The sequence below is a fragment of the Acinetobacter sp. UNC436CL71CviS28 genome (assembly GCF_000620525.1).
Lineage (GTDB): Bacteria > Pseudomonadota > Gammaproteobacteria > Pseudomonadales > Moraxellaceae > Acinetobacter > Acinetobacter radioresistens.
Window position 1 is genome coordinate 1 of the sequence record NZ_JIBB01000013.1, and the last position, 57,671, is coordinate 57,671.

General features: G+C 44.4%; 49 protein-coding genes and 3 tRNA genes (1 of these 52 running past the window's edge). 25 read left to right on the top strand and 27 right to left on the bottom strand.

Annotated features, from left to right (window positions below; translation table 11 throughout):
• Positions 1-287, top strand: a 287-nt coding sequence (locus N518_RS16720) for an IS30 family transposase (protein WP_121980293.1), incomplete at its 5' end; no start/stop codon positions are given.
• Here N518_RS16720 and N518_RS0106420 read toward each other — a convergent pair.
• Positions 278-982 (bottom strand): DsbA family oxidoreductase, encoded by a 705-nt coding sequence (locus tag N518_RS0106420; RefSeq protein ID WP_026444076.1) that lies wholly within the window; start codon positions 980-982, stop codon positions 278-280. The genes N518_RS16720 and N518_RS0106420 overlap by 10 nt on opposite strands.
• Positions 983-1,184: 202 nt before the next feature.
• Here N518_RS0106420 and N518_RS0106425 point away from each other — a divergent pair, with 202 nt between their 5' ends.
• Positions 1,185-1,934, top strand: coding sequence for a hypothetical protein (locus tag N518_RS0106425; protein WP_026444077.1), 750 nt, complete (start codon positions 1,185-1,187; stop codon positions 1,932-1,934).
• Between the two features lie 92 nt (positions 1,935-2,026).
• Here N518_RS0106425 and N518_RS0106430 read toward each other — a convergent pair whose 3' ends face one another.
• From N518_RS0106430 to fadB, 3 genes are all read right to left on the bottom strand, one after another.
• Positions 2,027-2,875, bottom strand: a complete 849-nt coding sequence (locus tag N518_RS0106430) for a lipoprotein (RefSeq protein WP_392390225.1) — start codon at positions 2,873-2,875, stop codon at positions 2,027-2,029.
• A gap of 169 nt (positions 2,876-3,044) precedes the next feature.
• On the bottom strand, positions 3,045-4,217 hold the full coding sequence (gene fadA / locus N518_RS0106435; RefSeq protein ID WP_005017032.1) for an acetyl-CoA C-acyltransferase FadA: 1,173 nt from the start codon (positions 4,215-4,217) through the stop codon (positions 3,045-3,047).
• 12 nt (positions 4,218-4,229) lie between these two features.
• Positions 4,230-6,380 (bottom strand): fatty acid oxidation complex subunit alpha FadB, encoded by a 2,151-nt coding sequence (fadB, locus tag N518_RS0106440; RefSeq protein WP_010700180.1) that lies wholly within the window; start codon positions 6,378-6,380, stop codon positions 4,230-4,232.
• A gap of 539 nt (positions 6,381-6,919) precedes the next feature.
• On the opposite strand from fadB, the gene lpxO reads away from it, so the two are divergent.
• The 4 genes from lpxO (at position 6,920) to pgsA (ending at position 11,733) form a co-directional block, all read left to right on the top strand.
• Positions 6,920-7,834 carry a lipid A hydroxylase LpxO gene (gene lpxO / locus N518_RS0106445; RefSeq protein WP_005023047.1) on the top strand — a complete coding sequence of 305 codons (915 nt, stop codon included), beginning with the start codon at positions 6,920-6,922 and terminating at the stop codon, positions 7,832-7,834.
• 500 nt (positions 7,835-8,334) lie between these two features.
• On the top strand, positions 8,335-10,134 hold the full coding sequence (gene uvrC, locus N518_RS0106450) for an excinuclease ABC subunit UvrC (RefSeq protein WP_017400659.1): 1,800 nt from the start codon (positions 8,335-8,337) through the stop codon (positions 10,132-10,134).
• 107 nt (positions 10,135-10,241) lie between these two features.
• Positions 10,242-11,039: an acyl-CoA thioesterase gene (locus N518_RS0106455; protein ID WP_005023051.1), complete on the top strand. Its 798-nt coding sequence runs from the start codon at positions 10,242-10,244 to the stop codon at positions 11,037-11,039.
• A 106-nt stretch (positions 11,040-11,145) separates the two neighbouring features.
• Complete coding sequence (gene pgsA / locus N518_RS0106460; protein WP_005017019.1) at positions 11,146-11,733, top strand: CDP-diacylglycerol--glycerol-3-phosphate 3-phosphatidyltransferase; 588 nt, start codon at positions 11,146-11,148, stop codon at positions 11,731-11,733.
• Positions 11,734-11,802: 69 nt separating this feature from the next.
• On the opposite strand, the gene N518_RS0106465 is transcribed toward pgsA, so the two are convergent.
• Positions 11,803-13,605: an ABC transporter ATP-binding protein gene (locus tag N518_RS0106465; RefSeq protein ID WP_005017016.1), complete on the bottom strand. Its 1,803-nt coding sequence runs from the start codon at positions 13,603-13,605 to the stop codon at positions 11,803-11,805.
• A gap of 148 nt (positions 13,606-13,753) precedes the next feature.
• On the opposite strand from N518_RS0106465, the gene N518_RS0106470 reads away from it, so the two are divergent.
• Positions 13,754-14,368 (top strand): alpha-ketoglutarate-dependent dioxygenase AlkB family protein, encoded by a 615-nt coding sequence (locus tag N518_RS0106470; protein WP_005017014.1) that lies wholly within the window; start codon positions 13,754-13,756, stop codon positions 14,366-14,368.
• Positions 14,369-14,595: 227 nt separating this feature from the next.
• On the opposite strand, the gene N518_RS0106475 is transcribed toward N518_RS0106470, so the two are convergent.
• A complete protein-coding gene (locus N518_RS0106475) occupies positions 14,596-15,366 on the bottom strand; it encodes an IclR family transcriptional regulator (protein ID WP_005017013.1) in 771 nt (256 codons plus the stop codon).
• A 459-nt stretch (positions 15,367-15,825) separates the two neighbouring features.
• Between N518_RS0106475 and N518_RS0106480 the strand changes: the two genes are divergently transcribed.
• The 3 genes from N518_RS0106480 to N518_RS0106490 are packed head-to-tail and all read left to right on the top strand — an operon-like array spanning position 15,826 to position 19,158.
• Entirely contained in the window at positions 15,826-17,910 is a 2,085-nt protein-coding gene (locus tag N518_RS0106480; protein ID WP_017400660.1) for an FUSC family protein, read from the top strand.
• Position 17,911: 1 nt separating this feature from the next.
• Positions 17,912-18,118: a DUF1656 domain-containing protein gene (locus N518_RS0106485; RefSeq protein WP_017400661.1), complete on the top strand. Its 207-nt coding sequence runs from the start codon at positions 17,912-17,914 to the stop codon at positions 18,116-18,118.
• Between the two features lie 26 nt (positions 18,119-18,144).
• Positions 18,145-19,158 (top strand): HlyD family secretion protein, encoded by a 1,014-nt coding sequence (locus tag N518_RS0106490; protein ID WP_005023060.1) that lies wholly within the window; start codon positions 18,145-18,147, stop codon positions 19,156-19,158.
• A gap of 65 nt (positions 19,159-19,223) precedes the next feature.
• Here the strand turns inward: N518_RS0106490 and ruvX are convergent, their stop codons facing one another.
• From ruvX to recN, 3 genes are all read right to left on the bottom strand, one after another.
• Positions 19,224-19,667: a Holliday junction resolvase RuvX gene (ruvX, locus tag N518_RS0106495; protein ID WP_005023063.1), complete on the bottom strand. Its 444-nt coding sequence runs from the start codon at positions 19,665-19,667 to the stop codon at positions 19,224-19,226.
• Entirely contained in the window at positions 19,660-20,214 is a 555-nt protein-coding gene (locus tag N518_RS0106500) for a YqgE/AlgH family protein (RefSeq protein ID WP_005017002.1), read from the bottom strand. Before N518_RS0106500 ends, ruvX begins: the two co-directional genes overlap by 8 nt.
• Positions 20,215-20,545: 331 nt before the next feature.
• Positions 20,546-22,207, bottom strand: coding sequence for a DNA repair protein RecN (gene recN / locus N518_RS0106505; RefSeq protein ID WP_026444079.1), 1,662 nt, complete (start codon positions 22,205-22,207; stop codon positions 20,546-20,548).
• Between the two features lie 402 nt (positions 22,208-22,609).
• Here recN and N518_RS17210 point away from each other — a divergent pair, with 402 nt between their 5' ends.
• The 4 genes from N518_RS17210 to N518_RS0106525 all read left to right on the top strand — a co-directional run bounded on the left by N518_RS17210 (position 22,610) and on the right by N518_RS0106525 (position 24,957).
• Positions 22,610-22,747, top strand: coding sequence for a hypothetical protein (locus tag N518_RS17210; protein ID WP_005405738.1), 138 nt, complete (start codon positions 22,610-22,612; stop codon positions 22,745-22,747).
• 67 nt (positions 22,748-22,814) lie between these two features.
• Entirely contained in the window at positions 22,815-23,138 is a 324-nt protein-coding gene (locus N518_RS0106515) for a pyrimidine/purine nucleoside phosphorylase (protein ID WP_005016998.1), read from the top strand.
• A gap of 103 nt (positions 23,139-23,241) precedes the next feature.
• Positions 23,242-23,997, top strand: coding sequence for a 23S rRNA (guanosine(2251)-2'-O)-methyltransferase RlmB (rlmB, locus tag N518_RS0106520; RefSeq protein WP_005016996.1), 756 nt, complete (start codon positions 23,242-23,244; stop codon positions 23,995-23,997).
• A 24-nt stretch (positions 23,998-24,021) separates the two neighbouring features.
• Positions 24,022-24,957 (top strand): DMT family transporter, encoded by a 936-nt coding sequence (locus N518_RS0106525; RefSeq protein ID WP_005016993.1) that lies wholly within the window; start codon positions 24,022-24,024, stop codon positions 24,955-24,957.
• On the opposite strand, the gene coaE is transcribed toward N518_RS0106525, so the two are convergent.
• Genes coaE through pilB form a run of 4 tightly spaced genes read right to left on the bottom strand, consistent with a single transcriptional unit; the run spans position 24,954 to position 29,392 of the window.
• Positions 24,954-25,565, bottom strand: a complete 612-nt coding sequence (gene coaE, locus N518_RS0106530; protein WP_005016991.1) for a dephospho-CoA kinase — start codon at positions 25,563-25,565, stop codon at positions 24,954-24,956. The two genes, N518_RS0106525 and coaE, sit on opposite strands and share 4 nt — an antisense overlap.
• 1 nt (position 25,566) lies before the next feature.
• Entirely contained in the window at positions 25,567-26,427 is an 861-nt protein-coding gene (locus tag N518_RS0106535; RefSeq protein ID WP_005016989.1) for a prepilin peptidase, read from the bottom strand.
• Positions 26,427-27,653 (bottom strand): type II secretion system F family protein, encoded by a 1,227-nt coding sequence (locus N518_RS0106540; RefSeq protein WP_005016988.1) that lies wholly within the window; start codon positions 27,651-27,653, stop codon positions 26,427-26,429. Before N518_RS0106540 ends, N518_RS0106535 begins: the two co-directional genes overlap by 1 nt.
• 29 nt (positions 27,654-27,682) lie before the next feature.
• Positions 27,683-29,392, bottom strand: a complete 1,710-nt coding sequence (gene pilB / locus N518_RS0106545; RefSeq protein ID WP_026444080.1) for a type IV-A pilus assembly ATPase PilB — start codon at positions 29,390-29,392, stop codon at positions 27,683-27,685.
• A gap of 288 nt (positions 29,393-29,680) precedes the next feature.
• On the opposite strand from pilB, the gene tpiA reads away from it, so the two are divergent.
• From tpiA to N518_RS0106590, 9 genes are all read left to right on the top strand, one after another.
• Entirely contained in the window at positions 29,681-30,475 is a 795-nt protein-coding gene (gene tpiA, locus N518_RS0106550) for a triose-phosphate isomerase (protein WP_017400667.1), read from the top strand.
• A gap of 10 nt (positions 30,476-30,485) precedes the next feature.
• Positions 30,486-30,815, top strand: coding sequence for a preprotein translocase subunit SecG (secG, locus tag N518_RS0106555; RefSeq protein ID WP_017400668.1), 330 nt, complete (start codon positions 30,486-30,488; stop codon positions 30,813-30,815).
• Positions 30,816-30,867: 52 nt separating this feature from the next.
• Positions 30,868-30,952, top strand: a tRNA-Leu gene (locus tag N518_RS0106560).
• A 42-nt stretch (positions 30,953-30,994) separates the two neighbouring features.
• A tRNA-Met gene (locus N518_RS0106565) sits at positions 30,995-31,071 on the top strand.
• A gap of 86 nt (positions 31,072-31,157) precedes the next feature.
• Positions 31,158-31,234, top strand: a tRNA-Met gene (locus N518_RS0106570).
• Positions 31,235-31,441: 207 nt separating this feature from the next.
• The gene (gene rimP, locus N518_RS0106575) at positions 31,442-31,966 is read left to right on the top strand and encodes a ribosome maturation factor RimP (protein ID WP_026444081.1); all 525 of its coding nucleotides are present in this window, start codon (positions 31,442-31,444) and stop codon (positions 31,964-31,966) included.
• A 40-nt stretch (positions 31,967-32,006) separates the two neighbouring features.
• On the top strand, positions 32,007-33,491 hold the full coding sequence (gene nusA, locus N518_RS0106580; RefSeq protein ID WP_005016980.1) for a transcription termination factor NusA: 1,485 nt from the start codon (positions 32,007-32,009) through the stop codon (positions 33,489-33,491).
• 10 nt (positions 33,492-33,501) lie between these two features.
• Complete coding sequence (infB, locus tag N518_RS0106585; RefSeq protein WP_026444082.1) at positions 33,502-36,228, top strand: translation initiation factor IF-2; 2,727 nt, start codon at positions 33,502-33,504, stop codon at positions 36,226-36,228.
• Entirely contained in the window at positions 36,228-36,626 is a 399-nt protein-coding gene (locus tag N518_RS0106590; RefSeq protein ID WP_005016973.1) for a ribosome-binding factor A, read from the top strand. The genes infB and N518_RS0106590 overlap by 1 nt, the downstream gene beginning before the upstream one ends.
• 497 nt (positions 36,627-37,123) lie before the next feature.
• On the opposite strand, the gene N518_RS0106595 is transcribed toward N518_RS0106590, so the two are convergent.
• The 13 genes from N518_RS0106595 to N518_RS0106655 all read right to left on the bottom strand — a co-directional run bounded on the left by N518_RS0106595 (position 37,124) and on the right by N518_RS0106655 (position 51,688).
• The gene (locus N518_RS0106595) at positions 37,124-37,543 is read right to left on the bottom strand and encodes a Na+/H+ antiporter subunit G (RefSeq protein WP_005016970.1); all 420 of its coding nucleotides are present in this window, start codon (positions 37,541-37,543) and stop codon (positions 37,124-37,126) included.
• A gap of 9 nt (positions 37,544-37,552) precedes the next feature.
• On the bottom strand, positions 37,553-37,825 hold the full coding sequence (locus tag N518_RS0106600) for a monovalent cation/H+ antiporter subunit F (protein ID WP_005016968.1): 273 nt from the start codon (positions 37,823-37,825) through the stop codon (positions 37,553-37,555).
• Complete coding sequence (locus N518_RS0106605) at positions 37,822-38,361, bottom strand: Na+/H+ antiporter subunit E (protein ID WP_005023086.1); 540 nt, start codon at positions 38,359-38,361, stop codon at positions 37,822-37,824. Before N518_RS0106605 ends, N518_RS0106600 begins: the two co-directional genes overlap by 4 nt.
• 3 nt (positions 38,362-38,364) lie before the next feature.
• Complete coding sequence (locus N518_RS0106610; protein ID WP_005023088.1) at positions 38,365-40,173, bottom strand: monovalent cation/H+ antiporter subunit D; 1,809 nt, start codon at positions 40,171-40,173, stop codon at positions 38,365-38,367.
• Positions 40,173-40,541 (bottom strand): Na+/H+ antiporter subunit C, encoded by a 369-nt coding sequence (locus N518_RS0106615; protein WP_005016960.1) that lies wholly within the window; start codon positions 40,539-40,541, stop codon positions 40,173-40,175. Before N518_RS0106615 ends, N518_RS0106610 begins: the two co-directional genes overlap by 1 nt.
• Before the next feature lie 6 nt (positions 40,542-40,547).
• The gene (locus N518_RS0106620; protein WP_005023090.1) at positions 40,548-43,385 is read right to left on the bottom strand and encodes a monovalent cation/H+ antiporter subunit A; all 2,838 of its coding nucleotides are present in this window, start codon (positions 43,383-43,385) and stop codon (positions 40,548-40,550) included.
• A gap of 332 nt (positions 43,386-43,717) precedes the next feature.
• Positions 43,718-45,070, bottom strand: a complete 1,353-nt coding sequence (locus N518_RS0106625) for an ATP-binding protein (protein WP_005023092.1) — start codon at positions 45,068-45,070, stop codon at positions 43,718-43,720.
• Positions 45,071-45,086: 16 nt separating this feature from the next.
• Positions 45,087-46,589 carry a UvrD-helicase domain-containing protein gene (locus tag N518_RS0106630; protein ID WP_005023095.1) on the bottom strand — a complete coding sequence of 501 codons (1,503 nt, stop codon included), beginning with the start codon at positions 46,587-46,589 and terminating at the stop codon, positions 45,087-45,089.
• A gap of 8 nt (positions 46,590-46,597) precedes the next feature.
• Entirely contained in the window at positions 46,598-47,380 is a 783-nt protein-coding gene (gene hisIE, locus N518_RS0106635; protein WP_005023099.1) for a bifunctional phosphoribosyl-AMP cyclohydrolase/phosphoribosyl-ATP diphosphatase HisIE, read from the bottom strand.
• Between the two features lie 182 nt (positions 47,381-47,562).
• Positions 47,563-49,182, bottom strand: a complete 1,620-nt coding sequence (locus N518_RS0106640) for an ABC1 kinase family protein (RefSeq protein WP_005023100.1) — start codon at positions 49,180-49,182, stop codon at positions 47,563-47,565.
• 12 nt (positions 49,183-49,194) lie between these two features.
• The gene (locus tag N518_RS0106645) at positions 49,195-49,869 is read right to left on the bottom strand and encodes a ubiquinone biosynthesis accessory factor UbiJ (protein WP_005023103.1); all 675 of its coding nucleotides are present in this window, start codon (positions 49,867-49,869) and stop codon (positions 49,195-49,197) included.
• A 13-nt stretch (positions 49,870-49,882) separates the two neighbouring features.
• The gene (gene ubiE, locus N518_RS0106650; protein ID WP_005023106.1) at positions 49,883-50,827 is read right to left on the bottom strand and encodes a bifunctional demethylmenaquinone methyltransferase/2-methoxy-6-polyprenyl-1,4-benzoquinol methylase UbiE; all 945 of its coding nucleotides are present in this window, start codon (positions 50,825-50,827) and stop codon (positions 49,883-49,885) included.
• A gap of 153 nt (positions 50,828-50,980) precedes the next feature.
• Positions 50,981-51,688, bottom strand: a complete 708-nt coding sequence (locus N518_RS0106655) for an FFLEELY motif protein (RefSeq protein WP_005023108.1) — start codon at positions 51,686-51,688, stop codon at positions 50,981-50,983.
• A 212-nt stretch (positions 51,689-51,900) separates the two neighbouring features.
• On the opposite strand from N518_RS0106655, the gene N518_RS0106660 reads away from it, so the two are divergent.
• Complete coding sequence (locus N518_RS0106660) at positions 51,901-53,322, top strand: polyphosphate--AMP phosphotransferase (RefSeq protein ID WP_005023111.1); 1,422 nt, start codon at positions 51,901-51,903, stop codon at positions 53,320-53,322.
• Between the two features lie 41 nt (positions 53,323-53,363).
• On the opposite strand, the gene N518_RS0106665 is transcribed toward N518_RS0106660, so the two are convergent.
• Positions 53,364-53,861, bottom strand: a complete 498-nt coding sequence (locus N518_RS0106665; protein WP_005023114.1) for a hypothetical protein — start codon at positions 53,859-53,861, stop codon at positions 53,364-53,366.
• A 186-nt stretch (positions 53,862-54,047) separates the two neighbouring features.
• Here N518_RS0106665 and N518_RS0106670 point away from each other — a divergent pair, with 186 nt between their 5' ends.
• On the top strand, positions 54,048-57,671 hold the 5' portion of the coding sequence (locus N518_RS0106670; protein ID WP_026444083.1) for an exodeoxyribonuclease V subunit gamma. It continues 69 nt past the right edge of the window; 3,624 of the gene's 3,693 nt are visible here — the first part of the coding sequence; it begins with the start codon at positions 54,048-54,050; the stop codon falls past the right edge of the window.

The window sequence follows — 57,671 nt, forward strand, 5'->3', positions numbered from 1 at the left end:
TGGCAGAACATAAAATACTTGAAGAAGATTTAGGCATAGATGTATATTTCTGTGACCCACATTCACCCTGGCAAAAAGGCACATGCGAAAATATGAATGGTTTAATTAGGCAATATTTACCTAAAGGGATTGATTTAAATCAGGCAGATCAGCATTATTTAAATCAAGTTGCCATGTCACTGAATACTCGTCCTAGAAAAGCGTTAGATTGGCTTACACCATTAGAGAAATTTGCTCAGCTTGTTGATTATCATAAGACTTTTCAAACTGTCGCACCTCATGTTTGAATTCGCCCACAGTTCTCATCGGTACAAACTACGCCATCTTCTGGCTGATTTATACTTGTTTCCTGCTGTGTCTTTAAAACCTGGTCAAAAACTTGTATGAACACATCACGTGGCTGTGCACCTGCCAGAGCAATACGCTGGTCAAACACAAAAAAAGGAACCCCCGTAACTTTAAGCTGTTCACGAGCCAGCTTCTCATCATGCTGCACAAAATCTGCGAAGGTATCAGTATCTAGTACATATTCGACTTCCGCTGCATCTAACCCGATCCGCGCTGCCACATCTTCTACTGTTTCGCGCTCGCCAATGGCTAAGCCCTGTGTCATATAAGTATAGAAAAATGCTTCTTCGGCCTGATTACCTAAACCTTTACTCTGGGCTAGATGGATAATACGGTGAGCATCAAAAGTGTTACCTGAATTTGCTTGTTTCCAGTTAAATTCAATTCCTTCTTCTGCGGCCATAGCAGCAATTCTTTGCTGCATTTCTTCCATTTCTTCAACTGTACGCCCGTATTTCTGGGCCAGACGCTCTGTATTGGACTGTTCATGCTTGACTGGTGCTTCTGGATCAAGCTCATAGCTATGCCAATAGACTTCAAGTTCGACTCCTGCCTGTTCAGCTGCCGACTCTAAACGTTTCTTTCCGATATAGCAGAAAGGACAGACTACATCTGACCAGATATCTACACGCATGCTGTTTCTCTTTTCTATGCTTCATTTCAAATGATAAGGGTGACATGAGCGCTTTTAAAGAGAGAGGCTGTAATAAAATGCAAGTCAGCCCGGATTCCTTCATTTTTTAAAATATAAGGAACTGTTTTTAGTCATAAAAGTCAAACAGTGCTATGTTCTGATACAGGTTAGTATAAAAATGAAGCGGTCACTGGAGCTAAATATGCCACGTATATTCATGATTTTAGGTGTAGTGACCTTTGCGGTATTTGCTCTATTATTTTATCAGTACTCAGCACAGCGTCAGGATGAGGTACAGGCACAGCTGTTTGAAACAGTGATGACTGAAAAAATGCAGCAGCTGTATCTTCAGGCTCAAGATTGGACCACCCCTATACATCTACAAACGAAAGACCAGCGTTTGTCTGGAGATTACCAGCTCATGGCTGATACTTTGCTCAGCTATTGGGTAAATAGTGCAGAGGCACGTAACCGTTATTTACGGGAACTGGAGAAATCTGACTGGGTTGATTTTTTGGATGTAGACCGGCTCGATAAAGACCGGAAACAGAATTATAAGGAAACTGAGCAAATGCTGGCGCAGGTTCGCAAGATTTCGCAGCAGTATCAGCAGCAGACCAGCCAGATTAAACAGCAGACTTTAGAAAAAGTAGAGCAGTTACCCATTCGTACTGATTTGCGTAAAGCTATGCTCACCAAGCTCGAACGTAGCCAGAAAAGTGATGAAGATCAGGCAATTTTTCAGTTAGAACTACAAATTCTAGAAAAAGCAGAAGCCATGTTTGAAATGCTGAAAAAGTACAAATGGGTCAAGCAAGGTGAAACAATTCTGTTTTATGAAGATGCGCAGGTAAAACAGTTCAACACTTTATATCAGGAAGTATTACAGCTTAATGCTGAAATCGAAAAGATTGAACAGAAAAATGTCGAAGCCTTGAAGCAAGAACTATAGCTTAAGAACCTCGAAATCATGTTATTTCTAGCTCGAATCATCCCTGTAGTGTTCAGGGATGATTCTTTTTTAGGGTTAAAATAAAAGGCGATTTATTTTTTCGCGACTGTAGCAGGGAAAAGTGGATCCAGGAAATTAGGCGCGACAAAATCCACTTTCTCTACTTTATAAAGTTTTCCAGCAAAGTTATTTTGTTGATGCCACACTATCTGATTTTTACTGAGATCTATCAGATTTAAAGAATAACGTTGACCTTCAACCGGCATTGAATAATAAATTAGTCCAGCGCCTGCTCCCATGGTTGCCAGTGATACGCCTGCACTCAAGGTCGCTTGTGAGAATTTACGCCCGAAAGACGGCTGAGCTCCGGAAATATTCACAACAAACATTTTATCTGCCTGAGTAAAGGTTTTAAGCGTACTTAAATCTTCAGCAGATAAATCCAGATTGACTGGTTGAAAAGTATTCTGGTTGGGTGAAACAGTGGTTTTATTCAATTTTTCAAACAGACGTAAAAGGGTGTCTTGTTGAGATAGATTGGGCGTAGTGTGATTTAAAGCGTTAAGCACAGGAAACTGATTAATTTCCTGCCGTTTATCCTTTGGATGTAAACGGATGTCATACCCTATTATCTGTTTCTTTGGCATAAAACCGCAAATGAAGGGTGCTGATTTCACAGTTGTATTAACCGAAACTTCTTTTAATTGCTGGGCAAGAGCCTCATTAAAGCCTAGGGCCAGTTGAGCACTTTCTTGACCAATAATGTGAGAAGTCCCTAACTCTGCACGCGATAAACAGCTATCAGTTAAAATTGCTACAGAAGATTGTCGGAGCTCATTTTGTTGACGGTCTAAAGCGCTACGTGTTTCGGGTTTAATCGCCATAGTATTACAACCTGTAAGTACTACAGCACAGCTTAAGCTGAATAAAATTTTTTTCATTTGAGAAATATAAGATTAATTGTGAAAGAAAAATGTGCAATAAGTTATTATTCGTCACATTGAGTATTGATATTGATTCCTTTTTGTTGCAGAGCCAAGTTTTTTATTAAAAAAATTGTAAAAAAACCCTGCATTGAGCAGGGTTTCTTTAAGTTTAGTATTTTAAGAATTAAACACGTTCGATAATGGTAGCAATACCCTGACCTAAACCGATACACATGGTCGCAAGACCGATTTGTGTATCTTGCTGTTCCATAATGTTCAGCAGAGAAGTGGTAATACGCGCACCAGAACAGCCCAGTGGATGTCCTAACGCAATTGCGCCACCACTTAAGTTTACGATGTCTTGTTTGTCATAAAGGCCTAAACCTTTCAGTACAGACAGACCTTGTGCGGCAAATGCTTCATTTAGCTCAACTGTCTGCATGTCAGCAATCGAGAGACCAGCACGTTTTAGTGCTTTCTGGGTTGCTGGAACCGGGCCATAACCCATGATCGCAGCATCACAGCCTGCAACTGCCATAGAGCGAATTACGGCACGTGGTTTCAGGCCGAGAGACTGAGCTCGTTCAGCAGACATCAGTAACATGGCAGATGCGCCATCAGACAATGCAGAAGAGGTTGCAGCAGTGACTGTACCGCCTTTAGGGTCGAATACTGGGCGTAAAGCACGGAAAGATTCAATATTGGCATCCGGACGGATTACTTCATCGATATCACACAATACTTTATAACCGTCAGCATTATGACCTTCAATACCCACAATCTCGTTCTGGAACAGACCATTTTCAGTCGCAGCCCAAGCACGACGGTGTGATTCCACACCAAAGGCATCCTGTTCTTCACGGGTAATGCCGTTCATACGGCCCAGCATTTCAGCAGTCAGACCCATCATGTTAGATGCTTTAGCATAATGCTTGGAAGCAGCCGGGTTCAGGTCGATACCGTGCATCATGCCTACATGGCCCATATGCTCTACACCACCGATGATGAAGATATCACCCTGGTTAGTCGCGATCTGTGCAGCCGCAGTGTGGATTGCCTGCATAGAAGAACCACAAAGACGGTTAACGGTTTGACCGGCAACAGTTTTTGGAAGGTCTGCCAGCAAAGCAATATTACGGGCAATGTTCATACCTTGTTCAAGGGTCTGGTTTACACAGCCCCAGATCACGTCTTCAACTTCATTCGGGTCGAATTCGTTACGTACCATTAGTGCACGGATAAGTTCAGCAGACATGGTGTCGGCACGTACATTGCGGAACATACCGTTTTTCGATTTGCCCATGGCTGTACGTACACCATCAACAATCACAACGTCACGTGGATTTAAAGTAGCCATTCACGTCACTCCTTAACCGTAGAATTTTTTATTGTTAGCTGCCATGTCACGCAACATTTGTGGCGCTTCATAAGCTTTACCTAGGTGCGCATATTTATCGCAAAGCGCTACATATTCAGCAACACCGGTCTGATCAATGTAACGGCATGGGCCACCACGGAATGGAGGGAAGCCTACACCCATGATCATCGCCATATCTGCTTCAGCTGGAGTAGCCACAATGTTGTCTTCCAGGCAACGAACTGTTTCATTACAGAAAGCCAGCATCATGCGGTCAATGATTTCCTGAGGATCAAATTCGCGTTTTTCACCTGATATTACCGGAGCAATGACATCATAGGCAGTCGGGTCAACAGTTTTGGCTTTCTTGCCTTTACGGTCGAGCTCATATTTATAGAAACCGACATCATTTTTCTGACCCAGGCGTTTTGCTTCATACATGGTCTGGATAGAACCTTTGTAATCTGGCTTCATACGGTCAGGGAAACCTTCAGCCATGACTTCTGCACCATGTACGCCGGTATCGATACCCACAACATCCATCAGATAAGCAGGACCCATTGGCCAGCCAAATTTTTCCATGACTTTATCGATTTGCTGGAAGTCAGCACCATCTTTAAGTAACAGGTCAAATGCACCGAAGTAAGGGAATAATACACGGTTAACCAGGAAGCCCGGACAGTCGTTAACAACAATCGGAGTTTTACCCATTTTCTGGGCGAGAACTACTGTTGTTGCGATTGCTTCTTCAGATGTCTTTTCACCCCGGATGACTTCAACCAGCGGCATCATGTGTACCGGGTTAAAGAAGTGCATACCAACAAAGTTTTCCGGACGCTGTAAGGCTTTTGCCAGGCGCGTAATCGAAATTGTAGAAGTATTGGATGCAATAATTGTATTCTCACGTACCGATTTTTCAGTATCTGCCAGAACTGCTTCTTTAATTCTTGGGTTTTCAGTGACTGCTTCAATCACGATATCTACTTCTTTAAACTCTTCATAGCTTAAAGTCGGGCGGATACGTGCCAGGGTTTCACCCATTTGCGCAGGTTTCATTTTCTTGCGTTCAACCTGCTTGGTCAGCAGTTTGTTTGCCTCAGACATACCCAGGGCCAGTTGCGGGTTACCAATATCTTTCATGATAATTGGTGTACCTTTGCTTGCCGCTTGGTAAGCAATACCGCCACCCATGATCCCTGCACCCAGAACAGCTGCCTGATTTACAGGATGTGCACCTTTTTCATGCTGTTTAGAAGCTTTTTTCACAACCTGGTCATTTAAGAACAGACCAATAAGTGCTCCTGCTTGCGGAGTAATGGCTGCTTTGGCAAAACCTTCAGCTTCAGCTTTCAAAGCTTCGTCACGATGTAAGCTTGCACCTGCCTGCAAAGAATCCAATAGTAGTTTTGGAGCAGGATATTGAGCCGGATTAGCTTTAGCCAGTACCGCACCCTTGGCTGTATTAAACGCCATCATTTGCTCAAGTGTACTCAATTTTACAGGGTCGAGCTTTTCCTGACGCTTGGTTTTCCAGTCCAGACGGCCATGAATAGCCTGCTTAACCAGATCAACAGCAGCATCTTTGAGCTTATCAGCTGACACAACAGCATCAACAGCACCGTCTTTTAGTGCAGCAGCCGGTTTTTTCGGTGCAGCAGTTGCCATCCATTCAACAGCGTTATCAATACCAATAACACGACTTAAACGAACTGTACCGCCAAAACCCGGGAAGATCCCCAGCTTGATTTCAGGTAAGCCCACCTGTGCTTGTTCTGACATGACACGGTAGTCACAGACCAGACACATTTCAAAACCGCCACCCAGTGCCATGCCATTAATAGCAGCCACTTTAGGAATGTCCAGGTCTTCAAAGCTGTTAAAAATTTCATGGACAGGCATCGCCCAATCAACAATTGCCTGCTCACCTTGTGCAAAGTTATCACCGAATTCAGTGATATCAGCACCAACGATAAATGTAGATTTGCCTGAAGTAACGATTAAACCCTGAATATCAGCAGCGGATACGGCGTCAATCGCAGCCTTGAAATCTTCAATCGTTGCACGGTTGAATTTGTTAACCGACTCACCTTGTAAGTCAAAGCGGAATTCTGCAATCCCGTCCTCAAGCATTTGGACGGTAATGGCATTGCCAGCGTGGATCATGCCCTGATCTCCTTTATTTTGGAGGACTTCTAAGTTGATGTAATGAAGCGTGTGTACATTTCCCGCACACATCGATGCTCCGCTAATCTTACGATAACTATATCCAAAAAGAACATAACAAGTTGTATCAAGCCGTGACGCAAGGGTCATCAATTTTAAAGGACAATATTCTGGTTGTGATTCCAATAAGTAAATCTTTGATAGATTATTTGAAATAAGTCATTAATTATAATAATTATTATTTTAATCAGTTGATGTAAACTATTTATAGAAAACAAGAGAATATCTACCGTAATAGGCAGTTTAAATACTCAGGTTATGTTTTAGTAACCTGTTAAATTCAATTTTAAAATTTCTGAATGCACTGAAATTGTTATGTTTAGGAGTTGTTATTGATAATACATCATTAGATAGAGTTCTATTTTGGCTACCCTTTATCGTCTTTTTTATCAACATTTGATAAAATCGCCGCCATTTACAGAGCCATTGACCTGTCGAGCAGCTCTAATCTCTCTCTTTTTATGTTGCAGAGTAGCTATATGATTAAATGGATCGTATTGGCGATTTTTGTGATTTCAGCGTTATATATCCAAAATCGCGGTAAAGTGCGTCATTCGTTCTATCGTCAATTTTTTGACCATTCAACGCTTCTCGCACCGATTAATTTTTTAATGTACCTGTTTTCCAAGGTACCTAACCAGCCTTATATTGCTACCCAGCATTTTAAGGATTTGCAAACCTTGGACGAGCATTGGGAAATGATTCGGGATGAGGCCAGAGCCTTGTACCAGCAGGGCGGGATCAAGGCAGCCAGCAGTTATAACGATCTGGGTTTTAATTCGTTCTTTAAGACTGGATGGAAACGTTTTTACCTGAAATGGTATGATTCTAGCCATCCGTCTGCAGCAGAACTCTGTCCAAAAACCACGGCCCTATTAAAAACATTACCGACCATTAAAGCTGCCATGTTTACTGAGCTGGCCCCAGATAGCCGGTTAGTTCGACATCGCGACCCCTATGCTGGTTCATTACGCTATCATCTGGGTTTATTGACACCTAATGATGATCGCTGCTTTATTGATGTAGATGGTCAACGTTACTCATGGCGGGACGGGGAGAGTGTAGTTTTCGACGAAACCTATATCCATTATGCAGAGAACAAGACAGATGAAAACCGGATTATTCTGTTTTGCGATGTAGAGCGTCCATTAAAAACACGTTTGATGCAAAATTTTAATCATTGGTTTGGTAAAAAAGTGATGACTGCGGCCAGCTCGCCGAATGAGGCTGGCGACCAGACAGGCGGTTTAAATAAATTGTTTGCTTATGTCTACCAGATCAGGCTTAAAGCTAAAGCATTGAAAAAGACCAATCGCCAACTTTATTACGTTTTAAAATGGTTTTTAATGCTGGGTATTTTCTTCCTGATTTTTATCCGGCCATATATTACTTAAAAATTTAATGCCCTGCGGGGCATTTTTATATTCGAATGCTTTGATAAATCAGGCATAACTTAGCAGGATGTACATCAAAACAGATAGATCAATTTTGATAAAAATAGAATGTGCACTTTTAAAGGTGTTTTGAATCAGGACTAATGAACCCATTGCTATAAGTCGTAAGCTATTTTACTCTGTTTAATACAGTTTCCTGTTCTATAATTGATATTTCTGAAAATTAAATAAATTTAAAATATTCAGACCATTATTTGATAACTAATATTCAATTTTTTAAGTATAAACAAAACCGGCTAGCAAGATCAGGGATTAATATTTCTTCACAGGTGTTTTCTTAAATGACCAGCAAAATTTGATTTTTCAAATAATATATCTATACGTAATGAGTTTGATGTTAAAGGCTAGTGAATTTCTTTGAAAATTGTGAAGATGCTTGAAAAAGCCAGTAAAAGCATCACATCATGTGAAGAGCAAGATCTTGTCAATATAGGCCCCATGTGAACGAAAATGCACGCGAACATATAGAAAAAATTCTGGCAAACATGACCACTTTACCCGGGGTATACCGTATGTTGGGTAAAGATGGTGAACTCTTATATGTAGGAAAAGCCAAGAATTTAAAAAATCGTGTGTCGAGCTATTTTGTTAAAACTATCGAGCATCCCAAAACTCAGGCACTGGTGGCACGTATTTATGATATTCAGACTCTAATCACCCGGTCTGAAACAGAAGCCTTATTACTTGAACAAAACCTGATCAAGCTGCACCGTCCGCCGTACAATATCATGCTGCGTGATGATAAATCTTATGTCTATATTTTTGTGTCGAGTGACAAGCCTTATCCACGGGTAGCCAGTGGCCGGGGCAAGGGCAAGCATCAGGTTGGCAAGTTTTTTGGACCCTATCCCAGTGCATATAGTGCTCGTGACACCTTAGTGGTACTGGAAAAGCTGTTTAATGTACGCCAGTGTGAAAACAGCTATTTTGCCCAGCGCAAACGGCCGTGTCTGCAATATCAGATTAAGCGTTGTTCTGCACCGTGCGTCGGACTGGTAAGTCCTGAGGATTATCAGGAAGATGTAAAGAATACCATTCGCTTTCTGCAAGGTGATACCAAAGAGCTGAATCAGGAACTGATTGCCAAAATGGAAGAGGCCGCAGAAAAGCTCGAATTTGAAAAGGCCGTATTTTATCGGGACCGTCTGGGACTGTTGCGCGAAGTACAAGCCCAGCAGGCAGTTTATAAGGTCAAGGGTGAAGCCGATATTCTGGCAATTGCCTATCAGGCCGGAGTAACCTGTGTCCAGATTATGCATGTGCGTAATGGCCGGATGTTAGGGGGTAAAAGCTATTTTCCCGACATGCAAAATGATGACCTAGGACAGATGCTTAGTGACTTTATGGCTAACTTTTATTTTCAGGTAGCTGATGAGGTTCCGGCTGAGCTGATTGTAAATGTAGCCTTACCTAACACGCAGGAACTTGAACAGGCTATTCAGACTGAATTTGGCAAGAAAGTACAGATCAAGCATAAAGTACGGGAAACCCGTGCCGAATGGCAGGAGCTTGCAGTCATGAACGTGCAACATGCCATTAAGGGGCAGCTGAGCAACCATCTTGAATTGCATGAACGCTTTCACCAGCTAGAGCAGGTCATGGGCCGGCCAATTGACCGGATTGAGTGTTTTGACATTTCGCATACTATGGGTGAAGCACCGATTGCCTCATGCGTTGTATTTGATCAGGGAGGAGCACGTAAACGTGACTACCGGCAGTTTGCCATTCAGGATATCACCGGGGGAGACGATTACGCAGCCATGCGGCAAGCTCTGACCCGGCGTTATAAAAAAAGTCTGTTACCAGACTTGCTGCTGATTGACGGCGGTAAAGGCCAGTTACATATGGCAATGGAAGTCATGCAAGACTTGGGTCTGGTTGCTTTCATGGTAGGTGTTTCTAAAGGTGAAGGACGTAAACCGGGACTAGAAACCCTGCACTTTACGGATGGCCGCAAGATTCAGCTCGCTGAAGACCATAAAGCATTGCATCTGATTCAGCAGGTACGTGATGAGGCACACCGTTTTGCTATAACCCGGCACCGTGCCAAGCGGGACAAACGCCGTGCAGGTTCGGTTCTGGAAGCCATACCGGGTCTTGGTCCAAAGCGCCGGCGTGACCTGCTTACCCATTTTGGTGGGATTCAAGGTGTACTGAAGGCTTCAGAAAAAGAGTTAATGGTAGTTCCCGGTTTGGGTCCGGCACTGGCTCGAACGATTTATAAAATACTGCATGAATAATAGGCAAAAATTACCAAAGTAGAGGATGACTCCCGAGTCAGCAGCCATTCACAGCACTTAAAAAACTTGTCATGATGGCCCGAGCACAAGAATAATTGAGGCAAGGGATGTCATTAAAACAACTTTTTCAGGCTGTGACAGTTTCAGAAGAGATTGATATTCCAGCAGGCTGGTTACAGGGCCGGACCATTTATGGCGGACTGGTAGCGGGAATCCTGATGCACAAGGCTGTAGCAACTGTCAATGATCTGCAAAAACGGCTGTTGAGCACTAGTGTGACCTTTGTTGGCCCGGTACAGGAGAGTCGTGCCAGAATCACCGCTGAGGTGTTACGTGAAGGTAAATCCGTAACGACGGTAGAGGTAAGGTTATGGCAGAATGATGAAGTCCAAAGTATTCTGCTGGCCAGCTTTGGTGCTGAGCGCCCATCTGCAATTGAAGTCCATCAGGAGCGTCATGCTCCTGACTATCCGTTGCCTGAACAATTAAACTGTCTGCCTTATCGGGAGGGCTTCTTACCACTGTGTTATCAGCAGTTTGAACTGTGCTGGGCCGAAGGGCAGTTACCCTGTAGTGGCAGCAAAACTCCAGACTTTGGTGGCTGGTTCCGGTTTAAGCCCGAATTTCATGATAATAGCGAACTTGAGCTGGCTCATTTGTTGACCTTGATGGATATCTGGCCACCTGCTGTGATACCGCTCTTTAAACAGGTGGCTCCTGCCAGTTCCTTGACGTGGCATATCACTTTGGTACATCCGGTCCAGCATGAGTTGCATGACTGGTTTAAATATAAAGCTTTTACAGATTTTGCAGGGGACGGCTATTCAACCGAATATGCCCATATCTGGGATGCCGAAAATCGCCTGATTGCGATTTCCCGGCAGACTGTAACAGTGTTTGCCTAGTGACACTAAATATCATTTCGTATAAAGTGACCCTACTAAAAATGGATAAATCCTCAAAATTTTCTATTACATGATCATGTGGTAGGGGGAAACACTGGCGGTGTCTATGACTACAGGTCGTATCCTGAATATTCCGAACATCTTGACTTTGGCACGTATCGGATTGATTCCGGTATTTTTGCTGGTGGTTTACTGGCCACCTGCAATGCAGGTAAGTGGGCATGAAAGCAGTATGACCCGGCATATTATTTTGACTGCAATTTTTGTGCTTGCTGCAGTAACCGACTGGTTCGATGGCTATCTGGCCCGAACCTTGAATCAGACTTCAGCCTTTGGGCGCTTTCTTGACCCTGTGGCAGATAAACTGATGGTTGCAGCGGCACTGATTGTGCTGGTGCAATGGCAACCGACAATTTCAATGGCCTTTGCTGCGATTGTTATTATTTCTCGTGAGATTACAGTTTCCGCCTTACGTGAATGGATGGCAGAACTGGGAGCTCGGACCAGCGTAGCTGTTTCTACGGTGGGTAAGTACAAAACAGCATTTCAGATGATTGCGATTTCTGTATTTCTGCTGAACTGGCCGCCGCTTGAATTAATTGCTTATGCACTGCTTTATACCGCAGTGCTTTTAACCTTATGGTCAATGTTTATTTATCTAAAGGCCGCCTGGCCTTATTTAAAGCAGCCTTAACAGTGGCCCTATAAAAAATCCCCATGATACAGGGGATTTTTTATAACTTTCTTTAAGCCAATACAGGCCTTAACTGTGAGTTTCTTCCTCAGCCTCTTCACCAAAAGTCTTGGCAATTTTTTCAATATTTAGGCTTTTCGCCATGGCATTGAAAATTTCCTTATAAACTCCGTCCTGATGATAAAGTGCATCATGTTCGCCGTGCTCGACGATTCGTCCCTCTTTCATGACATACGTATAGTCGGCGTCAATGATCTGTGACAGGCTATGTGAAATAATGATAACCGTCCGTCCCTGCTTGATCTTGTCTAGGCTCTGCTTGATCTGCTCGGAAGCAATCGCGTCCAGACTTGCAGTGGGCTCATCCAGAAAAATAATCGGTGGATCTTTAAGGAACATCCGTGCCAAAGCAATGCGCTGCTGCTGACCACCAGAAAGCATCAGGGCATCCGTCTCATAGCTATGTTGCAACTGCATGATCTGCTCATGGATAGATGCTTTCCGTGCCGCTTCGATGACTTCATCCAGCGATGCATCAGTCTTACCATAACGAATATTTTCAAGAATTGAACCCTGAAAAATGTGGTTTTTTTGCAGCACTAGACCAATATGGTCACGCAGATAGGCCGTATCAATCTCTTCAATTGGAACTCCGTCGAGGTAGAGTTTACCTGAGGCTGGAAGATAAAATTTATCCAGCAGACTGATAAGAGTGGATTTTCCGGCACCAGACAGGCCTACCAGTGCAGTAATACGGTTGGGTTGAGTCTGCATATTTATATTCTTGAGAGCATGATGTCCATTTGGATAATAAAAATCGACATTTTCTAGCTCGAACTGGCCCTGAATAACCGGCTTGCGTGTACCGCTTGATTCAATTTCATCATCAGCCTCCAGAATCTGGAAAAAACTCTCTGAATAAATCATGGCATCATTAACTTCATCATAAATACGGTGCAACGAGCGAATAGGGGCAGAAACGTTATTGAAGAGTAGTACGTGATACATGATCATCCCTATACTCATCTGGCCGGACAGAACAAAATACGCAGTCAGAATAATGATCAGAACAATACCGATCTGTTCAATAAAGGTTTTCATGCCATCAAACAAAAAGCTGGTCTGACGGGTACGCATCTGGTTTTGGGTCAGTTCTTTTTGTAGCTTGAGCTGTTTCTCTGCTTCTATCGACTCGCGATTAAAAGATTTAATTACGGTAATTGAGTTAATAATACTCAAAATGCCCTGACTCTTTTTTTCTCTTCCATCGCGCAGGTTGCGCCGCCATCCTCCCAGCTTCTGGGCTTGTTTGTAGGTTAGCCAGAAATATACCGGCACGATACATAGGGCCACAAGTCCTACCCAGACATTGGCATAAAACATGAGACCAAGCGCGACAATTGCACTGGTAAATAGAGGCAAGATATCAATAAAAAAAATCTGTACCAGTCGGGTCAAAGACCCGATTCCGCGGTCAATTCGTGTCTGTAATTTGCCTGCCTGATTATTTTCCTGGTTAAAAAAGGCCAGCCGATAGGTCAAAAATTTTTCAATAATGCCTTGGGCCAAGTCTTGTGACACCAGAATTCTAAGTTTTTCACCATAAAATTTTTGGCCAAAGGAAACCAGTGCACTAATAATTTCCTTCCCCAGCAGAATTACACTAATGGTAACCAGAATATGCCAGCCTGCATTCAGTCCCTGACCAGCTTCGACCAGACGGTTAATACTGTCGACAGCATACTGCAAGGTCAGTGCATTGACCTGGGCCGTAAATGCACCGATTAGCGTCAAGCCCAGTGTTGCCATAACCAGCAGGCGGTACGGCCTGACAAAAGGGGAGATCTTTTTAAATAAATGCCATAAATTCATGCAGGTCGTTCTTGTTCTTAAGTTCTAAATTCAGTCTAAGGATTTAAATATACCGGCTCAACCCACCGCTCTGTGACAATTTGTGAATTGAGCAAAGTGATAAAACCATGTTTAAAATAAGTATTACCCTGATCTGACCGGAGCAGTAATGAACCTTGAGCTCTTTGCGGCCCAGCCCCGATCAAATCTGCTGCCTTATAACGGCTCTGTTAAAGATTATGGTCAGATACTGACCGAGACAGACGCAACAGCCTATCTGCAATATTTTCTACAACAGCTGGCCTGGCAGCATGATGAAGTTATCCTTTATGGCAAGCATATACGAACCAGCCGTATGATCGCCTGGTATGGTGATGAAAAATTTGAATACCGCTATTCAGGTATTACACGAAAAGGACATATATGGGATGACAGTCTCTGGAAACTTAAACAGTATATTGAAAAACTGACGGGCCAACAGTTTAACTCATGTCTGGCCAACTTGTACCAAGATGGCAGCCAAGGCATGGGCTGGCATAGTGATGATGAAAAAACTCTAGGTCAAAATCCGGTGATTGCTTCTGTCAGTCTGGGGGCAACCCGTAAATTCTGTTTTAGGCATAAAACCCAAAATGACAAGATAGAGGTCTTATTACAGCATGGGCAATTGCTGTTAATGCGCGATGAAACCCAGCATTTCTGGAAACATGCCTTAATGAAAAGCACTCGGGTACAGGAACCCCGTATTAATCTTACATTTCGGTATTTCTGGCCAGAGGGCTAAAAAGCAGGGCAGACCAGCAGAGACAATAAAATAAAACAGCCCATGTGTGGAGGACATGGGCTGTTTTATTCAGAGGAGCTGTTTTCGAAAAAACAGAACAGTAATGTCATGGAACACTTTTGGCAATTACTGAAGAACAAAATCATCATATGAGAATTTATTTAAAATTACAAGAAATCTCTTCGAGTAATTTATGTAAATTATCGTATAGATTATTACTTAATAGATCAGTTCCCTTCTTCTGAAATAACAGAAAATTTCTTCTCGATTTGTGCAGCATTTTCTTTCAATGTCTCAATCAGTTTACTGACGTTAATAAACTCAAAGCGGCTTCTTGAAGCCAGTACAGTTAATGCCATAGGCGCTTCTTTAGAAGAAAACCGGATGGGTACAGACAGACCGGATACCCGTGGGTCGAGCTCGCCCTGAGAAAAATAATAACCCTGTTTTTTAATTTTTTTCATCTGTTGTATAAAGCTTTCCAGGTCCTGCGCAAAGCCGACTTCAGAGAGCTGGGTAGCAAAGCGTTCATAATAATTATGGAGACGCTGTTTTGGCAGATGTGCCAAGATAACCTTGGGAGAAGACCCGACGTATACCGGACGTGGACAACCACGACCATAGGACAGCAGGTCGGTATTACGGAAAACCTCATGATGCACATCAATGCAGTAATCCTGATTAAGGTGAGTAAGCAGACAGCACAATTCGGTGCGTTCTGCAATTTCACTCATAAACGGACTGCTGGCCTGTACTACAGGATCAGTTGTACGTGAAATATAGTCCAGTACAGCAATTTTTGAACCCAGCGTATAATCACCTGATGTACCACTAATACGCTGCAGGATGTCTGAAGAAACCAGTTCCTTGAGGTAGCGATAACTGGTCGGTTTGGACAGGCCGAGTTCCTCACAGATAATGTCAACATTGATGACAGGCCGTGAAACTGAAAATAAATCAAGAACCGTCAGAATCTTGCCAAAACTAGAAAGTGCCATGTATACCTACTGTTGTCCAAAATCTTAATGATGAGCTATTACCTTTATAACAAATTGTAGAGACCGGTGAATATATTTTCAGGCTGGAAAACTTGGCCTATTAAAGTACGCTTAAGGAATAACTAGTAATCAAAATAATTTATTTATTATCATAATAAGATACTTTATTGACTATTTCGTGTTTATTTGAAAAAATACTCACATTAAGTATCTTATTTAGAAACTATCAAGATTAAAATAAGTGCTGTTTATTCTCTCCTTTTCTTTCGTCTGAAAGAAAACTTACCTGAACATTGATCCTGCTTTTAAAACGGGGATGTGTTGACTGCTGCAATATCTATATCAGGGCTTAAAAGCTAGGGCCCTGCCATGTGCGATATTTAGCAGGTCTAGGCAAGGGTAAGTTGTTGTTGACTTGGAAGTACGCCTTAAAACGGATTTCTATTTTCGAGATACCACATGCTATTTAAACAAATCTTGGCCTTTCGTCCGGGCCGGATGGAACTGACTTTTGCGCTTAAAACTTTTATTGCTGGCATGCTGGCTCTATTTGTATCTTTTCGTCTGGATCTGATTAACCCGATGTGGTCGATTGGTACAGTGATGATTATTGCCAGTCCATTCTCAGGCATGGTCTCTTCCAAATGTGTATACCGGCTTATCGGAACGGTTGCCGGGGCAATAATCGCATTGCTATTGACTCCACCCCTGATCAATACACCGTGGCTATTTTCTATTATACTGGCGCTATGGGTCGGTTTTGCACTTTATATTTCTCTTTTGGACCGTACACCGCGCAGTTATGTATTTATGCTGGCCGGTTATTCTACTGCCATGATCGTATGTAATGCGATTGGCTATATAGACAGCTATAACATCTTTGATCTGGCTTTGGCTCGGGTACTAGAAATTTCAATCGGGGTGATTGCCCATGCTGTGGTCTCAGCGACAGTTTTACCGATACATATTGGCTCGGTCATCAGGCAGCGTGTCACTAAACTTCTGAATGATACTGAAAACCTGTTTAGTAATTTATTGAAAAATCCGCATCCAGACCAGAACTATAGCGAACTGCTGGCTGGAATAACCCGTGACAGTAGTGATATTCATGCACTTGCTGTGCACTTGTCTTACGAGAAGGGTGAATTGCAGGGCATGACCAAACAGTTGCAGGAAATGCTGCATCAAATGTCCATGGTAATTGCCAATCTGGTCGCCATGTCGGAAAAGCGCGAACAGCTTCATCAACTTGATTTTAAAAAATCTGAGTATCTGGAAAAACTTCAGCAGCATGTGCTGAATTTTCTAAATCAAAAGCAGCCTGTAGCCGAGAGCCAACTGACTGAATTGCCTGCAGAGTTCGAGGCTGACTTCAATGAATTGCTGCGAGATGTTAACCCTGAACAATATATCGTTTTAAGCAGTATAAAAATGGACATCCGGCATTTTATTCATAATATCCGGACGGTTAAATTATTGTGGGGGCTGATTCAGGCAGGTGAGAAAAATATCCCTGAGAGTATTACTCCAATTACTACAACTTATCCGAGTTTACATCGTGATTATGGCGTGGCAGTGCGCGGAGGAGTCAGCGCTTTTCTGATTACACTGATCGTTTGTGCGCTCTGGATCCTTTCTGGCTGGCGCATGGGCTTCATGATGGCACAGATGGGGGCAGTAACAGCATGTATTTTGACAGCACTTGATAACCCGGTACCCGTGCTACGTATCTTTATCTGGGGCAGTCTGGTTTCGGCTGGGCTGGTGTTTGTATATGCCTTTGGTATTTTTCCACATATTACGGCGTTTTGGGAGCTGGCACTGGTGCTTCTGCCCATGTTCCTGTTTTCTGTATCCATGATGGCCAATCCTTCTCTGATGCCAGTAGGAATGGTACTGGGTATTAATACCATGATGGGGCTAAATTTGCGTAATTCTTACAATATGGATGCAGTGACCTATTTTGACAGCTCTTTTGCCATGATTCTGGGTGTTCTGGTCTCACTGATTGTGATCTATTTTGTACGCGCCATGTCACCAGAAACCAGCGCAACACGAATACTAGCCCTGCATAGTAAAGCCATGCGCCAAGCACTTGTATTGCCTTATGGTACCCAGTTCAGGATTCATCTTAGAAGTATGCTCGACCGAATCGGTGTACTGAATACCAAAATGGTTCAGTCATCTGAGATTCGTTCTTCGATTAATGCAGCACTGGTTGAATGTAGTGCGATTGTCGATTTAAGCCGGCTGCAGGAACTGGCAGGTCAATTATCTGATCATGAGCTGCTGGTGAAACAGATTACACAGCTGGGCCAGCAGCTCGAACACTATTTTGAACTACGTGAACAGGCAGGCCTGTGGAACGCTGTACCATCCACTGAACTTGTACGGCAGCTCCAAGAGTTACGTTTACTTGCCACAAATGTTGAAGATAATGAGCTGCGACTTCGACTGCTAATTTCACTGAACAATATCCAGTGCAGTATTTGCCATATCGGGATGAGCAATACACAACCACATTTTAATATGGCAGGAGCTTGAGATGGGTGAAGTCAATATTTATGGACTTTATGTTCCGATCCTGCTGATACAGGTGATTTTGGCTTACGGATTACTCAAGCTTACAGATATATTTACCCATCGCTGGGTTACAAATGGCTGGATTATGTGGCCAGGCATATTTCATCTTTGCTGGTATCTAGTGCTACTGCTCTGTATCCACTGGCTCTTTCTTTATTTTTCTGCTTGATTTTCTCTGGTGATAGGTTGACCGTGATGAACTCATTTGATGCGCGCAAGCTACTTCGTCCCTTATCTTTGCTGCTGGTGGCGGCAGTTGCTCTCTATGCCATTATACATTTATGGAACTACTATAATGCTGCACCCTGGACCCGTGACGGTCGGGTGAAGGGTGATGTGATGCAGGTTTCTTCAGATGTTTCCGGACTGGTCACAGAAGTTCTGGTACAAGATAACCAGACGGTAAAAAAAGGTCAGGTCTTGTTTAAAATAGATGTCGCCCGTCAGGCACTGGATGTCGAACAGGCTAAATCTGATCTTGCTAAAGCCAGGGCTGGGCTGGCCGAAGCTGAAGCCGCTCTAGCCCAGTCACATGCCAACTCAATCAAGTCTCAAGCCAATATCCGGCTAGCAGAGAAAAATGCACAGCGTTATGCCAGCTTAATGAATGGTGCAATTTCTAAGCAGGAACAAGACCAGATGTTCGCAGTGCGTGACCAGGCGCGTGCCGAACATGAACAGATGCAGGCTGCTATTCAGCAGGCGCAGGCCACTATCCGTCAGCAGAAAGCATTGATTGAAGCTGCCACCAGCCAGGTACATCTGGCTGAACTCAACCTGCACCGCTCAGCAGTTATTGCACCGGCAGACGGCACTTTATCCAATTTCGATATGCGTCCTGGTAATTACGTGAAATCTGGACAGGCAGTGGCTGCCCTGGTCGACCGCCAGCAGCTCTATGTGGTCGGTTATTTTGAAGAGACCAAACTTGACAGAATACATGTGGGAGATAAAGCCACAGTACAGCTCATGGGAGATTCGGAAAAGATTTATGGTCATGTGCAGGGTATAGCAACAGGAATTGAGGACCGTGAGCGTGGCAACAGTTCTAACCTGCTGGCCAACGTCAACCCTACATTTAGCTGGGTGCGTCTGGCACAGCGGGTACCGGTCAAAATCATGATTGATAAATTGCCAGAAAACCGGTTAACCCTGGTATCAGGCCGTACCGCAACAGTACGAATCATTGAAGCCAAAGATCATATTTGACCGGTCTTGGCAAAAATCATTAAAAAGAAGAGTATTACTCTTCTTTTTTTATAGAAGATAAAATATCAGGGCTTAAGTCCATCTGGTTCCCGATACCAGCTTTCAATCAGCAGGGCAGCTGCAATACTGTCAGCCGCAAGTTTACGGTTCCCACCCTGAGCCTGATACTGATTCAGTTCACTACGGGCTTCACGAGTCGTTAGACGCTCATCCACCATCAGGGTCTCAATATTGGTCTGATGACGCAGTCGCCGTGCAAACTTGCGGGCACGGGCAGAAAGTTCTGACTCACTCTCATCCATGTTTAAGGGTAAACCGACCAGAAACAGGTCCGGTTGCCATTCTTTGACAATCTTCAGCAAATGTTCCCAATTCGGGATTCCATCCTTCATCGGGAAGAGCGTCAAGGGATTAGCACTCTGAATAGCTGCCTGTCCGATAGCCATGCCCATTTTCTGAGTGCCAAAGTCAAAAGCCATAATCAGGCCCGGATGAGAGGCATCAGGCATGACCAATCTCGGAAGCTAGCCAGGTACGGTCTAGGCCCATTTTTTTATAGGCAGCGTCCCAGCGGTCATCGTAAGGCAGATTAAAAATCAAGTCCATATCTGCATCACAGATGAGCCAGTCACCGCGTGCAATCTCTTCTTCAAGTTGATTTTTGCTCCAACTGGCATAACCCAGCGCTATCTGGTAACGGTCCACTCCTTCATTGTGTGCAATTGCATCCAGAATGTCTTTACTAGTGGTGATACAAACATTTTCACCAATAGCAATAGACGAATGCCAAACGGGTTGACCGGTATGTAAAACGAAACCTGCCTCCGGGCGCAATGGACCGCCTTGAAGCACATCATGAGGTTGGACATTATCTGCATCAATTTCCAGGTCATTCAACAATTCTTTGATCTGAATGCCAGCAGGTCGGTTGATAATAATCCCTTGTGCGCCGTCTTCATCATGTCGAGCCAGATAGATGACCGTATGAGCAAAGAAATCATCGGCAATTTCTGGAGGAGCGATAAGACAACGATGCGTCAAATATTGTTTGGTCACCTAAGCTGTTCTCCTAAATTGTCAGCATAAAGTTTTGTCTGGAACAAAAATTGAGGCAAAAAGATAAATTTCAATAAAATTACAGAGTATGGTCTCTTCACTTATAAGTGACTACTGTCGAGAATACAATCCTCTGCACGTAAGCATCTGTGCCTTTCAGCAAAAAAAAGCAGAAACTTATTGGTCAGATGTAGCCTTAAATACTGTCTATTCAAGGCTTGCAGAATGGGGACAGACTAGAATATAAAAGCTGCTGCTTGAAGATAGTTGTGGCGATTCCATAAAAATCAAGAGCTCAAACTGGCTGCTGATTGCTAAAAGATATTATCTATTAAGCCTGCTGGAATTTAAGCTGACGCAACTGTCTGGCATGCTGCAAGGTGGTGTTACTAATTTCAACGCCACCTGTCATACGGGCCAGTTCCTGAATCCTTTCATCTTCATCCAGTTCAATGATGGTACTGCTGGCCGGATCAGTCTGCAGTTTCTTTACCAGAAGATGCTGGTCAGATTGAGCCGCTACTTGGGCCTGATGGGTAATACACAGAATTTGTACATGCTGTGCCAGCCCGCCAAGCAGTCGTCCTACAATCTCGGCAGTACCGCCGCTGATCCCGACATCGATTTCATCAAACACCAGAACCTCAGCTTCAGTTTTCTCGGCATTCATCACCTGCATTACCAGTGCAATACGTGACAGCTCACCTCCTGAAGCTACCCGTGCCAGTGGTTGGGTCGGTATGCCTTTATTGGCGGTAAACAGTAGCTGGATAAAGCTCAGGCCTTCTGCAGTAGGCTGTTCCAGTGCATCAAAACGGAATTCAAAATAAGCTTCGGGCAGGGCCAGTGGTTTTACCTGTTCAGTCAGCTGTTTAGCGAGTGGTATCGCGGCTTCACGTCGAATCTGGTCCAGATGCTCAGCCTTCTGCAAAAAGTCCTGATGAGCGCATTCAACCTGTTCGGCCAGCATTTCTGGGTCTTCAAGCTGTTGCAGTTTTTCCAGTTCCTGCTGCCAGAGTTCATATTCTTCTTTTAGCTGCTCTGGCTGGATTCTATACTTACGGGCCAAACGATGAAAAATTTCAAGCTGGGCATTCAGCTCTTCCATACGTTCTGGATCAAAGCTCTGCCGGTCAATAAACTGGCGTAGCTGCGCTGTTCCTTCATCTAGTTCACTTTGCGCATTTAATAATGCATTATAAATACTGGACAGCTGTTCACTACGCCCAGCATGTGTTTCCAGCCGGCGAATTACCGAAGAGAGCTCCTGAGAAAGATTGGATTCCGCTTCATCGAGTACATTCAGGCTGTAAGCGCAGTCCTGCATAATATGTTCATGATGGCTGAGACGGTCAAATTCCTGCTCTATTTCTTTATAGTGAATAGTAACGATATCTTCAAGTTCTTCAAGCTGTAGCTCCAGCGTACTGATCCGCTGTAATCGGCTAGCCTGTGCTTCAAGCGCAGCCTGATGCTGGCGAATATTCTTTTGCCACTGGCTATAGGCATCACGTACTTGTTGGGCCTCATTATAAAAATTACTGTAGCGGTCTAGCCACTTGCGTGGATAAGGGGGTTCCAGAAGCTGCTGCTGACTATGCTGGCTATAAAGCTGAACCAGAAGACGTCCAATTTCTTTCAGTTCAGATAGGCTGCTCGGGCGGCCATTGATCCAGGCTTTACTGCGGCCTGTAGCAAAAATTACCCGGCGTAAATGTATTTCACCTGATTCATCATTTAACTCATGCGCACTGAGCCACCCTGCTTCAGGGCTATCTGGCTGGTAGCTGAAGACGGCAGTAATGTCGGCCTTGTCTGTGCCATAACGAACATAGTTGGTATCGGTACGTTCACCGAGGCAGGCAGAAAGCGCATCAAGTAATAAGGATTTACCAGCACCGGTCTCACCTGTGAGTACGTTAAAACCTTGTTCAATATCAAGGGCTAGATGGTCAGCAAGCGCAAAATTGATCAGTGTTAAATGTGTCAGCATAAACGCATCCAGGCTGCGAAAGGTTTGTGTCTAAGATAGTCAAGTTTTGTTGTGGTCACAAGATGGCTTTTATTTTAAGACATTCAAAATATGATAACGCGATCTTAAAATAAATATGCGAATAAAAATTTTGTAAATACAGTTGTTCTGTTCTTGGCAAAAAGCTGTATTCGCTTTAACAATACTGAAAACTAATTAAGAGAATATATTGCCAGCAAAGATCAGTGTTCCATTGTTGTTATGCCAGTCATATATTGTTGATGGTTAGAATTACAAAATGAAAAATACGGTTTGATCAAAAATGTAATGATGAATTAGATGTTTAACTCAAAATTTTATCTGTATAACCATAAGTGCAACAAATATAGCAGACACAATATCATAGTAAGTTATAGACAGAGAATGATAAAAAATGGTCGCTCATCAACCGTTATGCTGGATCTTTCAACTATTGGTTTAAGGCTGCCTGTAGATCTGAATAAACTGAACGGCAAGGAATGGAAAATATTGATTTTTCCTGTTGAAACGGCAATTGATTAGTTGCGCCGCCGCAATTAAACTACCGCAATCATAACGTATATAAATGCGCATTATCTGGAGAATACGCATGTCAGCACAGTTTGATCATGTATCAGTAATAAAAAAATCAAATGTCTATTTTGGTGGTTCGTGTATTAGCCATACAATTTTATTTGAAGACGGTACTAAAAAAACTCTGGGGGTCATTTTACCGACAGAGCAGCCGCTTACCTTTGAAACCCATGTGCCTGAGCGTATGGAGATTATCTCTGGTGAATGCCGTGTTAAAATTGCCAATAATGAAGAGGCTGAACTGTTCCGCGCCGGTCAGTCTTTTTATGTACCAGGTAACAGCACCTTTAAAATTGAAACTGATGATGTGCTTGATTATGTTTGCCACCTAGAAGGCTAAGCATTCTGCAATAAATCAGGTACACTAGACTGATATAGGAGATCCTGCGAAGTTACTTTGCAGGATTTTTGTTTTTCACAAGTCACCAGCTTAGAGGTCGTTCATGGCGAAACCTGAATATTATTATGGCGTTCATGCAGTGGAGTCATTATTAGAACTGGAGCCAGAACGGGTTCTGACCCTGTTTACACTAAAAGGACGTGAAGACCAGCGTTTGCAAAAGATTCTGGAACTGGCTGAACCTTTCGGAATTAGTGTGCAAAAAGCCAGCCGGGACAGTCTTGAAAAGCTGGCCGGGTTACCCTTTCATCAGGGGGTTGTGGCTGCTGTCCGTCCACATCCGGTTATGAATGAAAAAGATCTAGAACAGTTACTTGAACAAACACCGGATGTTCTATTGCTGGCCCTGGATCAGGTAACTGATCCGCATAACTTGGGGGCCTGTATCCGTACAGCCGCAGCAATGGGTGTACAGGCAGTTATTGTGCCACGTGACCGTTCAGCCAGTCTGACACCGACGGCACGGAAAGTGGCAGCCGGTGGGGCGGAGAAAGTCAAGTTCATTCAGGTTACCAATTTGGCCCGTACGCTTGCACAGATGAAAGAGCATTCACAAGTACGAGTAATAGGAACCATGCTCGACGAACAAGCATTGCCGCTTCAGCAATGTGACCTGACCGGACCTATAGTGATTGTAATGGGTGCTGAAGATACCGGTTTAAGACCTATCACCCAGGCACAGTGCGACCACAAGGTTTACATTCCGATGGCTGGAAATCTGCAAAGTTTAAATGTCAGTGTGGCAACCGGTATGGCGCTCTATGAAGCCTGTCGTCAGCGTAATGCTAAAAGTTTATAAGTTGATTAATTAAAAGGATTCAGTATGACTCCCCGGGTTCAAGGTTATCTGTTTGTGGCGATTACCATGTGTATCTGGGGCGGTTTCACTTTATTCTCCCGTTTAAATGCCCAGTGGCATATCAGTCCTTGGGATATTACGGCCTTACGTTTCGGTCTGGCCTTTCTCATTCTCATGCCTATTCTGCTGTATAAAAAAGATACGGCATTTTTATGGACGAGGCAGTCTGTTCTGTTGGCACTGATTGGCGGCTTAGGGTACTGCTTAACAGTGTATACAGCATTTTTGTATGCTCCTGCTGCCCATGCCGCGATTTTTCTCAACGGTTGTATTCCACTAACCACTGCTGTAGCAGCATGGATTTTATTTAAACAGCCTTTTGATCAGCATACCTGGCTAAGTCTTGGCATTATGCTACTTGCTTTAGCTGTCATGAGTTATCTGATTTCACGCTCAAGCAGTCATGCATTTGGTATAGGAGATATCCTTCTATTTACCAGTGCCATCTGGTGGGGCGTATTTACTGTACTGCTCAAGCAATGGAAGCTGTCTGCGTGGCACTCTATGGCGAGCGTCGTAATTTGGTCAGCCCTTATCTATGTTCCAATTTACTTGTTATTTATACCTAAACATCTCAGTGAGCCAGAACCTCTGCATCTGGTTATCCAGACACTTTTCCACGGCGTTTTTGTGGTAATCATTGCTACCCTGACTTATGTGGCAGCCATTGAGCGTTTAGGGGCTTTTAAAACTGGAAGTATTGTAACTCTGGCACCTTTTATTGCAGCCTTGCTTGCTATACCATTGCTCGGCGAATCATTAAGTCTCTCTGTGCTTGCTGGATTAATCGGGATGAGTTTTGGAGCTTTACAGCCATGGCGCTGGTTCCGCAAAGATACTTTACAGGCGCAGCTGGAAAACCAGAAAAAAGGTTCTGGTTCAGACTCTCGCATCTCCTAATCTGCTTTTAGCTTTTCGGCCTTGATGAGGTAAAGCTGATGAAGAGGCTGTAATTGAGCATATAGATGCTCCAGATGGCCATCATTGGTTACAATATCATGAGCGAGAGTCTGTTTTTGTGAGCGAGGCATCTGTGCGGCAATGATCTGACGGATCTGCTCCTCAGACTGCTGGTCACGCGCACAGGCACGCATAATCTGAATATCTTCGCTGGTATCGACTAAAAGTGTATGCTGGGCAAGTTCATGCTGATTGGTTTCAAATAAAAGAGGAGAAACCAGTATGGCATAAGGACTTTGGGCAGCCTGTAGCTGCTGGATTAACGCCTGGCGGATAGCAGGATGGGTAATTCCTTCCAGAGTCTGACGCGCTTCCGGTAGCTTGAAAATATGTTCACGCAATGCCCGCCGGTTTAACTCGCCATCTTCTTGTAACACCCAGTCACCAAAAGCATCATGAATTTGTGCCAGTGCTGGCTGGCCACGCTGTACCACTTCACGTGCTACTACATCGGCATCTACGACCTGTATACCTTGAGACTCAAACCACTGGCTGGCAGCTGACTTTCCACTGCCTATTCCTCCTGTTAACCCCAAGATAAATGTCATATCAGCCTCCCAGATAAATTTTCATAATTTGCTCACCCCATAAAAAAGCGATCCAGCCGGCAATCGCAATATAGGGACCAAAGGCAAAAGGCTGGTTTTCCTTGCGAATCTTGAGCAGTACGATACCAATAATTGCCCCGACTAAAGATGAAAGTAGCACAATTAAAGGCAGCATTAAAGGACCCATCCAGGCTCCGAGTGCGGCCAGTAACTTAAAGTCCCCGTATCCCATGCCTTCTTTACCGGTGATGACTTTAAACAGATAATATACAATCCATAAGCATAAAAACCCAATCACATAACCCCAAATAGCAGAGCTTGCCGAGGTATATAATGCATAACTGTTCAGAGCTAGGCCTAGGGCGGCAAGCGGCAGGGTATACCGGTCTGGAAGCAGTTGTGTATCAAAATCGATGAAGGTCAGGGTAATTAATGCCCAAGTCAGTAACAGACCAAATAGCATTTGCAGGGTAGGGCCATAGACAGCTACTACAATAAGTGAACACAGAGCAGTTAAAAGTTCAACTAGAGGGTAACGGATACTGATCGGATTCTGGCATTGACCACATTTGCCTCTGAGTAGCAGCCAGCTGACCAAAGGCAGATTCTGATACCAGCGAATCGGCGTATGACAGTTGGGACAGGTAGAAGCCGGATAGCTGAGCGTAAGTTTTGTTTCATCAATTAGGGGCTGATCTGGATGAAGCAACAACTGACATTCATTGCGCCATTCTTGCTCCATCATTTTAGGAGTGCGAAGAATAACGACATTTAAAAAACTGCCAATACATAGACTGAAAAGCCCAACCACAATATAGAGCGCAGTCGGGTTATTACTTAATAAGGTGATTAATTCTTGCATTAAACAACTGAACCCATCTGGAAAATTGGCAGATACATGGCGATCACAAGGCCACCCACTAATACACCCAGAATTGCCATAATCAGGGGTTCCATCATGGAAGTCAGACCGTCAACGGCATTGTCAACTTCATTTTCAAAATGTGTCGCGACTTTATCTAACATGGCATCAAGGGCACCCGATTCTTCTCCAATGGCAACCATCTGTACTGCCATAGGCGGAAAACGGTTAGAGGCACGCATAGCAAACTGAAGCTGCTGACCAGTTGCTACATCTTCCCGGATTTTCATGACAGCCTGCTCATAAATTACATTATTAGTTGCACCGGCAGTAGATTCCAGTGCATCAATAAGTGGTACGCCGGCTGCAAATGTGGTTGCCAGCGTACGGCTATAACGGGCAATAATTGCTTTATAGACCAGATCACCAAAAATTGGCAGTTTAAGAGCCATTCTGTCAAGCGCATCACGGAACTTCTGGCTCCGCTTTTTGGCTTCAAGAAAACCGAAAATAAGAGCAGCAATTGCGATAATGAGAATAAACCAGTACTTCTGCATCCAGTTCGACATATTGACAACCATCTGGGTAAATGCAGGCAGATCTGCACCAAATGAGCTAAACAAGTCTTGGAATACCGGAACTACCTTAACCATCAGAATAATGGTTACAATGACTGCAACCACAATAACTGTGGCGGGATATTTCATCGCTTTTTTAATTTTCTGCTTGAGGAGTTCACTCTTTTCTTTATAGATGGCCACCCGGTCCAGCATAGTCTCAAGTGCACCGGACTGTTCACCAGATTCGACCAGTGAACAGAACAGGTTATCAAAATATTGGGGATATTTACGCAGTGCACCGGCAAATGTATTGCCCCCTTCAACTTCAGCCTTAATACCCAAAACCACTTCACGCATAGCCGGATTTTCGAGACCTTCAGCGACAATTTCAAAGCCTTGTACAAGGGGCACACCCGCTTTCATCATGGTGGCCAACTGACGTGTAAAGATAGTGATATCTAGTGTAGAAACCCTTTTCTTCATCAAGCCTTCTAGAATATTGCGACGTTTTTCCCGAATGGTTTTGATAGTTATTCCTTGCTTGCGCAAAGTCACCTTAGCCAACGCCATATTCTTGGCTGTCAGCTCCCCTTTAACTTTAATTCCTTTACGGTCGACGCCGTCATAAGCAAAAGTCGGCATCATTTGTGCTTTTTTGACTGCCATTGCTTTATCCTTATTTTTAAATGCTGACTTTATTCACTGGTCACACGGTTAATTTCTTGTAAAGAGGTTACACCTTGCATGACTTTCTTTAGGCCAGAACGACGCAAGTTATCAAAACCCAGGCGTGCTGCTGTTGCTGCTATTTCAAGGGCGTTACCGTCTTCCATAATAATTTTTGAAATTTCCGGTGTAACTTTCATTACTTCATAGATACCCACACGACCCCGATAACCATCACGACATTCCGGGCAACCGACAGGTTGATAAACCTGAAAATCAGGGTTGGCCAAGTCATCTTCGGTAAAGCCCATCTCAAGCAGACTATTTCTAGGAATCTCTGCTGGTACCTTGCACTGGTTGCATAAACGTCGAGCTAGACGCTGTGCAATGACCAGATTAACTGAAGTGGCAATATTAAATGCTGCTACGCCCATATTTCTTAGGCGTGTTAATGTTTCAGGAGCGCTGTTGGTATGCAGGGTAGACATAACCATGTGACCGGTCTGAGCTGCTTTAATGGCAATCTCTGCTGTTTCCAAGTCACGAATCTCACCTACCATAATAATATCTGGATCCTGACGCAGGAATGACTTTAGCGCGGCAGAGAAGCTTAACCCGACTTTATTATTCACATTGACCTGGTTAATACCTTCAAGATTAATTTCTACCGGGTCTTCGGCAGTCGAAATATTGGTATCCTCACGGTTTAAAATATTGAGGCCTGTATAAAGCGATACGGTTTTACCGGAACCGGTAGGCCCGGTAATGAGTAACATACCTTGCGGCTTTTCTAAAGCTTCTATAAACAGGGCTTTTTGCTCGGGTTCATAGCCTAATGCATCAATACCCAGCATGGCGCTGGACGGATCCAAAATACGCAGAACCAGTTTTTCTCCAAATAGTGTAGGCAGTGAGTTCACACGGAAATCAATAGCTTTGGTCTTAGAGAGTTTTAATTTGATCCGGCCATCCTGGGGAACGCGCTTTTCGGAAATATCCATCTGTGACATAACCTTTAAACGTGAAGCCAGTCGGGTGGCCAGCTGTAAAGGTGGTGTTGCAACCTGTCTTAACACGCCATCGACCCGGTAACGTACCCGGTAATATTTTTCATAAGGCTCGAAATGTAAGTCTGATGCACCAATACGAATGGCATCTACCAATAACTTGTTAATATATTTAACAATTGGAGCCTCTTCTTCCTGAGGCGTATTATCTTGACTGTCGTCCTCATCTAAATTGCTGGTTGAAACATCAATATTGAGTTCTTCATCACCAAAATCAAAATTGCTTTCTTCAGAAAAATTCTGCTCAATAGTACGCTGCAGTTTGTCATGCTCGACAATAACAACTTCAATATTCAGTTTACTGTTAAACCGGACAGCTTCTAAAGCTTCAATATTGGTAGGATTACTGGTAGCAACAAACAGGGTATGACCACGCTTAATGAGGGGCAAGACTCGATGCTTGAGTATCAGTTTCTCATCAACTACATCTCGTGGAATCTGGAGAGTATCGTAAACAGCCAAATCGAATAAAGCTTCACCAAACTCAATCGAGATAAATTCTGCAATCAGTAAGGGCGAAAGCTTAAAATGATCGATCAGATAAGGCACGATATCCTGCCGGTTTCTTTTAGCAGTATCGACCGCATTCTGCATTTCAGCAGCAGACACGTGGTTATCCTCAACCAGACGGCGAATAAAACCGGAAAACTTTGGAGTAAAATTAACTGTCATTGTTTATTGCGCCTTTAAATGACCGACGATTTATAGATCTCTGTAAAATTATACTTTTGTTGCCGAAGAATACCACAGTTTAAATAAAGGCTCTGGTATGAAATCATGTATTTAACCTGAACAATGGCTATCTTTAGGAAGAATTTTCTATATAGATCGTCAGGACATATCACAGAACAATAAGCTTAACTTTAAAAGCCTAATAGCAGCAATGGAGTTACGAAATTTATCTTCAAATAGATGAATTCCGTGTAGAATGTGGTGCATTTTTGATGAAAGGTTAGAAGTATGTCGGGTTCGACAATTATTCCTTGGGTTGTTGGTAATTGGAAAATGAACCCAATGCACGCAGATGCCCAGCAACTCATTGAACAATTTAAGCAATTACTTATAGAACAGCACATCAGTCCTGAGCAGTGTCAGTTGGGGATAGCGCCTGTGGCAATTGCGCTGACCTCTGCAAAACAGCAGCTTGGAAATGCTGCAAGTCCGGTGCATGTAGTGGCACAAGATGTCTCACGTATAGCAGGAACTGGGGCGTATACTGGCGAAGTTAGTGCAGAGCTATTAAAAGACAGTCAGATTCACTGGGTGCTCATAGGCCATTCAGAGCGTCGAGAACTGTTGGGTGATGATCTAAAGATTTTAAAAGAAAAAATTAAAAATGCATTAAATGCCGGTCTAAAAATTATTTATTGTGTAGGGGAAAGCCTGGAGCAGCGTGAGGCAGGGCAGGCAGCACAAGTGGTATTGCAACAGATTTGTGACATTGCCGAAGTTGTACAGGCCGAGCAATGGCAAAATATCATGATTGCTTATGAGCCGATCTGGGCAATTGGTACGGGTAAGACTGCCTCTGCCGCAGATGCACAGGCCATGCATGAAAAAATTCGTGAAGCACTTTGCCAAATCACCCCGCTTGGCTCTAATATAGCCATCCTCTACGGTGGCAGTGTTAAGCCTGAGAATGCAGTAGAGCTGGCAGCCTGTCCGGATATTAATGGGGCACTGGTTGGCGGGGCTTCCTTAAACGCCGAGTCCTTCCATAAAATTGCTCAGGCATTTGCCCAAATAAAAGAATGAGGAGTTCGGCATGCATACGTTTGTATTGGTAATACATATTATTCTGGCTATTTTGATGATTGGACTGATCCTGGTTCAGCATGGTAAAGGTGCTGACGCCGGAGCTTCTTTTGGAGGCGGTGGTGCGGCAACCGTATTTGGTGCTTCAGGGTCTGGTAACTTCATGACCCGGCTCACCGCTATTTTAACTGCACTGTTTTTTGTAACCAGCCTGACCCTGGCAGTCTTTGCAAAAAAACAGACTACAGCTGCTTATAGCTTGCAAAGTGTACAAACCAGTGCGCCTGCGCAACCGGTTTCGCCTGAAACTTCACCAACTGCACCAAAAACTGGTGAATAATTTAAATTAAAGCTTTTCTTTTACTAGGGAAGCTACTAGAATGCGACCTGCTGCGGTGGTGGTGGAATTGGTAGACACGCTACCTTGAGGTGGTAGTGCCTTCGGGCGTGGGGGTTCAAGTCCCCCCTTCCGCACCAACGATAAACCAGATCGTTGATGCATGCAGCAGAAAACATTGATGCGGGATGGAGCAGTCTGGTAGCTCGTCGGGCTCATAACCCGAAGGTCGTTGGTTCAAATCCAGCTCCCGCTACCAATTCAATTGCAGTGTAAAGCAGTTGAGAGTTTCTTGTAAGTCAGATTGACTTTTTTTGAAATTCGTTTATAATTTTTGCACGTTGATGCGGGATGGAGCAGTCTGGTAGCTCGTCGGGCTCATAACCCGAAGGTCGTTGGTTCAAATCCAGCTCCCGCTACCAAGTTTCTAAGAGGGCTCACAAATAGGTGGGCCTTTTTGCACAGTGGACTTTAGTTTTCTGTGTAAAATATAGGGGCGATTGACGCCCTTTTTTATTGGCTATCGTGTAGTGTCGACATCAATTGGTCAAATAGTGATGCTTCACTATAACAGTCTGCATCGGTCAGAACGTACTGACCGGTTGAATGGCACGAGAAGACGAGAGTAAATGAAATTATCAAATAAAACCCAAGCCCTCCATGATTTAATTGCACCAGCGGTCGAAGCCTGTGACGTCGAGTTGTGGGGGATCGAATTCCTTCCTCAGGGCAAACGTTCTTTAGTCCGCATCTTTATTGATAAACCTGTAGATGAAAATGCAGAACCTGTACTGAATGAAGACGGTGAGCTGGAACAGGGCCGTGGAATTGGTGTGCAGGACTGTGTCCGGGTGACCCAGCAAGTGGGCGCAATTCTTGATGTGCATGATCCAATCTCAGGTGAATATTCACTTGAAGTCTCTTCACCAGGATGGGATCGCCCATTTTTCCAGCTTGAACAGATGTCGGCTTATGTTGGTCAGCAGGTGGCTCTACGTCTGATTAGTGCTGTTGATAACCGCCGTAAATTTCAAGCTAAACTGGTGAGTGTGGACCTGGAGCAAGAACAGATTCAGGTAGAAGTAGAAGGCAGCAAGGTGCTCGAAATCGATAGCAACAATATCGATAAAGCAAATTTGATCTATCAGGACTAAATTAATTCCATTAAGAAGAATTCAATTTAATAGGTGACTTATGGGCCGTGAAATTCTTACCGTTGTTGAAACGGTTAGTAATGAAAAAGGTGTTAGTCGGGAAGCGATCTTCGAAGCTTTAGAGCAGGCGCTTGTTGCAGCGACGAAGAAAAAATTCTACGAAGGTACCACCGCAGAAGAAGCACGTTTACGTGTTGAAATTGATCGTAAGACTGGGGATTATCGTACATTCCGTCAATGGGAAGTGGTCGCAGACGAAGACCATGAAATGCCGGCATGTCAAGATGCGATTTCCGATGTAGACCCAGCAAAATGGTCAATTGGCGATATTCGGGAGCTGGAAGTCGAGTCAATTGAATTTGGCCGTATCGCAGCTCAAATTGCCAAACAGGTTATTGTACAGAAAATTCGTGAAGCAGAGCGTGCGCTCATTGCGGATGCTTATGAGTCTAAAGTAGGTGAGCTGATTTACGGTGAAGTGAAGAAGCAGACCAAAGATGGCTTTATCATTGATCTGGGAGATAATGCAGAAGCTTATCTGGCGCGTGAAGAAATGATCGCTAAAGAGATTTTGCGTCCAAAACAGCGGATCAATGCCATTTTGTACAGTGTAAACCGTGAAGGCCGTGGCGCTCAGCTTCTACTTTCGCGTGCCAAGCCTGAAATGCTGATTGCCCTGATGAAAAAAGAGATTCCTGAAATCTCTGAAGAAATCATTGAGATTAAAGCAGCAGCACGTCAACCTGGTGTTCGTGCTAAAATTGCCGTAAAAACCAATGACCACCGTATTGATCCGGTGGGTGCATGTATTGGTATGCGTGGTACACGTATCCAGGCTGTTCAGCAGGAGCTCAACGGTGAGCGTATTGATGTTGTAGTGTGGTCTGATGATCCGGCCCAGTATATTGCCAGTGCCCTAGAGCCGGCTGATGTTTCTGGAATTGTACTGGATGAAGATACACATAGTGCTGATATCATTTTTGCGACCAGTGACCAGCTTGCACGTGCAATTGGTTCACAGGGCCAGAATGTACGTCTTGCTTCAGAACTTACCGGTTACAAGCTGGATATGATGCTGGAAGACGAGTATCGTGCTCGCCAGCAGAATGAGGCACAGCAATATCTGGATATGTTTGTTTCACGTCTGGATATTGAAGAAGACCTGGCGATGGCACTGGTTGAAATGGGCTTTACTTCACTTGAGGAAGTGGCTTATGTACCGGCAGAAACCTTCGATGAAATCGAGCTGGATACCGAACTGGTCGAGTTGTTGCAAAGCCGTGCCAAAGAAGCTGCTTTAGCGGATGCGTTAAAACAGCAGGAAAATATTCAAGATCCGAGTGAAGAACTTCTGAATATGGAAGGGATGACACGAGAGATTGCTTATTCACTTGCCGCTCGTGGTGTAGTGACTGTAGATGACCTGGCCGATCAGGCAACTGACGATATTGCTGATATTGAAGGTTTGGATGCTGCGAGTGCGGGTCAGCTCATTATGAAAGCGCGTGAATCATGGTTTAACTAGGAGGAAATATATGACGGACAAGTCGATTCAAGAGTTAGCGCTCAGCGTAGGTCGTCCTGTAGAAAAGCTCCTAGAGCAAGTTCGCGATGCAGGCTTACCACAGCGTCAGGCTGAAGATATTATTACTACCGAGCAGCAGGATGTACTAGTGAGTCATCTCAAAAAAGTACATGGGCAAGCGGATAGTGGCGTAGGAAAAATCACGTTGAAACGTAAAACAACTAGTACGGCTAAAGTGGCCAGTACCTCAGGTAAGGCGAAAACGATTAATGTAGAAGTACGTAAAAAACATACTTTTACTAAGCCGAACCCTGAACAGATTGCTGCTGAAGCGCGCGCTAAAGCTGATGCGCAAGAGCAGGCACGTGCTGACATGATTGCACGTCAAAAAGCTGAACAGGCAGCGCGTCAGGAAAATGACGGGCAAAAACTTAGTGGTGAAAATAAAGCGAATGCAACATTGGAAGCAATGCGTGCAGCAGCTAAGCAGGAAACTGCGAAAAGCCCGCAAAAAGCTGAAGTGGTGGTGAAAAAACGCTCAACCAATAAGCCGATTGTTAAGCCGGTAGTCAAGCCAACCGAGACTGCAGAGCAGCGTAAAGCACGTGAAGAGCAGGCAGCACAATTAAAAGCGGCTGAAGAAGCTGCGCGTCGCAAGGCTGCTGAAGAGGCACAACAGCGTACGCTTGAACAAATGCGCCAGATGGCTTCCAAATATTCAAATGAAGATGCCACCAAAACTATTCGTGTTGTAGATGATTCTCCACTCGCGGCAGGTCTGGTTGGTCAGGCATATGAAGATTCATTTGCTAAAGAAGACCGTGAAATCAAGCGTGGTACTAATACCAATAATACACGGTCACTGAAAAAAGGTGGTCGTCGTGGTCAAGAAGAGCAGTCATTTAACCAGAATCAGCATAAACGTGGTTTAAAAACCAGTCAGGCCAATAAACATGGCTTTGAAAAACCGGTTAAAAAGCAGGTTTATGATGTTGAGATCGGTTCAACCATCGTGGTGGCTGATCTTGCACAGAAAATGGCAGTTAAAGTACGTGAAGTGATCAAGTCACTCATGAAAATGGGTGAACTGGTAACTCAGAACCAGGCAATTGATCAGGAAATTGCTGCCCTGGTTGTAGAAGAAATGGGCCATAATCCGGTACTTGTTTCTGATACACAGGCGGAAGATAACCTGCTAGAAGCTGCTGAAGAGGCTCGTGGTGCTCAAACTACACGTCCTCCAGTCGTGACAATTATGGGTCACGTTGACCATGGTAAAACATCTTTGCTTGACCGTATCCGTCGCTCAAAAGTGGCTGCCGGTGAAGCAGGTGGAATTACCCAGCATATCGGTGCTTACCATGTGAAAACCGACAAGGGAATTATCACTTTCCTGGATACTCCGGGACACGCTGCCTTTACCGCAATGCGTTCACGTGGTGCACAGGCGACTGATATTGTTGTGCTGGTCGTTGCAGCAGATGATGGTGTCATGCCACAAACTGCAGAAGCAATTGATCATGCACGTGCTGCAGGAACACCGATTATTGTTGCAATCAACAAGATGGACAAAGAATCGGCTGATCCGGACCGCGTACTGAATGAATTAACCACTAAAGAAATCGTGCCTGAACAATGGGGTGGTGATGTACCAGTTGCCAAAGTTTCTGCACATAGTGGTGAAGGGATTGATGAGTTACTTGACTTGATCCAGATTCAGGCAGAGCTGATGGAGCTCAAAGCTTCTGAAGAAGGTGCAGCGCAAGGTGTGGTTATTGAAGCGCGTGTCGATAAGGGCCGTGGTGCAGTTACTTCGATCCTGGTACAAAATGGTACGCTTAATGTCGGTGATCTGGTTCTTGCCGGTGCATCTTATGGCCGTGTACGTGCCATGACAGATGAAAACGGTAAACGGATTAAATCTGCAGGTCCTTCAATTCCGGTAGAAATTCTGGGTCTACCAGAAGCGCCAATGGCGGGTGATGAAGTTCTTGTGGTGAATGACGAGAAAAAAGCCCGTGAAGTTGCTGATGCCCGTATGGACCGTGAACGCCAAAAACGTCTTGAGCGTCAAAGTGCAATGCGTCTGGAAAATATCATGGCGTCTATGGGTAAGAAAGATGTGCCTGTAGTAAACGTGGTACTGAAGACAGATGTACGAGGTACTTTAGAAGCCTTGCATGTGGCGCTGGCCGATCTGGCTACAGATGAAGTAAAAGTACGTATCATTGGTTCAGGTGTAGGTGCAATTACTGAATCTGACGTGACACTGGCTGAATCTTCTGAAGCGGTACTACTCGGCTTTAATGTTCGTGCAGACAACACAGCACGTCAGAAAGCTGACATTGATGGAATTGATATCCGTTACTATAGCGTGATTTATCAACTGATTGATGATGTAAAAGATGCAATGAGCGGCAAGCTGGCTCCAGAACATCGTGAAACGATTCTGGGTGTAGCTCAGGTTCGTGAAGTATTCCGTTCAAGCAAGTTTGGTGCTGCTGCCGGCTGTATGGTCATGGAAGGTACGATTTATCGTAATAAACCAATCCGTGTACTGCGCGATGACGTTGTAGTATTCCAGGGTGAACTAGAATCTCTACGCCGCTATAAAGATGACGTAAACGAAGTTCGTGCGGGTATCGAATGTGGTCTGGCAGTTAAAGGTTATAATGACATCAAGGAACTCGATAAAATCGAAGTTTATGATGTTCAGCAAATCAAACGGAGTCTTTAATGGCGGGTAGTCAACGTCTGAAGCGTATGGGCGACAGTGTACAGCGTGAGCTGTCTGAGCTGATCCGCCAAGAGCTGAAAGATCCACGTCTGGGTGGCCTAGTGACCATCTCGGCCGTGAAAGTGAGCCCAGATTTAGGTTATGCCGATGTGTATGTCACAGTTATGGGTCGTGAGTTATCTGATGACCAGAATGAACAGGCACATCAGCAGACACTTGAAGTTCTAAACAAGGCTTCAGGTTTCCTGCGCCAGGAATTGAGTCGTCGTATTAAGACACGCATTACACCAAGATTGCGTTTCCATTATGACAAGACTAATGCCTACGGCAACTATATGTTTGGGCTGATTGCTGAGGCAGTGAAAGACCTGCCTGAGCGTAAAGAAGATGAAGAATAATTTTTATTCTGAATTCTTTTAAAAAAATTTTTGGTAAAAAGGCGGGCTTTAAAGTCCGCTTTTTTTTAATTGAAAAATTTATTTTATTTAAATTATTTATTACGCTATTAGAGTAAAAATCTGACCTGATATTTATCACTGATAATTTTATATAAAATAAAAGGTTTCATCGTGAAGAATTAAAAAAAGTTCTTTTATTACAGGTTTTACTCGTATTCTATAAAAGGTGGCTTCTGTTAAGCCAGAAATGAAAATTTTAGTTTATAAATTAAACCCTTGAATTATTGGGCTAAACTTTATATCAATTATTTAATGATTGATTCCATAAATATTTTAATCTTTATCTAGCAATACATGCTTAGAAATTAAAAGCTCAGAATGTGGTTATAAATTCTAATAATCTATTTAATATGTGAGTAACTGATCTCAGGTCAAGTACCATCCTTGATCATGACCTGATGATTCAGCCAGATCCTTAATATTCTGAAATAGAATCATCAAGAATCTGGGGTGTTTTTTCTTCCTCTTCGACTCTCTCTAATCCGCTTGGTTACCCGGCGTCGATAACCTTCCCAAGGCAAAGGCCGGTCCAGTGCTTCCGGTACATCACCACTTCTAGAGCGTAAACGCAGATGGAGCGCAGCCTGTGCCATCAAATTAGCGGAAACAGGTGCTGTGATAAAAGCCAGCAAGGTGATTAAAATCTCAGCAAAACCAAAGCGGCCATGGAATGCCGAGAAGATGATACTGGCAATCAAGAAGCTACCTAAGCCCAAAGTACTGGACTTGGTCGGGGCATGCAGACGCATAAATAAATCGGGTAAACGCACCATGCCAATGCCCCCAACCACCATAAAAAATGAGCCAACCACCAGGAAAAAAGAAACCAGTATTTCCATAATGAACTGTTCTTGCATTTCGTTCTCCTAGTCGATTACATGGCCACTGGTAAAGTAACGGGCAAGCGCAACAGTAGAAACAAAACCCAGCATGGCCACCAGCAGTGCTCCTTCGAACAGTGAAGTGCTCATCCAGTAAATTCCGAGTACAACTACCAGACAGGTGGCATTCAGGAAAAATGTGTCCAGTGCAAGTAGCCGATCAACTATGGATGGGCCTGTAACCAGACGGTAGAGACACATTAACATCGAGACCATAATCGCGATCAGGCAGATTCCTAGTGCATAAGGTAAGATCATTCGATTTCTCCTTGAGCTGGCTCGACATTAAAGATGATCAGTAAAGGAGCTTCATAGCGTTGCTTGATAGTTTCAATTTCTTCCTCCTCACTTTCGGCACTTAAGGCATGGACTAGAATATCACCACGTTCCTGATCTATGCCCGCACTGACTGTTCCAGGCGTGGTAGTAATAATCATCGCCAGCAAGCTGTTAACCTGTTCGTGATCACTCTCTAGCGGTACCCTAAACCATTTTGGCTTAAGGTTGCGAGAGGGGCCAAGTACTAAAATGGCTACCTTGATATTGGCGGTAACAATGTCCCACAACACTACAAAAAACAGTTTTAAGGCCATACCCCAGTGAATATCCGGTGTACGAATAATAAAGGGCTGAACCAGTTTCGGTACAACAATGCCCAGTAAAACTGCCATGGCCAGGTTGGCGGCATCGTTGCTATGTGCCAGCATGAGCCAGCTTAAACCTACCAGTATTGAAACAAAGGGATGTGGAAAACACCACTCTAAAACAGGTATTTTATGCATGGATTTCTTCATTAATTAAGGCTCCATGGGTTTAAGCTGTGCATCTTCCGGAACAGCAGGTTCCAGACTATGCTGTTGCTGAATTTGTCGCCATTTATATTCCGAGATGTGTCCACCTTCTAGTGTATTTTCACTGATCATAAATGGAATCAGATTGGCATTTCGGTCTTTATTCTCGCCGCCATATTTTGTTTCTGGTACATAACTGGCATCGTAAGGTTTAACACTGATGACCTGATTAAGCGGACCACGTTTTAAAATCGTATCTGCATAAGCCTGATCATTTTGAATCTGCAGTGCCGTATTATGGTTATAGCGCTGGATCGGTGCAGCAAAAACCACATAAAGGATCAGAAGCAGAAGTAACAGGTACAAGGTTTTATCATTACGTACCGGCGCTGTTTCAGGTAAAACCTTATACGCTTCGAAAGCAATTTCACGTGGGTCCATTTCTGGTGTAGTGGCTCGCCAGAACAGGATGAAGCCGACCCGGACAAAAGCAATAATACTGAGCAGGCTGACAATCAGCAGGCTTGCAATAATAATTCCCTGCTGCGGATGATTAGCGGTTGCCTGTAAAATAAATAGCTTGCCAAAAAAGCCGCTAAATGGCGGTAAGCCAGCCATCATCATACCAATGATCAGGTAAACCAGAGCAATGGTCTTGTCCTGTTTCATTTTTGGTGACACATCCAGATGATCTTTAAACTCGCCACGTTGCGAAGTTATCCAGCCACACAGCAGATAAAAAGCAGCACCAATCAGAGTACTGTGCACCAGGTAATAAAGAGCCGCAGACCAGGCTTCGGTATTAAACATCGAAATGGCAATCAGCAGAGTACCAATTGAAGATACAATCATGAAGCCTACGAAGCGTCGTAAGCGTTCAGCACCGATTGCTCCGATAGTGCCATAAATAGCAGTAATAATAGCAAGTGGTAGAAGCCAGCTTTTAAGTGCAGTCTGGGCAAAATAATCATCAAAAATAGTGCCATTTACCCTCAGGATGGCATAAATACCTACCTTGGTCATGATGGTAAATAATGCGGCAACGGGTGTAGTGGCTACAGCATAGGTTTTAGGCAGCCAGAATCCGACCGGAAGTAACGCCGCCTTAATCGCAAATACGGCAAACAGAAGCAGGCTACCCGCAACTGCCAGTTGATGCTGATCTGGTGGTAATGAAGGTACAATTCGCGCTACATCAGCCATATTCAGACTGCCTACACTGCCATAAATAATTCCAAGTCCAATCAGGAACAGGGCAGAAGCCAACAGGTTAATCGTGACATAATGTACCCCAAGCTGAAAACGTGCTTTCCCCTGACCATGTAGCAGCAGTACATAAGAGGCCATGAGCAGTATTTCAAAGAATACAAACAGGTTAAATAAGTCACCCGTTAGAAATGCGCCGCACAGCCCCATCAGCAAGAAGTGAACCATGGCATGAAAATAACGTCCACGGGTATCCCAGTCCTTGCTGGCATACCAGAGCAGAGGCACCGCCAGGGTATAGGTAAGCACTAGCATCATGGCAGATAACTGGTCAAGAACCAGAATAATGCCAAAGGGCGCGGCCCATTCACTTAAATTATAAACAGTAATGCTGCCTTGGCTGGCCTGTATAAAATAGCTGATGGCTGTAGCAAACCCGGCAAGTGCAGAAAAGTAACTGATACCGCGTCGCCAGGGCTGACGCCAGTCTTGCGCTAACTCTCCTGAGCCCGGATTTCCCAACAATAATAAGAGAACTGCTGTAAATAACGGAATCAGAATACTAAAAATTGGCGTATGAGCATGCCAGAAACTTAAGAAATCAGACATTATGGCTCATCCCCGCGCGCATCAAGATTGGGTGACGGGTCATCCTTAGCATCGACATGGTCAGTTCCTGATTCATAGCGACTACGCAAAGCTAGCTGTACAATAAAAGCAGTTGTCGCGAAACCGATCACAATAGCTGTCAATACCAGTGCCTGAGGCAATGGATCTGTGACTCTTACAGTCTGTGACAGAATTGCCGGGGCATTAAGCTGAATACGGCCAGTTGCAAACAAAAACATGTTAACGGCATAACCAATAACTGCCAGGCCTAAAACCACGGGAAAGGTACGCGCTCTTAATAACAGATAGACCCCTGTAGCAACCAGTAGACCAATCGCAGAGGCAAGTAAGAATTCTAAACTGATCATGGATAATTACTCCCTTGGCATCGGTCCTGACATGCTGGAATGTCTGGAGTCGCCTAATACAGAAATCATCAGCATGGTAGCGCCGACAACAGTTACATATACACCTACATCAAATGCCGCAGCAGAAGCTAAGTGCAGTTCACCTAGAACGGGTGGAGAAATATAAATGTGAGCACTGGTAAGAAATGGCCGTGCCCAGAACCAGGCAGCAATACCAGTCAGACCTGCAATTAATAGGCCCACACCAATCCAGACTTCGTAGAGGCGCCCGGAACGGACTTTAAGCATCTGTTCAGTCTGGTCCTGACCCAAGGCTATGTATTGAATAATTAAGGCCATTGCAGTAATCAGCCCGGCAATAAAACCACCTCCTGGATAATTATGACCGCGTAAGAAGATATACAGACTTACCACCAGGGCAAGAGGCAATACCCAAGACGCCGTAGAGCGCAACATCAACGGTGAAGGATTAAACCGGAAGGTCAGGCCTTGAGTCATGGTGGTGCCATGTGCCCGCATACCATCCATCAGACAGAGCACACCAATTGCCGCAATACCCAGAACGGTAATTTCACCAAAGGTATCGAAGCCACGGAAATCAACCAGGATGACATTCACTACGTTTGATCCGCCTCCAAGCGGCAGCGACTGCTGGAGGAAAAACCATGAAATAGATTCATGGTCACGGGTTAATAATAACCAGGTAATCCAGCCAATACCCAAGCCCGCTACAATGGCAATCACAGCATCACGCCAGCGCCGTGTCCGGCTTGATTCGTATGGTGTAAGCTGAGGCAGTAAACCCAGCCCCATCAGTAAAAGTACGGTGGTCACTACATCGACTGTAATCTGGGTTAATGCCAAATCAGGTGCCGAAAGTCCCACAAACACCATGGTGACGACTAAGCCAATAGCACCGCTGATAAGGACTGCCTTGATACGCTCATGATGAAACCACAGCATCATCCAGCAGGATGAGAACAGTAATAGCCATAAAACGATAGCAATAGCAGGTGCATGAGTAAGTTCGCGTGCTCCAGTAGTCAAGCCCTGATTAAATAAAGGGGTCATCACCAGTGCGATACTGAATAAGATGATCCAGAGCAGATAATTTTGTAATGACCCAGACTCAGTCTTGCGTTTAAGTCGACGTGAGTTGATTAATAGGTATTTTAGAAAAAGATCAAACAGTACCCGGCCTTGTAATTTTCCAAGTTTCGGGTCCAGATCAATTGAGCGGATACGACCATTTTTAGCCAGGCCAAAGTATAGCCCTGCACCGGCGGCCAGAGCGATGATACTCATAACCAGTGGCAAGTTGAACCCATGCCAGATGGCCAAATGAGCACCTTCAAATCCTGGTTGCATTAAACTGGCACGTGTAACTGAGTTAATAATATCTTCAACCAGTAAGGCTGGAGCTATACCTACTAAAATACATAAGATTGCCAGCAGTAACGCAGGTGCCCGCATTCCAAATGGCGGTTCATGTGGTGAGCGGTTTGGTACCGCTTTACTTATTGGTCCATCGAAGAACACACCATGAACCAGCCGGACAGAGTAAGCAACTGCAAATATTCCGGCTAAGGTCGCCATGATGCCAAAAATTATTACAACTGGGCCTGAGAGATTAGCCAGTAGCTCTGTAAAGAACATTTCCTTAGACAGAAAACCATTGGTCAAGGGGACACCAGCCATTGCTGCAGCGGTAATCATGGTTAAGGTGCCGGTAAATGGCAGGAATTGCCAGAGACCACTTAATTTTCGTAAATCACGAGTGCCTGATTCATGATCAATAATTCCAGCAATCATGAACAATGCAGCTTTGAACGTTGCATGGTTAATAATATGGAAAATAGCAGCAGCAACAGCCAGCGGTGAGCCGATGCCTAACAGGCAAACAATCAGTCCCAAATGGCTAATGGTAGAGTAGGCCAATAGACCTTTTAGATCTTCTTTAAAAATGGCAAAAAAAGCTGCCATGGTTAATGTAAACAGGCCAATAAAAGTAACAATATTATGATAAAGCGCAGCCCCCACAAAAATGGGTGCCAGTCTGGCCAGTAGAAAGATACCAGCTTTCACCATAGTGGCCGAATGTAAATAGGCCGAAACTGGGGTAGGTGCTGCCATGGCATTAGGTAGCCAAAAATGAAAGGGAAACTGGGCACTTTTCGTAAATGCACCGAGTAGAACCAGTAATAAGACTGGTACAAAAAGAGAATGGTTCTGTATCTGCTCCCGCATAGTTAAAATCTGGTCAATTTCATAAGTGCCAGTAATATGTCCAAGCAGAACAAAACCACCGAGCATTGCCAGTCCACCCATACCGGTAATCGTCAGTGCAATACGTGAACCACGCTGGGCGGCTTCATAGTTGCTCCAGTAACCGACCAGCAGGAATGATGAAATACTGGTCAGTTCCCAGAAGGTCACCAGAAGAATTAGGTTATTAGATAAAGAGATGCCCAGCATGGCTGCCATGAACAGCATGAGTAGACTGTAGAGCTTGCTGAGGGAGTTTTTAGGACTAAGATAGTAATAGGCATAAATATAAATTAAGGTGCCGATACCGGTAATCAGCAAGGCAAACATCAGCCCTAGTGCGTCAAGACGCAAGCTCAGATTCAGTCCCAATTCGGGTAGCCAAGGCCAGCTTTCTGAAAAAACCTGACCATTTAAAATACTTTTTGCGTGAGTCAGTAATAAGCTAAAACTGGTTAAACTGACTCCAATCGCCCCTAAAGCTGTTACCCCGCGCGAGAATCTCTTCAGCCACGAGACAAGGGTGGTGCCAAGTATTAAAGGGAGCAGTATAATAATCGATAGCACACTCGTATCCATGTCATGATTAGGTCGAGACCTAAAGGTGAACCTTATCTTTCAAGGGTTTATAGGAGATCAATGAGATATCCAAAGCTTTAAATCTTGAAAGCCGAAACTTGTATGTAAATCAGAAAAGGACAAGTTGTATTGCGCAACTTGTAAAATGCTATAGCAAAACGATCAATAATCTTACTATAAAAAATTACGTAAAATTTGATTTTATTACACGAAAATAACAACATCAAAGACTTATGTGTTACGCCTGTTTATTATACGCGACTCATTCGTGATCCCAAGATTTTTTTCATATTGCTAAGGCAATTGCCTGTTTAATAGTTTCATTACCAGGTTTATTTAAAATCAGCATCAGATATAGGAAGTGAATAGGAACCGTTTTTTATCAAACGTAAAAGCTCTTCGTATTCTGTAGCTGAAAGTTGCTTAATCAGCTCAACAATCTGGGGCAAAGCCGAGCACGCTGCCTCATTTGTATTTGCTGAATCAGGTAATGTTTCTTGTCCCTCTAAGTCCTGATAGAGAGTAGTGAAGCCAGTCCAGGTGGTACTTTCTGGCTTTTTATATAATTGCCTGTTGTCTAAACGCAGCGCGTATAAGGGATTGGTCTCCAGCAGCTCACTCTGGCTGGCAGTAGCAATAATTTGTAGCCTTGGAAAAGCCTGCTTCAAACCTTCAAGTATGTAGTGCGAGCTTTGCAAATCTAAATGTGCATCTATATTGTCAATCAGCAAAATACCTTCTCCTTCAAGACATGGATATAGACTTAGCGGGTTTAATAAACAAAGGCGGCGTACTATATCTCCGACTAGGGCAACCCAGGTTTTTAAAGTGCTGGAGAGCTGCTGGAACATCAACGTTTTTCCTGCATAGACGACCATCAGCTGTAATTTGGGCTGATACTCCAGATAAATCTCGGTTAATTCTGGTAAGACTGTCTGAAGGCTATGTTTTAAAGCACTGAGACAAGGGGCATAGAGCTGTGTCTGAAGCTGGGAGAGTCCATGCTGGAACTCTATAGTGGATGCATGATGTTGCTTGAGCAGCTCATGAAAAAGCTGGGTAGTCCGGGCATTTTCAACATCACTGACTTCACGTAACCATTCGAAAAAGCGTATAAAAGTGGTGAAGGGTACTGATACCAGATCGTATGCTGAAGCCGCTTGAAAAATGGTCGGAATATTTTTGCTCAGCAAATTGGTTTCATTGGTAAAGCGCTCTGCCGGGTAATAGGCAATTAGCGGTAAACCCAGCATTGGATCCTGTCTGATCGCCTGCTGGTACAGCATAACCATCTGTTCAAGCTGCACAGTTTCAACTTTGCTGATACCTGTGCCTTGAGTATTAAGAGTTTTATACAATTGCCATGAACACAGAGACGAGCTTGTGGCTTGAACATTACTACTTTCAGCTAGGTTACCAATTTCGGCAGGTATACTCACCTGTATATCGACTTTGGCCTGCAGCCGGTTATGCATGATATCTTGGTCCTGAATAACTACGCCTGCAGTTCTGAGATCTTTTAAACGTGCAGGAAACCAGGTCAGTGCCTGATAGATATTTTTAAGGATTGATGTTTTGCCAGAAGCCTGATCACCAATGATCAATGTCAGTGGCTGCTCATCAAGTTCCAGCTGTAGGTCAGTAAAATGGCTGATATGTTTTAAACGGACAGACTTGAGCTTCATATGCCCCCGGCATAAGTTAACCCACGGAGCGGCGCAAACTTTGAGGAGCCTTGAGCTTGAGCTGCTGGATCAGGTCATAGATATGATGAATATTTAAGCTCACTTTAGCACGTGTACATGCGACGTATAGTAATCTTAGCTCTTCATCACTGATTTTATGTTCCAGTCCATTTATTTTAAACTGGTAATCATCTTCAATATGGACACGGTTCCACTCCAGTCCTTTTGCCTTATGTGCAGTTGAAATTACATAATCGGCCTGCTCAATCGGGGTAATTTTGGCTAGTGCCCTCTTGAGTGGATCCGTACCATGATCATCCACCAGTTTGACCAGCGGTTTAATATCACTTCCTTCATTAGTTTCGCAATATTCGTGAACATCATGCCAAGAATTAAACCAAGCCAGTTCAGGCACATCGGTAACTCGCTTGCCCTGTTTAAGCAGGCTGGCTGCATCGACAAAACGATTCAGTTTAAGATGGTCAGCCTGTAAACTGACTTTATCTCCATGTACTAAACCGGCCAATAGCAGCTCCATCGCCCGGGCATTGGTCCGGCATAAGATAGCATCCCGCATTTTAATATGAGGCTTGTTAACTACGCTCGACTTTAGCTCAGGGTTTCCAAGAAGGGGCACAGTTTCATCTAATGCACCCAGCAGATAGTTCGCTACCTGTGCGATCTCGTTTCCAAAACGGAATGAGGTGGTAAGACGGGATTCTGGCAAGGGAAGCTGCTGCATGGCGTTAATAGCCCCGCGCCAGGCATAAATTTGCTGATGGGCATCTCCCACATAAATAACCTGGGTACTTTTCTGTTTAAGTAAAATTCCAAGCATCAGCGGATCAGCATCCTGAGCTTCATCAAAGAGGACATAGTCAGCTGGAATATACGGCTCAGACAAGGCCCAAAGCTTCAGGTAAATATCATGCCCGATACCTGCTTGATGATTGGGATCAATTGATTCTAACCAGCGCCGTTCTACCGCAGGATACAGATGTTGCTGTAGAGTAATAATATCATCTGCATGTAACCAGCTTGGAGCCTGAATATGTCGTGGTGCCGGATATTGCGAACTGGTTGAACAGAAAAAGCTGACTGCATTGGCAACCAGACTCGCCAGACGGCTGGGCATGAGTACATACTTCTCATAGCGTCCGCCCATTAAACGACGTAATGTAATAGGCTGTAGCCGGTATTCTTTAGCAATAAAACTGGGACTCAAACGTGGTAGACGCAGTTTATCCGTCACACCACGCGGTACGCTACGAAAAGCCAGCGAGTGAAAAGTACGGCAGTCGACATTACGGTGAAATTTTTGCTGTGCTTCAGCGGCAATTGCCTTGTTAAAAGCCAGATACATGCCACGCCTTTGTGGCATGGCATCGCTGATCATCTGTAAGGTTGTGGTTTTACCTGTTCCTGCATAGGCAATCACTTTAAAGGATTGGCCAAGACGGGCATTGTCTATGGCGACAGCCTGCTCATAAGTGGCTTGAGGTTTTTCTTGAATAGACACAAAACGCCTTAATGTTGGCGGCTGGCTTTTTCAACCAGTCCGGATAAACCCTGGCGACGTGCCAGTTCATTGAGTACCAGTTGCGGCTCCAGATCAAAATAACCGAGCATTAAAATAGTATGGAACCAGAGATCTGCTGTCTCATAGACCAGATCATTGCGATTGTCCTGGTTGTTTAATGCAGCGAAATCTTTTGCTGCAAGCAGGGTTTCTACACTTTCTTCACCAACTTTTTCCAGAATTTTATTTAAACCTTTATGGTAGAGTTTGGCGACATAAGATGAGTCAGGATCAGCTGCTTTACGCTCACGCATCATCCCACCCAGATAAGATAAAATCTCTACCTGTTCGGATTTAGCATTTGATGCAGACATCACTGCTGTATGTGTATTCTGTGTTTTCTTATTATAAATCTGCTCTGGATCTTTGAGCTGGGTATCTACAATTTCCCAGCCATTGGCTGTAAGTTTTCGATAGAAACAGGATTCACGTCCAGTATGGCAGGCAATTCCCCCATGCTGTTCAATCTGCAAAACAATCACATCAGCATCGCAGTCCAGACGGATTTCATATACAGTCTGAAAATATCCAGACTCTTCACCTTTATGCCAGAGTTTCTGACGTGAACGTGAGTAGTACACAGCCTGCATTTTTTCAGCAGTAAGTGCCAGAGCTTCGCGATTCATCCATGCCACCATCAAAATACGGCCAGTCTGATGATGCTGTGCAATAGCAGGTACTAAACCTTGATCGTTAAATTTTACTTCATCGAGCCACTGCAAATTATTCATGAATACATCACCGCAATAAAAGATGGAACCGGTGAAAAGACCGGCAGGAATTTTTATGAGGCTATAGTGTACGGCAAAGCACGGAAGATAAGAACGTTATCCAAGAAAAAAACGACAGGATTAGACGCCATGAATATTTGATCCTATGGCGTCAGTCAAGAAAAACTAAAACTGATTTAAAATTATTTTACTACCCGCCATAAAGCTAAGAAGCTAGCAAACGCAATAAGCAAAACCGACAAATACCATGGCGCAATGATGGCTATACTGAGAAAAATAGCTATGAGGCTGCCGAAAATCCAGCTACGTCGCTGCTGGTGTTTCATTTGCAGACGCATACCCTGTAACTCACGCAGTTGCTTTTCATGCCAGGATGACTGGTTTTTTAGTCCATTAAGACTGTCAATCAATAAGCTTGGTAAATCTTGTGCACCCAGTAGCAGGTCTGGAATTTGTTGACCTATTTCCTTAATATTCTTAACGGGATGCATATTTGCCTTGATCCAGTCGGTCAGGATGGGTTTGGCCAGTTTCCAGATATCCAGCTGTGGATACAGGTCAGTACCCAAACCCTCCACGTGAACTAATGTTTTAAGCAAAAGCATCAGTTGTGGTGGAATTTCCAGATGAAACCTGCGGGCAATGTCCATCACCTGAATAAGAATACCAGCAAAGTCCAGTTGATCCATTGGCTTGGAAACCATTGGCCCGACAGTACGGCGCATTTCACGAGCCAACGCATCCTGGTCCGTACCTGGAGGGATCCAGCCCGCCTGATGCACAATCTGGATCAGCTGCATAAAATTACTGTTCATCACGGCCAGCAGCATTCGTGCGACAGTCATCTGGTCATGTTTGGAGAGTTCACCCATAATCGCGCAGTCCAGTGCGATAAAGCGTGGATTCTGCGGGTTGATAGTTTCCACAAAGACATTGCCCGGATGCATGTCAGCATGGAAAAAGTTGTCACGGAATACCTGGGTAAAGAAAATGGTTAATCCCTTTTCAGCCAGATCGGCCCGGTCCATCCCCATACGGTCAAAGGTGGCCGTATCTGAGATTGGAACTCCCGTAATACGCTCTGCAACCATTACATCCGGACTGTCCATATAGACTTCCGGCACATACATCATGCTAGAGCCAGTAAAATAATGACGCATACGACGCGTATTATCAGCTTCCAGAGTAAGGTCGAGTTCGTTCAGGATAATCTGGCGATAATCCTGGATGATTTCAGATAAATGCAGGGCACGTGCTGCTTCAATCCGGCTTTCCAGCCAATGGCCCAGCCAGGCCAAAATTTCAAAATCCTGTAAAATCTGCACTCGGATATCGGGCCGGGTTACTTTAACGACCACTTCACGGCCATCATGCAAGGCAGCTGTATGTACCTGGGCAATTGAAGCAGCAGCCAGCGGCTGCTCGTCAAAACGCGCAAACAGGGTATATATATCAGCTCTCAGGGATTGCTGGATTCTTGATTTAGCCACCTCAACTGGAAAAGGCTTGACTCTGTCCTGCAACAGCACCAGCTGTGCCAGAATCTCGGGTGGTATCAGGTCGCGACGGGTAGAAAGCAGTTGTCCCAGCTTGATTGCTAATGGCCCCATGTCTTCTAGGGCTTCTTTTAGCTTGAGCGGGTTTTTACGTTCTTTACTCGACCATGCAGCCGGATGCAGGCGGATTAAATTTAGTATAGGACGGGCTTTGACAGGTATTTCTTCCGCGGGAACCAGGGTGTCGAGTCTGTAATGGGCTGCGATACGCCAGAGTTCGAGTAAACGTGTAACGTGCGGAATCATAGAGAGTGTTACCTAGTCTTGTTTTTGGACTGATTGAGACAAAAGCTGAGCTTGAAGCTGCTGAAGACGTGCTTCTAGACGGTCAATATTCTGGTTAAGTTGCCGGGTAGAGTGATGTAGCTCATCCATTTCCCAGCGGCCTGCAAATAGCCCGCTATCTTCTTTGAGTGCATCTTCGGCAAAAAAGAAGTGGCTTTGCATTGAACGCTTTAAAATTTTAGGTGCAAGCTGGAGTTTGCCGAGCTCATGTGCCAAGGCCGGACCTATCCATGGGGAAAGATGTGCTGCCAGATCAGGCTCGGCCTGCTGAATAATACGCTGTAACTCCTGTAGCAAGCGATAATCACCTTGTACCGGAATATTACCGATCTCTTCTGCCAGAAAAAGTTTAGCCAGTTCAACTATATTTTCAACCTTTAAGGTTGCTGTCGCTTCACTAAAAGCATGTTCTGGATCAAAAGGACGCTGTTCAAAAACAGAAGACTGCTCCGGATGCCCGGTAATAGTTGGTTCCAGCCGCACCTCATCTTCATCGAAGCAGATATCTACAGACAGCTGCGGTGAAGCAATTACAACCCTTAGCATTTTGCCTTGTAGCTGGTTAAGCTGAATACGTGTCAGTGAATCCAGCTCAATCCAGTGATGAATGACACGCTCGATAGCACCCAGTGCTAAAATCGACCACATACCGTTCTACCTTTTAAAGTTTAAATCCACGGTGTACCGCAACAATACCACCCGTCAGGTTGTGGTAATCACAGTTTTGGAATCCGGCATTTTCCATCATTGTTTTAAGTGTACGCTGGTCCGGGTGCATACGAATGGATTCAGCAAGATATTTATAGCTTTCAGAATCATTTGCAACCAGTTTGCCCATAAGCGGCAGGGCAGTGAATGAATATAGGTCGTAGAGTTTTGAAAAAGGCTCAAATACCGGTTTAGAAAATTCCAGAACCAGCAGGCGGCCGCCCGGTTTAAGTACACGGTACATGGCTTGTAGCGCTGCATCTTTATCTGTCACATTACGCAGGCCAAAACTGATAGTCAGCAGGTCAAAACTGTTATCTGCAAATGGTTCCAGTGTTTCAGCATTAGCGAGTACAAAATCGACATTAGTACAACCCGCATCTAGCAGACGGTCACGTCCAACATTGAGCATGGATTCATTGATATCAGACAGAACAACATGACCGGTAGGGCCAACTTCACGGCTAAAAACTTTAGCCAGATCACCTGTGCCGCCTGCAATATCTAGTACATGCTGGCCGCGACGCACACCTGACATGTTAATTGCAAAACGCTTCCACAAGCGATGAATGCCGAAAGACATCAAGTCATTCATGACATCATATTTGCTGGCGACCGAATGAAATACTTCTGCAACCTTTTGTGCCTTGTCTTCAGCACGTACACTTTTATAGCCAAAGTGAGTCACTTCACCTACGTTGCCGGTGTTGGCACCACGTGGCAGGTTATATTTAGGTACCTGGGTATTGGTTGAAGTATCAGTCAGCTGTTGTTGTAGGGATTGCTGCTGGCCTTGAGGTGCACCTTGCGGTAAAGGCTCGGTTAAGAACGGACTGACTTTCTCTGTATTGGATACCGACTCAGTGGCTGGGCTGGATGTAGGGTTTTCATTAGACATACGAGTCACTCCTGAACACAGAAATAATAAATCTTGCAGTAGATTGCATGATGACAGATTCTTGCCATTTTTACAGCGTTCATCTTGTAATTGCTCGGAATAATATACAGAAAACATCTGTTGAGTTATCTTTTATCCGGTTTCTAGCACAGATTATATTTTAAACGGATCTGCCTTGCCTGAATGAACATTGTCGATGATTTGCCGTTCTTTCTCGGTGAAACTATGAATGAAAGCAGCAGCTGATTTCATGGGTTTCATAGCCATAAACCCCTCCCCAATAAAATCGTACATCAGCTGGAACTGGTATTTTTGCGCTACGCCTTTACACATTTTGAATGCAGTATGCATAACAAAAGAACGCATGTATTTATCAAGATTTAGCCCCAGTTCATCAAGTAAATCAAGTTGATGGTAACGCGCATCTGACTGATTTAATTTGATTAATGTCAGACGCATCATTTCATCATTAATAGGCTCCTCAGCCGGGTAGTCTTCAAGAAGCTGTGCAGCCACCTGTTCATCAAGCTGCATTGCCAATACTGCCAGACTGACGGATTTCAATCCGGTTCTGATGGCATTTTCAGGCAATAGCTTCTCTGCTTTATGTGCATACTTGAGTAAGCGTTCAATCTGTTTAGCCAGATCATCAAATTCTGGTCCGCCATATAGACGATTTAGAAAATATGTAGCCATCAGCTGGTTTTGTGGCTGACTAAAAAGTCCCTGATGCGTAGATTGGATTCGGGCTTTAAGCCAGGCTTGAGCCTCGTATAAACGTTTTTTTAAAGCAGGATCCTGATGATAGCTTAAGTCATTATATTGTTTTAAAAGCTGGTCAAGGGCGTCGAGTTTAGACATGAGATAACACAACCCAGTTTAAATATAAAAAAAGAAAAGCATAGCCAGAGTTTAAATCAGGTGCTATGACAACATTATTCTGGACTTATTAAAAAATAGTCAGTCAATCTATAAAAGATGCGCTAAATAAAGTGAAACAAATAATACATTAAGTTTCAGGGCGCTAGTGTAAATCACAGTATATTGAACAAAACAGAAATGATGAGGCACGCATGGCCGGACAAGAAAAAAGATCTTTTAAACTGATGAATGAAGATGAGTTATCACTTGCCCTGATCGATGCCCAGTATGCCCTGCGGGAAAGCCGGGGAACACCGCAGGCTAAAAGTCTGGTCATTTTGGTAAGTGGCATTGAGCTGGCTGGCAAGGGCGAGGCAGTCAAGCAGCTTCGTGAATGGGTGGATCCACGTTATCTGCAGGTCAAGGCTGATCCTCCACATCTATTGACCCCCAAGCTGGCTTTCTGGCAGCCATATAGTCGTTTCATACCTGCAGAAGGGCAGATTGTGGTGATGTTCGGGAACTGGTACAGCGACCTGCTGGCAACAGCTATGCATGTTTCTGAACCGCTTGACCAAGGCATGTATGACAGTTATATCGAAAATATGCGTGCCTTTGAGCAGGACCTCCAGAATAATCATGTCGAGGTTGTTAAAGTCTGGTTTGATCTGCCCTGGAAAAATCTGCAAAAGCGTCTGGACAATATCGATGCTTCAGAATTGCACTGGCACCGCCTGCATGGGCTGGACTGGCGCAATAAAAAACAGTATGAAACTCTGCAAAAGTTACGTCAGCGTTTTACTGATGACTGGCTGATCATTGATGGAGAGGATGAAAAAATCCGTGACCAGCAGTTTGCGCAATCTATATTAGAAGCCATGCAACGCCTGCCAGTCCATCAGGACAATGGAGCAGCTAACTGGAAACAGGCAGCTGTTCCGCAACTATTGCTGGAGCCCCAAAATGAAGAACTGGCAGAAAATGAGTATAAGAGTCGTTTAAAGGAATTAAGTCGTCAGGTTGCAACGGCACTACGTCATGATGAACGTCAGGTGGTAATCGTTTTTGAAGGCATGGATGCAGCTGGTAAAGGGGGAGCCATTAAACGGATTGTTAAAAAGCTGGATCCACGTGAATATACAATTTATAGCATTGCTGCCCCGGAAAAATACGAGCTGCGCCGTCCCTACTTATGGCGCTTTTGGAACAAGCTGGATGAACATGAAGATATCATGATTTTTGACCGCTCCTGGTATGGCCGGGTACTGGTCGAGCGTATAGAAGGTTTTGCCAAACCGGCAGAGTGGCAACGAGCCTACGATGAGATTAACCGTTTTGAAAAAGACCTAACTGACAGTCAAACTCTGGTGATCAAATTCTGGCTGGCGATCAGTAAGGACGAGCAGGCCAAGCGCTTTCAGGCCCGTGCCGATACGCCACATAAACGTTTTAAAATTACAGATGAAGACTGGCGTAACCGCGAAAAATGGGATGAATATTTAAAAGCTGCTGCTGACATGTTTGAGCGGACCAGTCCTGCATGGGCGCCTTGGCAGGTAATTGCGACGAATAATAAAGAAGCCGCTCGTATACAGGTACTCGAAGGCATTCTGAAAAAACTACAGGCTGATTAGTCAGCCTGTAGTTTTTTAATATTGAGTTATAGAGATCATTTTTAAGCTTTTTGCATTTTCTGCTGAATATTTCTAGCCATTTTATAGCTTTCCTCAACATGGGCTTCGGCTATCTTCTTCATGATAATATAACCCAGACTTGCTGCAACAATCTGACCACCGAGCGGAATAAATTTGGTCACCTGTTTAGTCAATACTTTACCGACCATTCCATTTAATGACTGCTTTGCCGCAGTACGGGCAACTACCAAGCCAGAAAATTCTACGCCACGTTTACGCAGCTCATTCCAATGAATTTGTTTGGTTTTTGCGTCATACACACTGATCTGGTCAGGGGTCAGACCAAAACGATGGTTAATTTCCGGCAATAATTGCGATAAAATACCGATGTCAATCACGACATCAAAAAAAGGAATTGGAATTACGGCCGCCCCGGCGGATACGTAAGCACGTTTTTTGACCAGTTCCAGACATTCTTGACGAATCTGTTCTAAATTCAGGGTAGGATCAATGGCATCAGGAATCTTGTCTATTTTCATTATATGAATACCTTATTCAGTGAAGTGTTAATTTTCCAATTGAATCACTATTAAGATACGTATTTCAAAGAAATTTTGTACCTATGGATGATGTAAAAGTGACATGGCCAGCAGATGTTGTACAGTGAATTATCTTTGTGATTTTGTGCACAGAACTTGAATATTTGTTATTAGGGTAAAAAGAATATGGGGATTCATGTTATTCAAAGCCAGCGTATTGACGTATTGGTACACGGGGTGCTTTCTACCTTGGGCCAGCCGGCAGTACATCCGCTTGAAGTCTTGAAAACCCAACACTTTGTGGTACCGACTCCAGCTATCGAGCAGTGGCTGACCCAGAAAATGGCTGAAGAACAGGGCATTAGCGCCAACCAGCTGTTTCACCAGCGTATACGCGGTTTCCAATGGTATGCCTATCAACAGGTACTGGCTGATAAAGATAAGGTCCGTAAAGCCAATATTCCACGTCTGATTATGAAGTGGCGGGTTTATCAGGCCTTGGGTCCTTTTATTGAAGCTGAAAAATTACAGCTAGATCAGCAGCATCCCCTATATCCGATTATTTGCCGGATTTACGATACAGCCGAAGGACTTGAACCGGGTATCATCCGGCAGCTCAAGAAACAAGGCATGCTGTACTGGGTAGCTGAGCAGGTCTCTAGCCTGTTCAGCAACTATATGGTTTACCGTGGCTATTGTACTAAAAAAGGGTGTACAGAAGTTTGTCGTTGTCCAACCAACTGGCTAAAAGCATGGGGGAACAACCAGCCACTTGATATCGAAGCATTATTTTATACAACAGGCACTGAAATCTCTGTCTTTACCTTGAACCAGGCACATGAACTGGAAGGCTGGCAGCGTTGGCTCTGGCAGGAAGTATTTCATGAAGACTTCGAGCTGATGCAGGAAATTGATGCCGAGTTCTGGCAACAGCTGGAGCAGGAAGCAACGCGCAAGCAGGCGCTTAAACGTTTGCCTCAGCAACTGGTGGTATTTACATTACTGGATCTGCCACCGATCCAGTTACAGTTTTTGCGCCGTTTGGGACAATATATTGATGTCTTCATTCTGCACTACAACCCTTCGCAGGAATACTGGGCAGATAGTGTCGATCCGGTCTGGAAAAAGCGTTATGACCTGCGCGTAAAAGAGCGTTTTATCAGCAAAAATCCGCAGGCAACCGATGCCGATATCAAAAAGTTTTTTGAGGATTTCACCCTGCATTTTAATGCAGAAGTCAGAGAGTCGCGTCATCCGCTGCTGACCCGTTTTGGCAAGCAGGCACGTGACCATTTTTCATTGCTGTCGAGTTTATCCTCAGGGGAAGAAGGACAATGGGTAGATGCCTTTGTTGACGAGTTTCCTGATAATCTGCTAGGTAAATTACAGTCAGATATCCTGTATTTGGCAGAACCGCAGAAACATCGATATCCACTAAATGCAACAGATGATTCTATCCAGATTCATGTCTGTCATTCTTCGTTACGTCAGCTTGAAGTCTTAAAAGACCAGCTAATTTACTGGCTCTCGCAAAAATCAAAAGACCAGCAGCGTAGGCCTAGCGATGTTTTAGTGCTGGTACCTAATCTAAAAGAACTTGAACCTTTAATTCGCAGTGTTTTTGCTGTTGCCCCTAAATACAGTACATCTAGCACTGATTCTAATATTTTTCAGGCCGCCACCAGAGAGCGGCAGGTTCATCTGCCTATTAAAATTGCCGGTGTGGCACAACTTGATGCCAGTAATGCTTGGCGCGCAGTTCTGGAACGAATTCAGCTGGTACGTGGCCGCTTCACCTTGCAAGAATTTTCAGACTGGTTAAATCTGACGGCAACCCAACAGCGTTACGGACTGGATGTCAATCGCAGTGAACGTATGATGGTCCTGCTGGCTGCAGCCGGCTTTAAACGCGGACTGGATGCCCGGCATTTACAATATAGCCTGAGCCGGCATGATGAGGACTTCCGTTTTACATTCAAATTTGCACTAGACCGGCTGGCACTGGGCATTGCTATTCCTGACCATACGATTTTTAATGAAACCCTAAGCTTTGCCCAGGTACAACCGAGTGACTTTGAGCTAGTTGCCAAGCTGATCGAAATTTATCAAGACTTTGACCAGCGCCGGGACTGGCTACTGTGCCATGAGCTGGGAGAACGAGTAGTAGTTGAGAGCTGGTTACAGCGTTTAAATGAAGATATTGCAGAATTTGAACAACAGGGCGTTACTGCACTAAAACCGGTACGCGAAATTATTCATAAACAGATTAGAATGCTGACACTGGCCAACTTTTATAGTGAGCAAGAAGAGCAAAATTTACGCGGTATCTGTTTACCCTTGGCATACCTCATTGAAGAAATTAATACAGCGCTCGATGCGCAGATTGAGCAGGCGGAACCTACCGGCCAGATTACCTTTAGCCAGATCGGGCAAATCCGGCCCTTACCGTACCGCTTGGTTGTCATGCTAAACCTGGACAGTGGCACGTTTCCAAGTCGCAGCCAGCGGTTACCTTTTGACCTGATGGATATACTGCGTCCACAGCTGGGTGACCGCTCACGACTGGAAGATGATCAGGGTGCATTTCTAGATGCATTACTGTTAGCTCAGGAAAATTTATGGCTATTTTATAATGGCTTTGATGTTAATGACGGGGAAGTACGTGAGCCATCGAGTACCTTGCAGGAATTTGTACAGCATCTGGCATTGATTGTCGCTTCTGAACAGCCCGATGAGGTGATAGACCAAAAAATTTCCCTGAATGGGATTGAAGTACCCCGACAGCTTCAGCAGCTTTATCACGTTCATCACCTGCAACCTTTTGACCCGGCTGGTTTTGCCACTGAAAAGCTGATCCGCTATCAGGATCAATGGTTTAATGTGGCACAGCACTTACTACAGGCGCGTGGACAACGCCAGCCGTGGGCAAACATACCATATCCGTTAAATACTGAAAATATTAAGGTTCTCCATAGCCAGCAATGGATACAAGATGTCATCTTTCCAGCGCGACTGTATTTAAAGACCTTAGGTGTTGAAAATCTGAGTTCGAGCGAAAGTACAGCCCAGCATGAACCCTTAATACTGGATGGATTAGGCCGCTATGCTATTCGAGATTTTCTCTATCAGCAGAATAGTGTGAGAGAACCACAAATACTGATGCATCAGCTGCCGGTTGGAAAAGTGGCACGTAGTACCTGGCAGATCAGCCTGGCTGAACAGGAAACTTTAAAGGCTCGTCTGCAACGTTATGCACCCGAAGTTACTCCTGTCACCCAGCAGATGTGGAAAGTCAGTGCTGAACTGCATATGCAGATTAATACTCCTCAAGCAGGTATGACTAACTGGGTCAGTATGGAGCCATCTAGCGCACGGGCTAAGCGCCGCGCCAAAGTCTGGCTTGAATATCTTTTATGGTTGGCTTATTTGAACCAGTCAGAAGAGACAAGCCGAAAATTACAGCGTGTGGTCGTCTTCAGTGACCAGACTGTAATCTGTGTGGGTGTCTGTTCAGCAGAAGCACGAAAGCTGCTTGATCCTTGGTTTAAGGCTTGGCAATATGGCCAAAGTCAGCCGCTGGTTTTACCGGCTGCCCTGATATTAAGTGTGGCTGAAAAGGGTAAAAAGCATGAATGGACTGAAAATGAAGCTGGCCAGAAAGTCATTAATAATTTTGATGCGCTGTTAAAAGACTGGAATGAAACCCATCAGTACAGTTCATTTTCCGCAACAGAAAATGAGGCGGTACGGCTCCACCGTGACTGGCAGTTTATCTTGCAGGAACAGGACGCCACTGCCTTACTGGAGCAT

Coding starts and splice junctions, on each gene's coding strand:
- N518_RS0106665 (WP_005023114.1), bottom strand. CDS start 53,861: ATGAAAATAGACAAGATTCCTGATGCCATTGATCCTACCCTGAATTTA.
- N518_RS0106420 (WP_026444076.1), bottom strand. CDS start 982: ATGCGTGTAGATATCTGGTCAGATGTAGTCTGTCCTTTCTGCTATATC.
- N518_RS0106655 (WP_005023108.1), bottom strand. CDS start 51,688: ATGTCTAAACTCGACGCCCTTGACCAGCTTTTAAAACAATATAATGAC.
- N518_RS0106490 (WP_005023060.1), top strand. CDS start 18,145: ATGAACTCATTTGATGCGCGCAAGCTACTTCGTCCCTTATCTTTGCTG.
- lpxO (WP_005023047.1), top strand. CDS start 6,920: ATGATTAAATGGATCGTATTGGCGATTTTTGTGATTTCAGCGTTATAT.
- ruvX (WP_005023063.1), bottom strand. CDS start 19,667: ATGCCTGATGCCTCTCATCCGGGCCTGATTATGGCTTTTGACTTTGGC.
- tpiA (WP_017400667.1), top strand. CDS start 29,681: ATGTCGGGTTCGACAATTATTCCTTGGGTTGTTGGTAATTGGAAAATG.
- N518_RS0106430 (WP_392390225.1), bottom strand. CDS start 2,875: ATGAAAAAAATTTTATTCAGCTTAAGCTGTGCTGTAGTACTTACAGGT.
- N518_RS0106625 (WP_005023092.1), bottom strand. CDS start 45,070: ATGAAGCTCAAGTCTGTCCGTTTAAAACATATCAGCCATTTTACTGAC.
- N518_RS0106525 (WP_005016993.1), top strand. CDS start 24,022: ATGACTCCCCGGGTTCAAGGTTATCTGTTTGTGGCGATTACCATGTGT.
- pilB (WP_026444080.1), bottom strand. CDS start 29,392: ATGACAGTTAATTTTACTCCAAAGTTTTCCGGTTTTATTCGCCGTCTG.
- N518_RS0106535 (WP_005016989.1), bottom strand. CDS start 26,427: ATGCAAGAATTAATCACCTTATTAAGTAATAACCCGACTGCGCTCTAT.
- N518_RS17210 (WP_005405738.1), top strand. CDS start 22,610: ATGATAAAAAATGGTCGCTCATCAACCGTTATGCTGGATCTTTCAACT.
- N518_RS0106425 (WP_026444077.1), top strand. CDS start 1,185: ATGCCACGTATATTCATGATTTTAGGTGTAGTGACCTTTGCGGTATTT.
- N518_RS0106600 (WP_005016968.1), bottom strand. CDS start 37,825: ATGATCTTACCTTATGCACTAGGAATCTGCCTGATCGCGATTATGGTC.
- rlmB (WP_005016996.1), top strand. CDS start 23,242: ATGGCGAAACCTGAATATTATTATGGCGTTCATGCAGTGGAGTCATTA.
- fadB (WP_010700180.1), bottom strand. CDS start 6,380: ATGATCCACGCTGGCAATGCCATTACCGTCCAAATGCTTGAGGACGGG.
- N518_RS0106475 (WP_005017013.1), bottom strand. CDS start 15,366: ATGGCACTTTCTAGTTTTGGCAAGATTCTGACGGTTCTTGATTTATTT.
- fadA (WP_005017032.1), bottom strand. CDS start 4,217: ATGGCTACTTTAAATCCACGTGACGTTGTGATTGTTGATGGTGTACGT.
- pgsA (WP_005017019.1), top strand. CDS start 11,146: ATGACTACAGGTCGTATCCTGAATATTCCGAACATCTTGACTTTGGCA.
- rimP (WP_026444081.1), top strand. CDS start 31,442: ATGAAATTATCAAATAAAACCCAAGCCCTCCATGATTTAATTGCACCA.
- N518_RS0106615 (WP_005016960.1), bottom strand. CDS start 40,541: ATGATCAGTTTAGAATTCTTACTTGCCTCTGCGATTGGTCTACTGGTT.
- secG (WP_017400668.1), top strand. CDS start 30,486: ATGCATACGTTTGTATTGGTAATACATATTATTCTGGCTATTTTGATG.
- N518_RS0106455 (WP_005023051.1), top strand. CDS start 10,242: ATGTCATTAAAACAACTTTTTCAGGCTGTGACAGTTTCAGAAGAGATT.
- N518_RS0106605 (WP_005023086.1), bottom strand. CDS start 38,361: ATGAAGAAATCCATGCATAAAATACCTGTTTTAGAGTGGTGTTTTCCA.
- N518_RS0106660 (WP_005023111.1), top strand. CDS start 51,901: ATGGCCGGACAAGAAAAAAGATCTTTTAAACTGATGAATGAAGATGAG.
- N518_RS0106620 (WP_005023090.1), bottom strand. CDS start 43,385: ATGGATACGAGTGTGCTATCGATTATTATACTGCTCCCTTTAATACTT.
- ubiE (WP_005023106.1), bottom strand. CDS start 50,827: ATGTCTAATGAAAACCCTACATCCAGCCCAGCCACTGAGTCGGTATCC.
- N518_RS0106540 (WP_005016988.1), bottom strand. CDS start 27,653: ATGGCAGTCAAAAAAGCACAAATGATGCCGACTTTTGCTTATGACGGC.
- infB (WP_026444082.1), top strand. CDS start 33,502: ATGACGGACAAGTCGATTCAAGAGTTAGCGCTCAGCGTAGGTCGTCCT.
- coaE (WP_005016991.1), bottom strand. CDS start 25,565: ATGACATTTATCTTGGGGTTAACAGGAGGAATAGGCAGTGGAAAGTCA.
- N518_RS0106640 (WP_005023100.1), bottom strand. CDS start 49,182: ATGATTCCGCACGTTACACGTTTACTCGAACTCTGGCGTATCGCAGCC.
- N518_RS0106480 (WP_017400660.1), top strand. CDS start 15,826: ATGCTATTTAAACAAATCTTGGCCTTTCGTCCGGGCCGGATGGAACTG.
- recN (WP_026444079.1), bottom strand. CDS start 22,207: ATGCTGACACATTTAACACTGATCAATTTTGCGCTTGCTGACCATCTA.
- N518_RS0106610 (WP_005023088.1), bottom strand. CDS start 40,173: ATGTCTGATTTCTTAAGTTTCTGGCATGCTCATACGCCAATTTTTAGT.
- N518_RS0106645 (WP_005023103.1), bottom strand. CDS start 49,869: ATGTGGTCGATTTTAGCACTGGGTGCTATCGAGCGTGTCATTCATCAC.
- N518_RS0106485 (WP_017400661.1), top strand. CDS start 17,912: ATGGGTGAAGTCAATATTTATGGACTTTATGTTCCGATCCTGCTGATA.
- N518_RS0106470 (WP_005017014.1), top strand. CDS start 13,754: ATGAACCTTGAGCTCTTTGCGGCCCAGCCCCGATCAAATCTGCTGCCT.
- hisIE (WP_005023099.1), bottom strand. CDS start 47,380: ATGAATAATTTGCAGTGGCTCGATGAAGTAAAATTTAACGATCAAGGT.
- nusA (WP_005016980.1), top strand. CDS start 32,007: ATGGGCCGTGAAATTCTTACCGTTGTTGAAACGGTTAGTAATGAAAAA.
- N518_RS0106595 (WP_005016970.1), bottom strand. CDS start 37,543: ATGCAAGAACAGTTCATTATGGAAATACTGGTTTCTTTTTTCCTGGTG.
- N518_RS0106515 (WP_005016998.1), top strand. CDS start 22,815: ATGTCAGCACAGTTTGATCATGTATCAGTAATAAAAAAATCAAATGTC.
- N518_RS0106465 (WP_005017016.1), bottom strand. CDS start 13,605: ATGAATTTATGGCATTTATTTAAAAAGATCTCCCCTTTTGTCAGGCCG.
- N518_RS0106590 (WP_005016973.1), top strand. CDS start 36,228: ATGGCGGGTAGTCAACGTCTGAAGCGTATGGGCGACAGTGTACAGCGT.